The 46,491-nt window shown below is 67.3% G+C and carries 40 protein-coding genes and 1 pseudogene; 14 read left to right on the top strand and 27 right to left on the bottom strand.

All coding sequences use genetic code 11. The features are described 5' to 3' along the window. Nucleotides 1-92 precede the first annotated feature (92 nt). The 4 genes from DRB06_RS07865 to DRB06_RS07880 form a co-directional block, all read right to left on the bottom strand. Nucleotides 93-392, bottom strand: coding sequence for a hypothetical protein (locus tag DRB06_RS07865; RefSeq protein WP_146750837.1), 300 nt, complete (start codon nt 390-392; stop codon nt 93-95). A 144-nt stretch (nt 393-536) separates the two neighbouring features. Further along, nucleotides 537-2,030 (bottom strand): ATP-binding cassette domain-containing protein, encoded by a 1,494-nt coding sequence (locus tag DRB06_RS07870; RefSeq protein ID WP_111819610.1) that lies wholly within the window; start codon nt 2,028-2,030, stop codon nt 537-539. Between the two features lie 412 nt (nt 2,031-2,442). Then, nucleotides 2,443-3,453 carry an aldo/keto reductase gene (locus DRB06_RS07875; RefSeq protein ID WP_111819611.1) on the bottom strand — a complete coding sequence of 337 codons (1,011 nt, stop codon included), beginning with the start codon at nt 3,451-3,453 and terminating at the stop codon, nt 2,443-2,445. A 592-nt stretch (nt 3,454-4,045) separates the two neighbouring features. Further along, a complete protein-coding gene (locus DRB06_RS07880) occupies nt 4,046-5,305 on the bottom strand; it encodes an ATP-binding protein (RefSeq protein ID WP_111819612.1) in 1,260 nt (419 codons plus the stop codon). A 443-nt stretch (nt 5,306-5,748) separates the two neighbouring features. On the opposite strand from DRB06_RS07880, the gene dpaL reads away from it, so the two are divergent. After that, nucleotides 5,749-6,945: a diaminopropionate ammonia-lyase gene (dpaL, locus tag DRB06_RS07890; protein WP_108968249.1), complete on the top strand. Its 1,197-nt coding sequence runs from the start codon at nt 5,749-5,751 to the stop codon at nt 6,943-6,945. Nucleotides 6,946-6,948: 3 nt separating this feature from the next. Here dpaL and DRB06_RS07895 read toward each other — a convergent pair whose 3' ends face one another. Further along, the gene (locus DRB06_RS07895) at nt 6,949-7,191 is read right to left on the bottom strand and encodes a S9 family peptidase (protein ID WP_111819613.1); all 243 of its coding nucleotides are present in this window, start codon (nt 7,189-7,191) and stop codon (nt 6,949-6,951) included. Nucleotides 7,192-7,464: 273 nt separating this feature from the next. Between DRB06_RS07895 and DRB06_RS07900 the strand changes: the two genes are divergently transcribed. Then, the gene (locus DRB06_RS07900) at nt 7,465-8,280 is read left to right on the top strand and encodes a DUF4352 domain-containing protein (protein ID WP_234415897.1); all 816 of its coding nucleotides are present in this window, start codon (nt 7,465-7,467) and stop codon (nt 8,278-8,280) included. Between the two features lie 215 nt (nt 8,281-8,495). Here the strand turns inward: DRB06_RS07900 and DRB06_RS07905 are convergent, their stop codons facing one another. Together DRB06_RS07905 and DRB06_RS07910 are read right to left on the bottom strand one after the other, a co-directional pair. Next, on the bottom strand, nt 8,496-8,945 hold the full coding sequence (locus tag DRB06_RS07905; RefSeq protein WP_108968251.1) for a zinc ribbon domain-containing protein: 450 nt from the start codon (nt 8,943-8,945) through the stop codon (nt 8,496-8,498). A 111-nt stretch (nt 8,946-9,056) separates the two neighbouring features. Next, nucleotides 9,057-10,319 (bottom strand): ATP-binding protein, encoded by a 1,263-nt coding sequence (locus DRB06_RS07910; protein WP_111819614.1) that lies wholly within the window; start codon nt 10,317-10,319, stop codon nt 9,057-9,059. A gap of 347 nt (nt 10,320-10,666) precedes the next feature. Here DRB06_RS07910 and DRB06_RS07915 point away from each other — a divergent pair, with 347 nt between their 5' ends. Both DRB06_RS07915 and DRB06_RS07920 read left to right on the top strand, forming a co-directional pair. Beyond that, complete coding sequence (locus DRB06_RS07915; protein WP_108968255.1) at nt 10,667-11,542, top strand: aldo/keto reductase; 876 nt, start codon at nt 10,667-10,669, stop codon at nt 11,540-11,542. A gap of 130 nt (nt 11,543-11,672) precedes the next feature. Further along, nucleotides 11,673-12,521, top strand: a complete 849-nt coding sequence (locus tag DRB06_RS07920) for an SDR family oxidoreductase (RefSeq protein WP_108968258.1) — start codon at nt 11,673-11,675, stop codon at nt 12,519-12,521. Nucleotides 12,522-12,891: 370 nt separating this feature from the next. On the opposite strand, the gene DRB06_RS07925 is transcribed toward DRB06_RS07920, so the two are convergent. From DRB06_RS07925 to guaA (DRB06_RS07960), 8 genes are all read right to left on the bottom strand, one after another. Next, the gene (locus DRB06_RS07925; protein WP_111819615.1) at nt 12,892-14,280 is read right to left on the bottom strand and encodes an SLC13 family permease; all 1,389 of its coding nucleotides are present in this window, start codon (nt 14,278-14,280) and stop codon (nt 12,892-12,894) included. A gap of 58 nt (nt 14,281-14,338) precedes the next feature. Beyond that, nucleotides 14,339-14,902 (bottom strand): GNAT family N-acetyltransferase, encoded by a 564-nt coding sequence (locus DRB06_RS07930; RefSeq protein ID WP_111819616.1) that lies wholly within the window; start codon nt 14,900-14,902, stop codon nt 14,339-14,341. A 46-nt stretch (nt 14,903-14,948) separates the two neighbouring features. After that, a complete protein-coding gene (locus DRB06_RS07935) occupies nt 14,949-15,767 on the bottom strand; it encodes a Fic family protein (protein WP_220092996.1) in 819 nt (272 codons plus the stop codon). Between the two features lie 58 nt (nt 15,768-15,825). Then, on the bottom strand, nt 15,826-16,893 hold the full coding sequence (gene ltaE / locus DRB06_RS07940) for a low-specificity L-threonine aldolase (RefSeq protein WP_111819618.1): 1,068 nt from the start codon (nt 16,891-16,893) through the stop codon (nt 15,826-15,828). A gap of 35 nt (nt 16,894-16,928) precedes the next feature. Beyond that, nucleotides 16,929-17,996, bottom strand: a complete 1,068-nt coding sequence (guaA, locus tag DRB06_RS07945; RefSeq protein ID WP_220092997.1) for a glutamine-hydrolyzing GMP synthase — start codon at nt 17,994-17,996, stop codon at nt 16,929-16,931. Nucleotides 17,997-18,212: 216 nt separating this feature from the next. Next, complete coding sequence (locus DRB06_RS07950; RefSeq protein ID WP_108968268.1) at nt 18,213-18,536, bottom strand: type II toxin-antitoxin system PemK/MazF family toxin; 324 nt, start codon at nt 18,534-18,536, stop codon at nt 18,213-18,215. Then, on the bottom strand, nt 18,523-18,768 hold the full coding sequence (locus DRB06_RS07955) for a type II toxin-antitoxin system RelB/DinJ family antitoxin (RefSeq protein WP_111819620.1): 246 nt from the start codon (nt 18,766-18,768) through the stop codon (nt 18,523-18,525). Before DRB06_RS07955 ends, DRB06_RS07950 begins: the two co-directional genes overlap by 14 nt. Before the next feature lie 97 nt (nt 18,769-18,865). Beyond that, entirely contained in the window at nt 18,866-20,422 is a 1,557-nt protein-coding gene (gene guaA, locus DRB06_RS07960; protein ID WP_111819630.1) for a glutamine-hydrolyzing GMP synthase, read from the bottom strand. A gap of 211 nt (nt 20,423-20,633) precedes the next feature. On the opposite strand from guaA (DRB06_RS07960), the gene DRB06_RS07965 reads away from it, so the two are divergent. After that, complete coding sequence (locus DRB06_RS07965) at nt 20,634-21,650, top strand: LacI family DNA-binding transcriptional regulator (RefSeq protein WP_108968271.1); 1,017 nt, start codon at nt 20,634-20,636, stop codon at nt 21,648-21,650. Nucleotides 21,651-21,749: 99 nt separating this feature from the next. Here DRB06_RS07965 and DRB06_RS07970 read toward each other — a convergent pair whose 3' ends face one another. Then, on the bottom strand, nt 21,750-23,366 hold the full coding sequence (locus tag DRB06_RS07970) for an MFS transporter (RefSeq protein ID WP_108968273.1): 1,617 nt from the start codon (nt 23,364-23,366) through the stop codon (nt 21,750-21,752). Nucleotides 23,367-23,517: 151 nt separating this feature from the next. Between DRB06_RS07970 and DRB06_RS07975 the strand changes: the two genes are divergently transcribed. The 3 genes from DRB06_RS07975 (at nt 23,518) to DRB06_RS07985 (ending at nt 27,820) form a co-directional block, all read left to right on the top strand. Beyond that, a complete protein-coding gene (locus DRB06_RS07975; RefSeq protein ID WP_111819621.1) occupies nt 23,518-24,264 on the top strand; it encodes a GntR family transcriptional regulator in 747 nt (248 codons plus the stop codon). A gap of 218 nt (nt 24,265-24,482) precedes the next feature. Then, entirely contained in the window at nt 24,483-26,537 is a 2,055-nt protein-coding gene (gene pta, locus DRB06_RS07980; protein WP_108968277.1) for a phosphate acetyltransferase, read from the top strand. 98 nt (nt 26,538-26,635) lie between these two features. After that, entirely contained in the window at nt 26,636-27,820 is a 1,185-nt protein-coding gene (locus DRB06_RS07985) for an acetate/propionate family kinase (protein WP_108968279.1), read from the top strand. Between the two features lie 28 nt (nt 27,821-27,848). Here the strand turns inward: DRB06_RS07985 and DRB06_RS07990 are convergent, their stop codons facing one another. The 6 genes from DRB06_RS07990 to DRB06_RS08015 form a co-directional block, all read right to left on the bottom strand. Next, nucleotides 27,849-28,427 (bottom strand): ribonuclease H, encoded by a 579-nt coding sequence (locus DRB06_RS07990; RefSeq protein ID WP_111819622.1) that lies wholly within the window; start codon nt 28,425-28,427, stop codon nt 27,849-27,851. A gap of 665 nt (nt 28,428-29,092) precedes the next feature. Then, entirely contained in the window at nt 29,093-29,359 is a 267-nt protein-coding gene (locus DRB06_RS07995) for an HPr family phosphocarrier protein (protein ID WP_073328472.1), read from the bottom strand. 155 nt (nt 29,360-29,514) lie between these two features. After that, nucleotides 29,515-30,891: a sugar ABC transporter substrate-binding protein gene (locus tag DRB06_RS08000; protein WP_111819623.1), complete on the bottom strand. Its 1,377-nt coding sequence runs from the start codon at nt 30,889-30,891 to the stop codon at nt 29,515-29,517. 10 nt (nt 30,892-30,901) lie between these two features. Continuing rightward, the gene (locus DRB06_RS08005) at nt 30,902-31,843 is read right to left on the bottom strand and encodes a carbohydrate ABC transporter permease (RefSeq protein ID WP_108968292.1); all 942 of its coding nucleotides are present in this window, start codon (nt 31,841-31,843) and stop codon (nt 30,902-30,904) included. A 16-nt stretch (nt 31,844-31,859) separates the two neighbouring features. After that, a complete protein-coding gene (locus DRB06_RS08010; RefSeq protein ID WP_073328464.1) occupies nt 31,860-32,768 on the bottom strand; it encodes a carbohydrate ABC transporter permease in 909 nt (302 codons plus the stop codon). Between the two features lie 115 nt (nt 32,769-32,883). Next, nucleotides 32,884-35,067, bottom strand: coding sequence for an alpha-galactosidase (locus tag DRB06_RS08015; protein ID WP_258522202.1), 2,184 nt, complete (start codon nt 35,065-35,067; stop codon nt 32,884-32,886). A 322-nt stretch (nt 35,068-35,389) separates the two neighbouring features. On the opposite strand from DRB06_RS08015, the gene DRB06_RS08020 reads away from it, so the two are divergent. Next, complete coding sequence (locus DRB06_RS08020) at nt 35,390-36,046, top strand: HAD-IA family hydrolase (RefSeq protein ID WP_073329255.1); 657 nt, start codon at nt 35,390-35,392, stop codon at nt 36,044-36,046. Nucleotides 36,047-36,269: 223 nt separating this feature from the next. After that, a complete protein-coding gene (locus DRB06_RS08025; RefSeq protein WP_073328461.1) occupies nt 36,270-36,875 on the top strand; it encodes a GtrA family protein in 606 nt (201 codons plus the stop codon). 70 nt (nt 36,876-36,945) lie between these two features. Here DRB06_RS08025 and DRB06_RS08030 read toward each other — a convergent pair whose 3' ends face one another. After that, nucleotides 36,946-37,665 carry a peptidyl-tRNA hydrolase gene (locus tag DRB06_RS08030; RefSeq protein WP_108969886.1) on the bottom strand — a complete coding sequence of 240 codons (720 nt, stop codon included), beginning with the start codon at nt 37,663-37,665 and terminating at the stop codon, nt 36,946-36,948. An 85-nt stretch (nt 37,666-37,750) separates the two neighbouring features. On the opposite strand from DRB06_RS08030, the gene DRB06_RS08035 reads away from it, so the two are divergent. Next, a complete protein-coding gene (locus tag DRB06_RS08035; protein ID WP_108968295.1) occupies nt 37,751-38,380 on the top strand; it encodes an HAD-IA family hydrolase in 630 nt (209 codons plus the stop codon). Between the two features lie 44 nt (nt 38,381-38,424). Here the strand turns inward: DRB06_RS08035 and DRB06_RS08040 are convergent, their stop codons facing one another. The 4 genes from DRB06_RS08040 to DRB06_RS08055 all read right to left on the bottom strand — a co-directional run bounded on the left by DRB06_RS08040 (nt 38,425) and on the right by DRB06_RS08055 (nt 42,703). After that, nucleotides 38,425-39,012, bottom strand: coding sequence for a GNAT family N-acetyltransferase (locus DRB06_RS08040; protein WP_073328456.1), 588 nt, complete (start codon nt 39,010-39,012; stop codon nt 38,425-38,427). After that, complete coding sequence (locus DRB06_RS08045) at nt 39,009-39,443, bottom strand: VOC family protein (RefSeq protein ID WP_111819624.1); 435 nt, start codon at nt 39,441-39,443, stop codon at nt 39,009-39,011. The genes DRB06_RS08040 and DRB06_RS08045 overlap by 4 nt, the downstream gene beginning before the upstream one ends. Nucleotides 39,444-39,554: 111 nt before the next feature. Next, nucleotides 39,555-41,288 (bottom strand): amino acid permease, encoded by a 1,734-nt coding sequence (locus tag DRB06_RS08050; RefSeq protein WP_220092998.1) that lies wholly within the window; start codon nt 41,286-41,288, stop codon nt 39,555-39,557. A gap of 8 nt (nt 41,289-41,296) precedes the next feature. After that, the gene (locus tag DRB06_RS08055) at nt 41,297-42,703 is read right to left on the bottom strand and encodes a glutamate decarboxylase (RefSeq protein ID WP_108968302.1); all 1,407 of its coding nucleotides are present in this window, start codon (nt 42,701-42,703) and stop codon (nt 41,297-41,299) included. 528 nt (nt 42,704-43,231) lie between these two features. Between DRB06_RS08055 and DRB06_RS08060 the strand changes: the two genes are divergently transcribed. The 3 genes and pseudogenes from DRB06_RS08060 to DRB06_RS16375 form a co-directional block, all read left to right on the top strand. Beyond that, nucleotides 43,232-43,858 carry an NAD(P)-dependent oxidoreductase gene (locus DRB06_RS08060; protein WP_073328446.1) on the top strand — a complete coding sequence of 209 codons (627 nt, stop codon included), beginning with the start codon at nt 43,232-43,234 and terminating at the stop codon, nt 43,856-43,858. A 359-nt stretch (nt 43,859-44,217) separates the two neighbouring features. Further along, nucleotides 44,218-45,705, top strand: a complete 1,488-nt coding sequence (locus DRB06_RS08065; protein WP_146750838.1) for a DUF3824 domain-containing protein — start codon at nt 44,218-44,220, stop codon at nt 45,703-45,705. Nucleotides 45,706-46,307: 602 nt separating this feature from the next. Then, nucleotides 46,308-46,491 (top strand): annotated as a pseudogene (locus tag DRB06_RS16375) (hypothetical protein); the annotation flags it as partial.

Genomic DNA, 46,491 nt, shown 5'->3' on the forward strand with positions numbered 1-46,491 from the left:
ATCTAGGCGCGGCGCTCGGGTATGTTCTGCGCCTGCGGACAGCCCGCACCGAGGCCATGCGGCCTGGATCCTGATACGCGGAGGGGCCAATATCAAAGCCTGTCGACGAACTCCGCAGCAACCTCGAGAGGGACCGGATCCCATTTCCTCACGTACTGGATGGCAGACACACGGCCTCTTTTCCCCGAGTCGCGTGTGCGCCTGATGTAATCAAGATCGAGCGGGCACTCCGCAAGCATACGATCCACCGAGGCTCCGTACATGGACCGAAAGTGCAGCCTCTGCAAGTCTTTCTTTGTCAACGCAGAGTTGCGTGAAGCAAAAACAGCGACCGCCAGCAACAGGACGACCGGAACCACAAAAAAGATTACGGCCAACACTGCCTCAGACAAGCTTTTGCCCCTCTTTCCCGACACCGCGCAAGTGCTTCAAATCCGCCACGTGCAGCGTATCACCCAGGCTCGCTGACTCACTGAGCCGGGTTGGCTTCGCGACTGCGTCCCAATGACTCTCCCGTTTCCCCGGCGAGTCGCCGACTACTCCAAGGCCAGCCGCAGTCCTTCCGCGCTCTCCCTGCCGATCCGCCAGGTTATAGTGGTGGTCGCCTCCACCAGGGCGGCGTCGTGGGAGACGAGCAGCAGCGCCCCCGGGAATGCTGCCAGCATCCGTTCCAGCGCCCGGATGGAGCCGATGTCCAGGTGGTTGGTGGGCTCGTCCATGACGATCAGCTCCGGCCGGTCGAGGACGCCGAGTGCGAGCATGAGCTTGCGCATCTCGCCGGGGCTGATTGCGTCCCCCTCCAGGACCCGCTCCGGAGAGGAGTTGAGCCTGGCGACGATCGACAGCACCCGGCCACGCCGTTCGGCATCCAGCCCGGCCAGGCGCGCCAGCGTCGCTTCCCGCGCCGCCCGGTCGGGTTCTTGGGGCACATACAGCCGCGCCGTGTCCTCCGGCAGCCGCGCCAGCAGCGCTCGGACGAGCGTGGTCTTGCCGGTGCCGTTGTCGCCCACCAGTGCCACGTGGTCGCGACTGTTCAGGTGCAGCGCCGGCGTGCGCAGGGTTGTGGCCTCTCCCAGGAGCAGGGCGAGCGGCTGTGTGCGCAGCAGTACTGGACGACGGCTCGGGGCGGAGTCGACCCACAGGTCGGCGTCGTAGCGCTTGTCGATGTGCATGGCCTCCACCTGGGCGTTCGCGCGGGCGAGCCGGGCCTCCATGCGGGAGGCGAGCCGGCCCGTCTTGCCGTCCTGTCCGGTCACCACCGCTAAGCGTCGACGGAAGCGTGCGTCGTTGTCGTGCTTGGCGATGTTGCGGGCGGAGCGGCGGGAGGCGGTGCGGGAAGCCTCCTCGCGGCGTCGTTGGGTCTCTCGAGCCAGGCGCCGCTGCTCCCGCTTGGCCGCCTCACGGCGCTGGACGGCGCTCTCCCGCTCCAGCTCGGCCTGGGCGAAGCCCTGCGTGTAACCGCCCGGCCGCATGACGGCGGTACCGGCGTTCATGAACAGGCACTGAGCGCACAGGGCGTCCAGCAGGGCCCGGTCGTGGGAGATGAGGATGCCGACGCCGTTGAAATGCGCCAGGGCGGCACGGATGGCCGCGCGGGCCGCGGCGTCGGCATGGTTGGTCGGCTCGTCAACCACCAGCAGGTCCGGCTGCTCCCACAGCGCGCAGGCGACCTGGACCAGCTTGCGCTGTCCGCCCGAGAGCGTGTCGTAGCGCCAGGCCCACTCGTCGGCGACGCCGAGGTCGCGGCGCAGCCGCGTGGCGACCTCGTCATAGGCGCAGGCGAAGTCCATCAGCGTCGGCGGTGGCGCGGCGGCGTCCTGGGCACAGTAGTGGGACACCAGGCGCGGAGCCACCGTGCCGGCGTCGGGTTTCAGCTCACCGCAGGCGATGCGGGCGAGGGTGGTTTTGCCGCAGCCGTTGTCGCCGACAACGCCGGTCCAGCCGGTCGAGAAGGTGACCGTGATGCCGGCCAGCGCCGGGAAGGCGGCGCCGGGGTAGGTGTAGTGGATATCGGACAGGGTGAATTGCATGCGGGCCTCCTGGGGTGAGGGGGGCCGTGCGGCGGTGCGGGCTGTTCGCGATAAGGACTGTCCGATGAGGCCGTACTGGTGCGGAGGGGTGCACACCCGCTGGGGCGGGTTCCATCTGCGCCGGACGCGGTGCGAGCTCAGGCCGGTGGCCCATCGGTATGGAGGTCAGCGATGCTGCACCCCGGGCACGGCCTCATGGGTTGAGCCTGGTTCCGTGCGCCCGTGGGGCATCGCTACTTCCTCATGCGTCCGACGTTACTGGGCAGGCGCACGCTCGTCCAGCCCGGCTGTGGCTTGTCCCGGCTTCGACAGTCCTACCCACCGCATGCGCGCAGTCAGCATGCAGGTGCAGCTCCGCCCCGGCGAGCCCGGTAGGCAACGCCGGGGCGGAGGAGCTGCATTCGCGATCCGGTTACTTGCTCACGGTGGTGCCTGCGAGCGGCTTGTCGCCGGGGCGGGCGAGCGGGCCGACCAGCTCGTGGGGCTGGTAGGGCTCCTCCAGGTAGGCGATCTCCTCGTCGGTAAGCTTCAGGTCCAGGGCGCGCACGGCGTCGTCGACCCGGCTGGGCCGCGAGCAGCCGACGATCGGCGCGGCCACACCCCGTGCCCAGTGCCAGGCCAGAGCCACGTCCGCCATGGGAACGCCGTGCTTCTCGGCGGTCTCGGCCACGCGCTCGATGATGGGCATATCGATCTCGCGGTCGCGGTCGTACTTACTGCTCATGACCTTGTCGGTGGTGGAGCGCACGGAGTCGGAGTCCCAGGTGGGTCGGGTGAGGTGACCGGAGGCCAGCGGGCTGTACGGCGTCAGGGACATGCCGTACTGCTGGCACACGGGGATCAGCTCGCGCTCGTCCTCGCGGTAGAGCAGGTTGTAGTGGTTCTGCATGGAGGCGAAGCGAGTCCAGCCGCCCGCGTCCGCAGCCAGCTGCAGGTTGTGCAGCTGGTAGCCATACATGGCCGAGGCGCCCAGCGCCCGGACCTTGCCCGCCTTCACCAGGCCGTCCAGCGCCTCCATGGTCTCTTCGACCGGGGTGTCGTAGTCGAAGCGGTGGATGATGTACAGGTCCAGGTAGTCGGTGCCCAGGCGCTTGAGGCTGCCCTCGATCTCCCGGTTGATCGCCTCCCGGGACAGGTGCCCCTCGTTGAAGTAGACCTTCGAGGCGAGTACCACATCCTCCCGCTTGACGCCGAGGTTCTTCAGGGAGGCGCCGATGAACTCCTCGCTGGTGCCGCGGGCGTAGACGTTGGCGGTGTCGATGAAGTTCACGCCCAGCTCCAGGGCGCGGGCGATCACTTCCTGGGTGGCGCTCTGGTCGATGGACCACTGGTGGGAGTCGGGGAAGACCTCCCCGAAGCTCATGCCGCCGATGCACAGGCGGGGGATGGTGATGTCCGTGGTTCCGAGCTTGGTGTACTCCATGTCAGAGTCTCCTTGGGTACGTGAGTCGGTATGCGCGTTCGGGCGCGGGGCGGCGACGCCGTCGCCCCGGCCTTAGCGTGCCCCGGGCGGAGCCCGCACAGCCAGGTTCTGGCAGTGCCCCTCGTGGCGGCCCGACGAGCGCAGGCCCCGGCGACACGGCCGCAATCCTTCCGCGCACAACGACGAAAGTGTCCATCCGTCGCCATTTTCAACTTGGCATTCCCTCACCGCCCACTGGGAACAACGTGTTTGCGCCGATAAGAAGCGGTTTCCAACAGAAAGCACCGTTGTCGTCAAACGAAAGTGGCGACGGATGGACACTTAGGAGCGGCATGGGATATGGGCACGCATGCCACCGTGGGGTCGGCCGCGCCTATGGAAAGAGCACCGGCAGCTCGGACGAACCCCGGCCAACGGTCGCAGGACGCCACACCTTCAAACGCGAGCAGTCGCATCACGGCCCGACCGGGCTAGACCAGCACGCCGTGCGTCGGACGGCCACGAGTGGCGAAATTCGGGAGTCGCGTTCCCGAATTTGACCGGCGGCGCGTCGTCGGGATGCCCGTCACGCGATCACGCCAGCACCGCGGTATCAGTTGCGCAGACAAGCCAGGGGGATGACGAAAACGCCGTCATCTCGGCGGTAAGCGGTGGCTCCAGCGGTAATCACCGCAAGGAAGGACGGCTCGCCCATTCGATCCAAGTCCACACGGTCCCGCAAACGACGCAGGTGGGCAGCAGCATCGTCAAGCTGCGCGGAGCCGAGTTTTACCTCGACCGGCGCCCACCGTCCGTCGGCGAGGACGATGACGGCATCCGCCTCCAGACCGGTCTTGTCGCGGTAGTGGAAGAGCGTCCCGTCGTTGGCTTCGGCGTAGACCCTTAGGTCGCGCACGCACAGCGATTCGAACTGCGGTCCGAAGGTCTCGAAGTCACGTAACAGGTCAGCCGGAGTCCAGCGCATGACGGCAGTACCAATCGATGGGTCCACGAAGTGACGGGTCGGGCTGGTTCTTATCGCGGTCTTCGAACGCAGCGCGGGGTTCCATGCAGGCAGATCCTCGATCACGTAGGCGCGCGATAATGCGTCGAGATAGTCGCTTACCGTGTTAGGCGCCATGGAGGCTTCATCAACCGCGAGGTCGGCCGCGATCGTGGCCTGTGAGGCCTGAGTGGAGACATGACGCGCATAGGCGCGCATGAGCGCACGCATGCGAGTGGCGTTCCGGGTGACACCATCCATGCGCGCTACGTCGGAGTCGACCAACCCCTCAACGTAGTTCCTTGCCAGGCGCCCAGCCGGCACCGCTGCACCTGCGGTGACGGCGGCAGGCCAGCCGCCGCGGCAGAGCACCCGCGCCATGTCTTCCACGTCAAGCGTGGCGACGCCGGCTATCTCCGTTTCTCCGTCAAAAAGCGCCTTTAGAGACACCTGCCCAGCGGAGTCCTCCGACTCGAAGAGCGTCATGGTCCGCATGACCAGGGAGGCAATCCTCCCAACGCCGGAGTGCATCCCCTGTACAGTCGGCGTGGATGAGCCGGTGAGTATGAACTGCCCCGGCTCGCCGCGACGGTCGACGGCGAAGCGGATCGCATCCCACAGCTGCGGCGCCATCTGCCACTCGTCTATGAGTCGCGGCGTCTCCCCTTCCAGCAGCGCGGAGGGCTTTGCATCCGCCAGCGCGAGGTAGGACCGACTGCGGTCAGGATCCTGGAGGTAGATGACGCTGCCGGCCTGTTGCAAGGAGGTAGCGGTTTTGCCGCACCACTTCGGTCCCCTGACTTGCACCGCACCGCTGATCGCCAGGGCCTCGCCAAGCAGGTCGTCTGCGAGTCGTGGCAGGTAGCGCATAGCTCGTTCCTCCAGCTTCCGAAACCCGCAACTTTATGCCGCTAGCCTACCCGATTGCGCGACTTGGACCGGATCCGTTGCGTCAGTTGGACCGGATCCGTTGCGTCAGTTGGACCAGATCCGTTGCGTCAGTTGGACCGGATCCGTTGCGTCAGTCGGCGCCAACGCCCATGACTCCCACGGGATCACGAAGCAGCCCGAGAAGCCAGCCCTGTCGATGCGCGCCGCGTTCGTGACGGCGTCGAGGACGATGGCGACGGCGGCCCGCCACGCCCGAGGGGAAGCGCTTAGAGAGTCAGAAAGGCGGGGCTGGTCGCACGCACGTAACGGAGCCGCGTCGCCGGAGAGTACGCGAAGCATGGATAGGCTGTAACTGCGGACTGCCCGCACAGTCGGCTCCGCTGTATTCACGCACGCCGCCTTCAAGGGCAAGGGAGCAGGGCATGGGAACGATCAGAGCCGTTCTGGGCGCAAAGCCTGAGAACCCGAATGTGCCGATCCACAGATACGGTCTCGAGAACGCGGAGCGCGCGCGAGCTTGGTGCCGGAGTTTCCCGGAGTACCGCCAGACCCCGCTCGCCAACCTGGACGACTTGGCCTCCCACCTCGGCGTCGCCTCCCTTAAGGTCAAGGACGAGAGCGAGCGCTTCGGACTCAATGCCTTCAAGGTTCTGGGCGGCAGCTATGCCATGGGGCGTGTCCTTGCACAACGCCTGGGTCGGGAGCTGTCCGACCTTCCTTACCCCGTCCTCACGAGCGATGAGACCCGCGAGGCGCTCGGAACGCTCACCTTCGTCACAGCGACGGACGGAAACCACGGGCGAGGTGTCGCCTGGACGGCAAACCGCCTTGGCCTCCAAAGCGTGGTGTACATGCCTCGAGGGAGTGCGAGAGAACGGCTGAAGAACATCCAGGCCCTGGGAGCCAACGCCCGCATCACCGATCTGAGCTACGACGACGCTGTGCGGTTCGCCGCCGCGCAAGCCGAGGAGCACGGCTGGGTGCTGGTACAGGACACGTCGTGGCCCGGCTACGAGGAGATCCCGAGTTGGATCATGGAGGGGTACACCACCATGGGCGCGGAGCTCCTGGAGCAACTGAACGGTGCCATACCGACCCATGTGTTCCTGCAAGCCGGCGTGGGCTCCATGGCCGGTGCCATGGCGGCCTTCCTTGCGAACCACTACGGGGAGAGCCGCCCGATGGTCCTGATCGTGGAGCCGGAGGGGGCGGACTGCATCTACCGTACGGCGGCCGCCGACGACGGAACGCTCCACGCGGTGAAGGATCCGCACACGATCATGGCAGGGCTGTCCTGCGGCGAGCCCTGCGGCATCGCCTGGAAGATCCTGCATCAATACGCCGACGCCTTCCTGACCATCCCCGACGAAGTCGCGGCCACGGGCATGCGCATTCTCGGTAATCCTCTGGGCAGCGACAGGAGAATCATCTCCGGTGAGAGCGGTGCCGCCACGCTGGGCACCGTGGCAGAGCTATTGCGCAGGGATTGCTATGCCCCGCTGCGGCGTTCTCTGCGCCTCGGCGCGGATGCAAGGATCGTGTGCATCTCGACCGAGGGCGACACAGACAGGGATAACTACCGCCACGTGGTGTGGGACGGCCGATACGCGAGCAACTGAGCATCAGGGCTGAGCGGCCGGGCCGTGGCCGCCGTGGGCGAACAAGTGGTATTCGCACGGCACGTCGGCGGCCTGCAGCGCCGCCACGAGCGCAGTGGTGTCCCGCGGATCGACCACCGGGTCATCCGCGCAGTGCCAGATGAACATGGGGGCGTCGTGCGCGCCCACATAGTTGACCAGGTCCGGATCGGAATTAACCAGCAACCCTTGCGGTGTGGGCAGGACCGACACAGCTGAGGCCTGCATCGCAATTCGGATTATAGACGCCCCCTCGCTCTCGGCACCTTCTCCCCAATCACACAGGACGCATTGCGACCCCGACTCGATGCTTTCAAGACTCTCCACTGCATCTTCTTATCGTCGCCCGCATTTACAACCACATGCATGAACGGCTTAGAGCGCAATAGCATTTACCTCAACGGATATTGAGTGTTTCCGCACCCCTGAGTTCATGCATAATCTTCCGGCGGCCGCCGCCCTCAACTCTCATCATCCGTTTACCGACAATCAGGAGCTGACATGACCTCTCCTACTCAACCTCCCGCTCCCGTCAATCACTCTGCGAAGAAGCGTCAGAGCGTTATTGGGATCATCGCTCTGGTGTGCGGGATCGTCGGCATCATCTTCGCCTGCATCCCAGGAGCGCTCGTCATCGGCTGGATTCTGCTGCCGATCGCATTCATCCTCGGCCTGGTTGCCCTGTTCCGTAGGGGCGAACGACTCTGGCCGTCCGTCACCGCGATCATTGTGGCGGTGGTCGGCGGCGTCGTGAGCCCGATGGTATTCCTCGGCGCAGCTACCGAGGCCGTCGACGACGCCCTGGGCGGCTCTGAGAGCACGTTCTCTGCGGCACCCGACGTGCAGGCAGCGCCCGAGGAGGACGACGCCGCGGCGGATGCGCAGACGGGAACGCGAGAGCAGCCACTGCCGCTGGGATCGAAGGTCTCCGGCGCCGAGTGGAAGGTAGTCGTGAACTCGGTGACATTCGACGCCACCGACGCAGTACTCGCCGAGAACGAGTTCAACGAGGCACCCGCCGACGGGTATGAGTACATACTCATCAACTACTCGATCACCTACCTGGGCAATGACCCCAATGGGGAGTATCCCGACTCGGCCAGCGTCGCATACGTCACTCCCGATGGAGTAACCATCGACGGTTTCGACACAATGGCGGTGACACCCGACGACATTGATACGGGAACCGCGCTCTACAACGGGGGCAGTGTGTCGGGCAATGTAGCGCTGTCGGTTCCTTCGGCCACTGCTCAGGACGGTGTCCTAGCGGTGCAACCCGGCATGATTGCAGACAAAGTCTTCGTCGCCGTCGAGTAATTCGCTTACGCCCCTCCATCCGGGCCGGCGCCCTGACACATCACTGCGGTCATGGGCGCCGGCCCGACGCCGTTTGTTTATGAAGCCGGCACGGCGAAGGCTCCGTCAGGCTGCTTTCTCGGCTTGTCCCGGTAGCGGTGAAGACGCACCCGCTCCGCCACTCGGCGAGAAGGCCTGGGGCGCTGCGCCTGAGGCGAGCTGCCTCCTGTGGCCCACTACTCTTTCCAGCGCCGCAGGTGGGGCAGTACCGCACTCATGTAGGAGATGGCCTCGTCCTCGGTGATGTGCACGCCTTCGGACATGTACGGGGCGCTGTACTCGATCAGTTCTTCCAGGGTCTCCGGGCCGACGAAGGCGCCGTCCTGGTAGCACCAGGCACAGTAGTCCTCAGACTTCGTCCCGTCGATCTCGCTGCCGTGCTGCTCCTCCTTCGGAATGGGCATGCCGCAGCTCTGGCAGTGCGGCCCGGGCGGCGCCTCAAGAAGGCGGGTGACCGGCACCTCCAGCGCGGTGGCCAGCAGCTTGCACATGTCGATGCCAGGCGTGGTGGCGCCGGTCTCCCAGCGTGAGACCGCCTGCCGGGTCACCATGACCCGCTGCGCCAGTTCGTCCTGCGTCATCCCCCGCAACGCCCGAACCTCAGCGATGACTTCTCCGATTGCCATGTCGGCCTCCTCTTCCGCGACCCCCGGTGATGCCGCCACACAAGAACAGCACAGTTGGCACACGCCGTCGAGCAACGGGTTGTTGCATCCCCCCGCTTCCCCAATCGCTGCTCACGGACGCAGGGCGCTCAGGGGAAAGGTGAGGACGCCGTCGGCCAGCTTCATGGTGGGCCCGTCGGCGGTCACGACGGCGGTGAAGACCGGCGCGGGCGTACGTCGCGTGTCGATGTCCGCCACGAACGCGGCTAGGGAATCCTGGGCCTTCGCTATCTGCCGTTGCCCCAATTTGACTTCAAAAGCAGCCCAACGTCCGTCGTCGAACTCGACGACGGCGTCGGCCTCCTTTCCCGACTTGTCCCGATAGTGGTAGACATGCCCGCCCCGCAACTCGGCGAAGGTGCGCAGATGCTGCACAACTTGCGACTCGAACCACAACCCGGCGGTCTCCAAGTCCTGCATCAGGCGCTCCGCCGAGGTCCCGGTGACGGCTGCGGCCAGGGCAGGATCCACGAAATGGAGCTTGGACGAGGTACGTACGGCGTAGCGTGAGCGCAAGTGCGGGGCCCACGCAGGCTGCTCGTCGACAATGAAGAGCCGCCTAAGGGCATTGATGTAGCTCGCTGCCGTCTCCGCGCTGAGCGCCTGAGTCGTCACGTCCTTCGCGATGGTGGTGAATGAAGCCTCGGTGGCGATATGGCGCGCAAGCGAGCGCAGAAGCGCTCGCAACCTGATCGGATCGCGACGCGGCTCCCCATCGAGCCGCCCCATGTCGATGCTGACGACGTCCTCCACATAGTCGCGCAGATACCGCTGTGCCTGCGCGGTGGTGGCATCGACGTCACCCGGCCAGCCGCCGTGAACCAGCGCATCCAGCGCCTCCCGGACGCTCGTGCCGGAGTCAAGCGCGGGTGGCGGCTCCTCGCCGTCGAACAGTGCCGTCAACGAAACGCTCCCTGCACCCAGGCCGCGCTCGAACAGAGTCATCGGACGCAGACGCACCCTGGAGATCCGGTGGGCACCAGAGTGCCGCGTAGCATCCTCAGCGGGAACCGAGGAACCGGTGAGTATGAACTGTCCGGGGTGTTGCCTGGCGTCAACCTCCCGCCGTACCGCGTTCCACAGGTCTGGCGCAAGCTGCCATTCGTCGATCAGCCTGGGAGTTTTCCCTTCCAGCAGCAGCGCGGGATCAAGGTCAAGCGCAGCGCGTATCTGCGGCAGGCCCGAGTCCAGAGCGACCTCGGATGCGGCATGCTGCCGTCCGGTCATGGTCTTGCCGCAGGCACGCACGCCTTCGATGAGAAGACCACCTGAGTAGCCCAGGATCTCGCTGATAAGCGGGTCAACGACACGATGCCGGTAACTCACGTCGGCCATCGACTTCCTCCTGCGATCCAGCGCGAAACCCACCCCAATCCTGGAGTTGGCTTCATTCTAACCGGGCAGTTGGCGTCGCTTCAACCAGGCATATGGCGTCATTCCAGTCGGCGTTTTGGCGTCACGACGAGCAGGTAGGGCCGGCCGAGCCGCATCGCCAGAGCGGATGCTCTCCTCCTCGGCCGCATGTCCCTGCTCGCCCCGGATCCGGGCCGCAGCAGTTAACGGCACCAAGTTGCCTTCCGAGTTGCTTATCCACCCATTCGTACCGAAAGAGACCATCGACGCCGCGCCCGCGCGCTCCTAGGTTGAGTACGAACCAACCGACGAGCAGAGAGGACTCCCGCATGGCCCCCGCATCGAGCCTGAAGCACCAGACCTACCTCACCCTCAACGACGGCAACCGCATCCCCCAGTTCGGCATGGGCGTGTACCTCGTGCCCGACGGCGAACCCACCGAGACCGCCGTCGCCGAGGCCCTGCGACTGGGCTACCGCCACATCGACACCGCGCACGCCTACCAGAACGAGCGCTCCGTGGGCCGCGCGGTCAAGGCCAGCGGCATCGACCGCTCAGACATCTGGATCACCACCAAGCTGTGGCCCAGCGAGTACGGCGAGGGCGCCACCGCGGCCGCCATAGACAAGATGCTGGAGCGCCTGGACACCGACTACATCGACCTGCTGCTGCTCCACCAGCAGTTCGGCGACTACAAGGGCGCCTGGAAGGACATGGAGCGCGCCGTCGCGGCCGGCAAGGTGCGGTCCATCGGCATCTCCAACTTCGAATCCGCCAACCTGGAGGACCTCATGGCCGCAGCCACCATCAAGCCGTCGGTCAACCAGGTGGAGTGCCACCCCTACTACCCGCAGGACGAGCTGCGCGAGCGCATGGCCCCCTATGGCACGCTCGTCGAGAGCTGGTACCCGCTCGGCCACGGCGACGCCGGCCTGCTCGACGAGCCGCTCTTCGCCGAGCTCGGCACCAAGTATGGCAAGACGCCCGCCCAGGTGATCCTGCGCTGGCACATCCAGAAGGGGAACATCATCTTCCCCAAGTCCACCAACCCCGAGCACATTGCCGCCAACATGGACATCTTCGACTTCGCCCTGACCGAGCCGGAGATGGAGCGCGTGGCCGCACTCGCCAACGGCAGGCGCTTCTACAACGTCTCCCTGGCCGACCAGGAGAAGAACCTCGGCGCCTGGGCCCCCGCCGACTGAGTCCTGCGCTTACCGCGGTCGCCCCGGCTGCGACGGTGTGGCTCCAGGCCGGCAAACTCCGGTCAACACCTACGCCGACGCGTTCCGCATTCCGCTCCCCTCCCACCAACTTCTTGAAAGGAACCCCACAATGATCTTCGACCGCAATGAGAACCGCCCCGTCATCGCGCTGCTCGGTGCCGGTGCCATGGGCACCGCCATCGTTCGCCGCATCGCCAACGGCAAGCAGATTCTGCTCGGCGACATCTCCACCGAGAACCTTCAGACCGTCGCCCATGACCTGGCCGCCTCCGGATACGAGGTGGCCACCCAGCAGGTGGACGCTCTGGACCGGGCCAGCGTCGAGGCCTTCGCCGCCAAGGCCGCCTCCCTGGGCGAAGTCCGGTACTTCATCGACACGGCCGGCGCCTCCCCCAACCAGTCCTCGCCCGAGCACATCGTGGCCCTCGACCTGGTTGCCACCGCCATGGCGATCGACGTCTTCGCCAACGTCATTGCGCGCGGCGGCGCCGGCCTGGTCATCTCCAGCCAGACCGGTTACATGATGCGGCTGAGTGACGAGGTCGAGCGTCAGCTGGCACTGACTCCCACCGAGGAACTTGCCGAACTCGACTTCCTCAAGCACGACGCCGTGGCCAGCTCCGGCGTCGCCTACATGGTCTCCAAGCGTGCCAACCATCTGCGGGTGCGCACGGCGGCCGCCACCTCCTGGGGCGATCGGGGCGCCCGCATCAACACGATCAGCCCCGGCATCATCGTCACCCCGCTGGCCTACGACGAGTTCCGGGCCGCCGGAGAGAACTACCAGGCGATGATCGACGCCTCCCCGGCCCGCCGTGTGGGCACCTCCGATGAGATCGCCGCGGCCGGCTCCTTCCTGCTCGGTGAGCAGGCGGCCTTCATCACCGGCACGGACCTACTGATCGACGGCGGCGTGATCGCCGCCATCAACGCCGGCCGCTTCACGCTGGGCGGCTGACACCGAGCGCCCGAACCGGTACGCATTCCCGACGACGGCGGTCGATGGCGCCCCCATAAGCGGCCGGCCGCCGTCGTCGCTTGGGAGTGCTCGTGCCACCCCACCCGGCCGCCGGTCAGCGGATCAGGACGGCTGCCTGCATTTGGTTCCTCCCTGGTGGAATGTCCGAATCCGGCACAAACGTCTGCGAAGCAACCAGCCGAGCCGCATGATTCCAACGGTGTGGATCCCCTGGACGACCTTTTCAGGAGCGATCGTGCCGATTTTGGACAATCTACCCGGTCGGCTTCCCGTGGGCGCGCCCGCACGAGGCTCCGGATTCGCAGCGCGCCCCGCTCACCGCGATCTCGGATTGGAATGTTCTTCGCTTTCACATGAGTCCCAACAGGTGGAACCAGACCGCCTCCACGAGTACGACGACGAACACGACCGCCGTGAGCGGCGTTCCCATCCGCACGGCCTCCTTTGAGCTGTAGCCGGCGTTGTCCTCACCCTCACCCACCAGGATGGCCAGGTTGTGGAACGGCAGGATGTAGTGGATGTTGATGGCGGAGAAGACCATCATGGCCACCGCGATGTCGCTCACGCCCGAGCCGGTGGTGAACGCGATGAACGCCGGCACGCAGATGCCGAGCACGGCCATGACCGAACCCATGAACATGTGGATGATCACCGTGATGCCGGCGATCAGCAGAGCCAGCACCAGCGCGTTACCGGGTACGGAGTCGGGTAGTACCACGCTCGCGATCCAGGCGTTCATGCCGGTGGCCTCACCCACCGTGCCAATGCCCATGGCGGCGGTGAGAAACACCAGGGTGTTGACGGGCACCGAGTTCCAGGTCGCCGGGGTGATCACCTCGCCGATCACGGGCAACGCCAGGACGGCGCCAACCAGCAGGGTGACGAAGCCGATGTTTAGCCCGGTCACGGATTCGGTCAGCCACAGGGCGATGGCGATGACCAGCCAGATGACTGTGCGCTTCTCCTTGGTGCTGACCGTCCCGAGGGCGGCCCGCTTGACGCGCACCTCGTCGAAGTCAATACGCATCTGCGTCTCGGGCCGGAACAGCACCAGGCCCAGGCCCAGCGTGCACAGGGTCGCGACCAGCATGGGTACCGACATGTAGACAAACCACTGGATGAAGGAGCAGCCGTCTGCGGCGTAGGAGGCCACCAGTGGATTGAGGGTCGCGTCCCCGGTGAGGAAGAACATGGAGCCGGGCGCGGCCGCCGCGAACACGAGGAAACCCACCTTGATCTTGTCCGCTCGGGACATCTTGGCGGCGTCGCAGATGACGAGCATGACCGCCAGGATCATGAAGGCGCGCGGGAAGGGGTGCGGGATGAGCAGCGACAGGATGAAGGTGAGCGCGAAGATGCTGACCACGAGTGAGGTCCAGCCGCGCACGAACTTCAGCGCGAACCAGTAGGCGATGCGCTCGCCCAGGCCGGAGTCCTTCACGGCGGCGGCAATCAGGTAGGCACCGATCACCATCCACATCTGCATCTTGGTCCATGACGCGAACACCGTGCCCGTATCGGCCGTGCCGGTGAGGATGAGCAGGGCCAGGTAGACGGCCGACACGTAGGCGGGCTGGGCCACGCCCGTCGCCCACCACACCACGGTCATGAGGGTGAGGGCCAGGCAGTGCTGGCCGGCGGCGGAGATGGGCGCGAGGCCGTCCAGCGGGACGACCCACACCAGGGCGCAGGCGAGGATGCCCGCGAGCAGGCCGACGACGCGCTTGTCGAGCTTCATGCGGGCTCCCTTCAGTAGGCGAATTCAGCGTGGCTCAAACGGCCCCGGCTGCCTGCATTCACGGGGCAGTGCCGCGTTGCGCCCCGACTGTAAGGGATAAGCCTGCCGCGGCTGGCGCGTCTTGGAGCTCACGCACCATGAGCCATTCGGTGTCGTCAAAGCCGTCGCCCACGATCCGGAAGCCCAGCCGCTCATACAGGTGCACGGCCCGGTTGGCCTTGACAACGCCGAGTGAGGCACGCGCGTAGCCGGCCTCCCGCAGCTGTTCGAGCATGCACCGTAGCATTCGGGTGCCGATTCCCCGGCCCCGGTACTCCCGGTAAAGGGAGATCGCGAATGCCGGCGTCGAGTCGTCCAAACGGCCGTAGCAGTCGGTGGTGCGCACCCAGCAGGCACCGACCACGCGACCGTCAACTTCCGCAACCAGCGCCCGGTCATCCGGCAGCGTTCCGAAGCCCTCGAAGTGGGCGCGGCACATGGGGTCGTCGTAAATGACGCTGCGCGGCACCTGCCCGGTGAAGTCCTCGGGCACGTATACGGCCTCCAGCAGGAAGTCCTCCAGCAGAGGCGCCTCCTCGGGGCGCAGCGGCCGAATCAGTACAGCATCGTCGCCGATTGTCATGACGCGTGATTTTAGGGCAAAATACCGCCCTTGCAACGCTGCTCACTCATTCTGCGTAGGGAATGCGGAAGTAGTCGAGGTGCTGTTTGAAGCGGTCCTGGGCTGCACGGCAGGTCTCCAACAGGAACCCGGGCTGCGAGTCCCATTCACGCAGGCCCCGGTAGTAGAAGGCCTTCATTTCATCGGTGATGACGAAGGGCACGACGTCGCTTGCCAAGCACTCACCCAGCATGATCAGCCTGCCGACCCGGCCATTGCCGTCCTGGAAGGGGTGAATGCGCTCGAGGCGCACATGCATGTCAATAATCTCCTCCAGGGTATGGCGCTCAGCCGGACCGTAGCGAGCCAGGAGCGCACCTATCGCCTCGGGCACCTCTTCGGGCGGCGTTGTCGGCATCCCGGAGACCTCGTTGGGCACGCGCTTGTAGTCACCGACGGCGAACCACTCCTTGGCGGCGTCGCCGGTCGCCGCCTTGAGAATGCGATGCAGACGCTTGAGCGCGTCCTCGGTGAGCGGCTCACCCACGTGGTCGATCACGGCGTCGATGGCGCGGAAGTGGTTAGAGGTCTCGACGACGTCGTCGACGCGCACCGGCCCCTCGGAGGCATCAAGCGTGCGGGTCTCGAAGATGAGGCGGGTCTGGTCCTCGGAGAGCCGACTGCCCTCGATCCGGTTCGAGGAGTAGGTGAGGTCGATCTGGAGGCGGTGGTAGATGCCGCCCTTGATCCTCTCCGCCTTCTCCGCTCGCAGCCGGGCGAGTAGCGGCGAGCCGGGCACGTTGGCGTCCTCTGAGACATCATTTGGCAAGGGCCCGGCCCCCGCGCGTGACGGACGTGTCACCGGCACATCGTCATCAATCGTCATCGGGCGCGATTGTAGGTTCCGGCACCGGGTTCTGACCGGGTCCTCGCCGTCGGCAGCGTCAGCGAGCGGCATACTCCTCCAGCAGCGCCACCAGCCTGCGGCAGTCGGTGTCGTTAACGTCGTTGTTGGTCAGGAAGCGCACGACTTGTCCGTCCGGCTGGCCGATGATGGCGCCACGCTCGGCCAGCCAGCTCTTGAGGCCGGCAAGATCGGGCCAGTCGAAGGTCGCGAACACCATGTTGATCTGTACCGCGTCGAGATCGACTTCCACCCCCGGGAGTTCGTTCAGCAGCTCCGCCAGCAGACGCGCGTTGGCGTGGTCCTCATGCAGGCGCTGCGTCATCTCCTCGATGGCGAGGATGCCGGCGGCGGCGAGCACGCCGGTCTGTCGCATGCCGCCGCCGAGCAGCTTGCGGTACTTGCGGGCACGCGCAATGAATGCGGCGTCCCCGCAGAGCATGCTGCCCACGGGCGCACACAGTCCCTTAGACAGGCAGAACTGCACGCTATCGACGCATGCGGCCAGCTCACTCGCCTTGACACCCAGGGCCGTGGCGGCGTTGAACAGGCGGGCGCCGTCCAGGTGCACGGGAATGCCGTGTGCGCGCCCGACCTCCTGCACCTCCCGCATCACGCTCACCGGCACCACGCGACCATTGGCGAGCCCATTCTCCAAGCAGATCAGGCCCGTGGCCGGCTCGTGAATGTCGCTGGAGCGGATGGCGCCTCGGATCTGTGCCGCGTCGGGCACACCGTCCGGGAAGGCCAGGGGGCGCAGATTCAGGCTTGAAAGCACCGCGGCCGCGCCCACCTCGTGCATGAATATGTGGCTGTCGGCGCCGACGATGGCCTCCTGCCCCTTGACGGTGTGCGACATGAGCGCGAGCTGATTGCCCATCGTGCCCGAGGCGACGAAAAGTGCCGCCTCCTTGCCCACCGTCTCGGCGGCCAGCTGCTCCAGGCGGTTGGTGGTCGGGTCGTCCTGGTAGACGTCGTCGCCCACCTCGGCGTCCGCCGTGGCCCGACGCATGGCCGGCGTGGGATGCGTGACCGTGTCACTGCGGAAATCCATCCGCCTTGCCGCATCGCCGTCGACGGTGTTGTTGCTCGTTATTTCATTACGCATGGTTTCTCCTTCTTAGGGGACGGCTCGAAGCCCGACTACTCCCACTCGATGGTGCCGACGGGCTTGGGGGTGAGGTCGTAGGCCACACGGCACACGCCGGGGACCTCCGCCAGGACGCGGGCGGTGATCCGGCGCAGCAGCGCCCAGTCGAGCTCGGGCACCTCGGCGGTCATGGCGTCGACGGTGTTGACGCAGCGGATGATGACGGGCCAGTCGAAGGCGCGCGCGCCGTCGCGCACGCCGGTGGCGCGCATATCCGGTACCACGCAGAAGTACTGCCAGATGTCCTGGCCGGCGGCCTCGATCTCCTCACGGACGACGGCGTCGGCCTCGCGCAGAGCCTCCAGGCGGTCGCGGGTGATGGCGCCCAGGCAGCGCACCCCCAGCCCCGGGCCGGGGAAGGGCTGGCGCTCCACCATGGACTCCGGCAGGCCGAGTCGGCGGCCGACCACGCGCACCTCGTCCTTGTACAGCAGCTTGACGGGCTCAACCAGTTCGAAGTCCATGTCCTCGGGCAGGCCGCCGACGTTGTGGTGGGCCTTCACGCCGTCGGCGGACTCCAGGATGTCGGGGTAGATGGTGCCCTGCCCCAGGAAGCCGACCCCCTCCAGCTTCGCCGCCTCCTCGGCGAACACGTTGATGAACTCGGCACCGATGAGCTTGCGCTTGGCCTCGGGCTCGGCCACGCCCGCCAGCAGGTTCAGGAACCGGTCCGTGGCGTCGACGTACACGAGGTTGGCGTCCAGTCCGTCCCGGAAGACCTCGATCACCTGCTCGGACTCGCCCTTGCGCATGAGGCCGTGGTTGACGTGGACGCTGATCAGCTGCTTGCCGATCGCCTTGATGAGCAGGGCGGCGACGACGGAGGAGTCGACGCCGCCGGACAGGGCGAGCAGCACCTTGCCGTCGCCGACCTGCGCGCGCACGGCGTCGACGGCCTCGGCGATGAAGGCGTCCGCCAGTTCGGGGGTGGTGATGCGCTCCATGTCGGCGGGGCGTTGGTTGGAGGTGAAGTCCACGGCGGTCTCCTTCATCTTCGCGTGCGCGGGTTCGCGCCCGACTCTACTGCCATCCCCCAGGGCGGCGCGGAAGAGGCCACCCACTCCCGATCAGTAGGCAGCCAAGATGTCAAAATCGATGACAAACGAGTCCGGGGGCGTTGGCGGCAGCGAACAAAACGTTGGAATCATGCGGGTGCTGGGTCGGCTCTCGCCGGCATCGAGAGTGTTTGTCATCAAAAATGACACTTCCGCCCCGGGCACGCAGCCCCACGCGTAAGCTCCCCCGCCCCAAACCGGAAGAGCCCCTTCAGGCTGCGCCTATTCCAGGCCCAAGACGACGACCAACTGCCGCGAGACCTCGGCCATGTCATCCTTGCCCAGGATGCCAACTCGCTTTCCGAGAAGTTGTTTGTCCACAGTGACGATCTTCTCGGTCATCACGTAGCTCGGCTTCGCAAGTCCATTGCCTTCACTCGGCTCGATAGGGACCCTCGTGGGGATGTCGCGCGAGTCGAAGCTCGTGAATAGGCACAGGACAACCGATCCGAAGCCTGTCAGCTCATCGTTCTGTACGACAACGACCGGTCGCGCCTTGCTAGCGTAGGCATCGTCGCGCAGCGTCCAAACCTCACCGCGTCTCATTGATCGCCCTCAGGGAGAGGTCTGTCGCAAACCTGGTGGCGTCCTCCTCGGTGGCGAACGGCTCGACGTCCTCCGAGAGGCGCACGTCGTAGGGGAAGCCACGGTGACTGTTGAAGGCGGTCACGAACATGCGCAGCACGTCCGCCGGGGTAGTGCCGAGCTTTCTCGTGGTCTCCTTGAAGAGCTCCGCCTGCTCCGCGTCGATCCTCGTGGCGATCTGTCTCATTGCCATGACATGCCTCTTTCCGTCAAGACAAATCATACCAGCTATGCGGTGCAAAATATACCTATTTGCTAGCTATGCCTGGCGGTCAGGGAGACTCCGACGACTACTCCCACTCGATGGTGGCGGGGGGCTTGCTGGTCACGTCCAGCACCACGCGGTTGACCTCGGGAACGGCGTTGGTGATGCGCGTGGAGATGCGGGCCAGCACGTCGTAGGGCAGACGCGTCCAGTCCGCCGTCATCGCGTCCTCACTGCTCACCGGCCGCAGCACCACCGGATGCCCGTAGGTGCGCCCGTCGCCCTGCACGCCCACCGAGCGCACATCGGCCAGCAGCACCACCGGGCATTGCCAGATCTCCTCATCCAGTCCGGCCGCCGTCAGCTCCTCGCGGGCGATGCCGTCCGCGGCCCGCAGGATCCGCAGGTTCTCCGCCGTCACCTCGCCAATGACGCGAATGCCCAGACCCGGCCCGGGGAAGGGCTGGCGGGCCACAATCCCCTCGGGCACGCCCAGCTCCCGCCCGATCGCGCGCACCTCGTCCTTGAACAGCGCCCGCAGCGGCTCGATCAGCTCGAAGTCCAGATCCTCGGGCAGCCCGCCCACATTGTGGTGGCTCTTGATGTTGGCGGCGCCCTCCCCGCCGCCGGACTCCACCACGTCCGGGTACAGCGTGCCCTGCACCAGGAACTTGATCTCGCCGCCGGCGGCGCCGACCTCCGCGATCACGCGCCGCTGGGCGGCCTCGAAGGAGCGGATGAACTCCCGGCCGATGATCTTGCGCTTGGCCTCCGGCTCGGTGACGCCCGCGAGTGCGGTCAGGAAGCGCTCGGACTCGTCCACGGTGATCACGCGGATGCCCATGCCCCGGGCGTAGTCGCGCTCCACCTGCTCGCGCTCGCCGGCGCGCAGCAGGCCGTGGTCCACGAAGATGCAGGTCAACTGGTCCCCGATGGCCCGGTGCACCAGGGCCGCCGCCACGGAGGAGTCGACGCCGCCGGACAGGCCGCAGATGACGTGGGCGTCGCCCACCCGCTCGCGGATGCGCTGGACCTGCTCGTCGATGATGTTGCCCGGCGTCCAGGTGGCGGGGATGCCGGCGCCGTCGCGGAGGAAGTTCTCCAGCGCCCGCTGGCCGAACTGCGAGTGCATGACCTCGGGGTGCCACTGCAGCCCGTACAGGCGCCGGGCGGGGTCCTCGAAGGCGGCCACGGGCGTCTGCGAGGTGGAGGCGGTGACGGTGAATCCGGCCGGGGCGGCCTGCACGGCGTCGCCGTGGCTCATCCACACCGCCTGCCGGACGGGGGTGCCGGCGAACAGGCAGGAGTCGGGGTCGACGTCGGTGTCGGTGTGCCCGTACTCGCGGGTGCCGGTGCGCCCGACGGTGCCGCCGAGGGCCTGAGCCATCGTCTGGAAGCCGTAGCAGATGCCCAACACCGGCACGCCCGCTTCGAACAGGGCCGGGTCCACGCTCGGGGCGCCGTCGGCGTACACGGAGGCGGGCCCGCCGGACAGGATGATGGCGGCCGGCTGCTTGGCGAGCATGTCCGCCACCGGCATGCTGTGGGGCACGATCTCGGAGTACACGCTCGCCTCGCGCACACGGCGGGCGATCAGCTGGGCGTACTGGGCACCGAAGTCCACCACGAGGACGGGGCCGATCCGGCCCTCCTCCCCGGTGGCACCATGGGGAGATGTCGTCACCGGCACAGGATAGCGGGATCCGCCGGCGCGACGACGACGGCGTCCGCGAGCGCCACAATCTCCCGCGCACCCGACGGCATCCGCGCGTCCCGCTCCCTCCGCACGCTTTGCTATCGGCTAGAGTCTCCTTGTCCGCATCCTCGCCGAAGCGGGCAGGATGGAGTACCTAATGGCCGCCAACGGTCACGACGTCACCCAGTCCGACGTCGCCGCTGCCGCCGGGGTATCCCGCAGCCTGGTCTCCCTGGCGCTGAGCGGCTCCCCGCGGGTCGCCGAGGACACGCGCGCACACATCATGCAGGTGGCCGATTCGCTCGGTTACCGGATCAACACGGCGGCCTCGGCGCTGGCGCGCCAGCGCTCCACCACGATCGGCCTGGTACTGCCCAACCTCCGCAACGCCTTCTTCGAACAGGTCTCCCGTTCCCTGGACGCCGCCGCCGCCCAGGCGGGGCTCACGGTCTTCGTCACCGTCGGCGCCGAAGATCAGGAGCGTCTGCGGCGGGCCATCGACTCCCTCCTGGGCGTGCGCGTACTCGGATTAATCCTGGTGTCCCCGTGGCTGACGAACGCACAGCTGGTCGCATTGGGCGAGGAGACGCCCACCTGCGTGATTAGTCGACGCTCCCCGGGCGGACATGTCGACGCCGTCCACATCGACGAGCGGCACGCCGCCGAGCAGATCGTCTCCCACCTTCTCTCGCGGGGAGTCAACTCCTTGGGATACGTGACGCCCAGAATGGACGACGACGCCTCTCGCCTGATCCGCGGGAAGTCCCTGACCCGGGCCGCCCACAGCGCCGGACTGGTTCTGAACACCGCGGAAGCGGGCGACGACGACGCCGGCACCGCCATACGCCGACTGCTGGACGCCGGCACACCGCGAATGGGGCTGATCACCCACAACGACATGCTCGCCATCGACGCCGTCGCCGTGCTGCGGGAGCTGGGGCCCGAGGGCACGGGGCGCGTGCCACTGGCCTCTTACGACAACACCTATCTGGCACGGCGGGCGGAGTTCGCGCTCACCAGCTTGAATCAACCGGATCAGCAGATGGCCCGCGACGCCGTGCGCCTCGTCGTCGAGCGGGCCGATGCCCTACTGCGACGGCCAAACAACCCTCCCCCGCCTCAGGACGTCGGTGCCGAGGGGCACCTGGTTGTCCGCGCCTCCTCCACCGGCTGACGTTCAACCCGGCGCCCCCGCCCGACGTCGTCGAGGTCGGTGCACGTTACCGTCGACCGACCTCGGCGCGTCACTTCAACTGACTTCGGCGACGGGAGGTCAGCTGTATTCCCGCTCGAAGCGCTCCTCCAGCTCCTCTAGGGAGTCGTACTTCGTCTCGGGCACGAACTTGATGTAGAAGATGAGCGATACGACATTGACCGCAGCGAAGATGAGGTAGGTCAGCGCCCCGCCCAGCCCCTCCATCATGATCGGAAACACGGCGGCGACGATGGCGTTGGCGATCCACAGCGCACCGATGGCGAGTCCGACGGCCGTGCCGCGGATCTTGCTGGGGAAGATCTCGGCGACGATAACCCAACTGACCGTGCCCGACTGCTTGGCGAATACGAACAGGCTCACAATGATCAGCACCAGGAAGGGTGCGAAGGTCGGGGCGCCAATGATGTCGCCGTCCTCATTCTGGTAGGGCTGAATGAGAAAGAAGAACACCGCGGCCAGCAGGGTCAACGAGATCACGATGCTGGTCTCCTGATAGATGCCGACGTGGCGGCGGGCGAACTTGGTAACCAGCCACAGGCCGACCGCCGAGCCGATGAAGGACACGCCTCCGGAAATCACGTTGAGCGAGATGGCGTCACTCATGGGCAGACCGGCGGCGGCGAGCACCTTCGGCGTGTAGTACATGGCGGTGTTGATGCCCGTCATCTGGTCGGCCAGCCCCAGGATGATGCCGATAATGAGCAGGTGGCGCGTCCACTTGGTGTGCCAGATCTGGGACAGCCGCCACTTCTCCTGATTGGCCTCCTTGCGCTGGACTTGAAGCATCTCATCGATCTCCTCGGCGATGGGGCCGTCCTTTTCCTCGTTGCGCACGCGCTTGAGGGAGCCGATCGCCTCTGGAATACGCAAGTTGGCCACGTACCAGCGCGATGACTCGGGCATGAGGCGGATACCGATCCACAGTGCGACGGCCGGGATCGAGGCCAGCACCAGCATGTAGCGCCAGGTCACCCCGTTGCCGGACACCGCCACGACATTGGCCAGGTTCTGCACACTCTCCCAGGTGACGGTCTCGCCCGCGCGAGCGACCGTCTCACCGGCGGAATTGACGACGTCGTTCGCGACCGTGACCCGGGGCCCACCGCGCGCGTGGGCGAGGATGGCATTCATGGAGTAGGCGAGGAATTGCCCGAAGACGATCATCATCTGGTCCACGGCCACCAGGGTGCCGCGGATGCGTTTTGGGGCGGTCTCGCCGAGGAAGACCGGGACCGTGACGGAGGCCCCGCCGACGGCGAAGCCAAGGATGACCCGGAACAGGCACAGGATCCAGAAACTCGGCGAGGCGGCGCAGCCCAGGGCGCCGATCAGGAAGATGATCGCCAACATGGTGATGTTGTGGCGCCGCCCGTACCTGTCGGAGAGCTTGCCACCAACGGAGGCGCCCACCGCGGCGCCGATGCACAGGAAGGTACCGACCAGGCCCTCCTCCCAGGTCTTCAGGGCGAGGCCGTCGGCGTCGGCGGGCAGATACATGTAAGGGAGGGCACCGGAGATCACGCCGGTGTCGTAGCCGAAAAGCAGCGAACCAAGCGTGGCTACCAGGGCTATGACTCCCAGCGAACGCTTCTTACCCGACGGCGGAGTCGCTTCGACCAGATCCTGGATTGTCTCAAGACTGTAGTCGCCAACGGCAACCCGGGATGGGGACATAGTTATCTCCTTGAGGATCCTGCAGCCTTGAGCAGGCTAGAACACGAGCCGAAATTGGCGTCCCCAAACCTACCCGCGGACGCCGCAGCGCCGTACCATGTTGTTCATTGACACGCTATGTGTTCAATGATCACCCGCCCAGAGAGCCTGCATGCCGGACACCCCCTACCAGCCAGAGATTGTCATTGACCGCACCAGTGACCTCCCGCTGTACACACAGATAGCGGAGACACTCGGCGCGCTCATACTGGACGGCACCCTTACGCCCGGGACCCGCATCGAGGACGAGGTCTCCATGGCGCGGCGCCTGCAAGTCTCCCGCCCCACCACACGCCAGGCACTACAGTCCCTGGCGGATCGAGGCCTGGTCTCCCGGCGCCGCGGTGCCGGCACGGTGGTCGCCTCCCCGCATGTGCGCCGCCCCATGGAACTATCCAGCCTGATGGCCGACCTGACCGCCGCCGGCTACCAAGTCTCCACCAGGCTGCTGGAATACGACACCCACCCAGCCGACGCGGAGGAGGCCGAGCACCTGGAGGTAGACCCCGGCACCCAAGTAACCCGACTGCGCCGTCTGCGCAGCGCCGACGGCGAACCGATCGCCCTCATGCACAACCTCCTCCCCGCCGCCATCGCCCCTTCCCACCAGGAACTGGAGCAGAAGGGTCTATATGACCTGCTGCGTTCACGCGGAGTCATGCCCGCCACCGCCAAGCAGGTGATCGGCGCCCGCAATGCCACCGCCAAGGAGGCGGACACCCTGCATGAGCGCCGCCGCGCCGCACTACTGACGGCCCAACGCACCACCTACGACGCCGCGGGGCGCGTCATCGAGTACGGCGACCACCTCTATCGCGCTTCGCGCTACTCCTTCGAAACCTCCCTCTTCACCGGCTAGACCCTGCTCCACCCCCAGCCGGATCGGGGCGGCCGACGAGGGTCACTCCAGGCAGCCGCGAGCCCCCAAGGTGACCAAAAAGTCGGACATAAACACCCGCTGGCCGTCTCTGCGGCCCCCAAGACCGCGTCGGTTGGGGCAGACTTAGGTCCGATGCGCTACGGCCGCCCGCGGCGCACCCACACTCGACGTCGAGACGCAAGAAGGACAGCTGAACCGTGGCGCGCAGCATTTACATCGCCTCCCCCAATGCCGGTACCGGCAAGTCGACCGTGGCCCTGGGCCTGGTCGCCTCCCTGACGAAAGTCGTGGCGAAGGTGGGTGTGTTCCGCCCCTTCGTCGCCTCCCGTGACAACGAGCCCTTCCTCGACCTGCTGCTGCGCCGCTGCGGCTCCACCACCCCGGCCGCGCAGTGCATCGGCGTCACCTGGGACGAGTTCCACGCCGACCCCGACGAGTCCTTGTCCCGCATCGTGGACGCCTACCGGGCCGTCGCGCGCGATCACGACGTCATCATCATCGACGGCTCGGACTTCTCCGACGTCGTCGGGAATCCCGAGCTGGAGCTCAACGCCCGCGTAGCCGCGAACATCGGCGTGCCCGTGCTGCTGGTGGTCTCCGGGCAGGGCGACCCCGAGGATGTGCGCGGCAGCGTGGAGGTCTCCATGGCCGAGATCGCCGACAACCACGCCCGCACGGTCGCCGTCGTGGCCAACAAGTGCCCGGCGGACACGCGCGCCGATGTGGCCGCCGCCCTGGCCGACCTGGAGGGCGTGACCACCACGACCCTGCCCGAGGTGCCTCTGCTGAGCGCCCCCTCCGTACGCGAGGTGATGAACGCGATCGACGGCACTCTCATCAGTGGTGACGAGGCCCTGCTCGACCGCGAGGCGGAGGGCGTACTGATCGCCGCCATGGATGTCTCCCACGTGCTGGAGCGCCTGGATGAGGGGCAGGTGGTGATCGTCCCCGCCGACCGCTCCGCCGCCCTGATCTCGCTGGCGGCCGCGCAGGCCTCCGCCGGCTTCCCCAACCTTTCCGGCCTGGTCCTCAACGGCGGCTTCAAGGTGGCTCCGCACGCGCTGCGCCTGATCAAGGGCCTGCGCCTGCCGCTGCCGGTTATGACCTCGCCGCTGGACACCTTCGCGGCCGCCTCCGTTGCCGGCCCCCTGCAGGGCGGGCTGGGCCAGGCATCGTCCCGCAAGCTCGACGTCGCCGTGACCACCTTCGAGCAGGAGGCCGACGTCGACGGCCTGCTGGCCGCCCTGGAGGTGGAGCCCAGCGAGGTGGTCACCCCCATCATGTTCCAGGCGGAGCTGATCGAACGCTCCCGCGGCGACCGCAAGACCATCGTGCTGCCCGAGCCCGACGACGACCGCATCCTGCGTGCCGCCGACGTCATCGCCCGCCGCGGCATCGCCGACCTGATCCTGCTGGGTGACGAGGCCACGGTGCGGGAACGCGCCGCCGAACTGGGTCTGGACATCTCCGCGGCCCGCGTCGTATCCACCACCGACCCCGAGCTGCTGGAGAAGTACGCCGTCGAGTTCGCCCGCCTGCGCGCCAAGAAGGGCGTCACCCTGGAGCAGGCGCGCGACCGGGTGCAGGACGTGTCCTACTTCGGCACCATGATGGTGCACATGGGCGACGCCGACGGCATGGTCTCCGGGGCGGCCCACACCACCGCCCACACGATCGTGCCGTCCTTCCAGATCATCAAGACCAAGCCGGGCACGTCCATCGTGTCCTCGGTGTTCCTGATGCTGCTGGAGGACCGGGTGCTGGTGTACGGCGACTGCGCCGTCAACCCCGACCCGACCGCCGAGCAGCTGGCCGATATCGCCATCTCCTCCGCGGAGACCGCCCGCCAGTTCGGGGTGGAGCCTCGGGTGGCCATGCTGTCCTTCTCCACCGGTACCTCCGGCAAGGGCGCCGATGTGGACAAGGTGCGCGAGGCCACCGAGATCGTGCGGGCGAAGGCCCCCGAGCTCGCCGTGGAGGGCCCCATCCAGTACGACGCCGCCATCGACCCGACCGTGGCCGCCAAGAAGGCCCCCGGTTCGGAGGTGGCCGGCCGCGCCAACGTGTTCATCTTCCCCGACCTGTCCAGCGGCAACATCGGCTACAAGGCCGTGCAGCGCTCCTCCGGCGCCGTCGCCATCGGCCCGGTGCTGCAGGGCCTGAACAAGCCGGTCAATGACCTGTCCCGCGGCGCGCTGGTGGAGGACATCGTCAACACCGTGGCCATCACCGCCGTCCAGGCGCAGGCCTGACCCAGTGCCCCGGCGACCCCGCCGGGGCACTGCCGGCTTCGGCCGGATCCCATCCCGTTTCCCCGTCCGTCAGAACCCGACCGTATGAAAGGCTCATTGTGACCACCCGGACCGTCCTCGTCATCAACTCCGGCTCCTCCTCCATCAAGTACCAGCTCGTCGACCCGGACTCCGGCCAGTCCCTGGCCTCGGGCCTGGTGGAGCGCATCGGTGAGGAGACCGGCACGATCATTCACCGGCACGCCGGGGAGAAGACCCAGTTGGACGAGCCGGTGCCCGACCACGGCTACGGCCTGTCCGAGGTGCTGCGCCTGTTCGACGAGAAGGGCCCGACCCTGTCCGAGGCGAACATCGTGGCCGTGGGCCACCGCGTGGTCCAGGGCGGCCGCTACTTCTCCGGCCCGGCCCTGGTGGACGAGGACGTGATCGCCAAGATCAGCGAACTGGTGCCGCTGGGCCCGCTGCACAACCCCGCCCACCTCAAGGGCATCGAGGTGGGCCTGGAGCTGCTGTCCGACGTGCCGCACGTGGCCGTATTCGACACCGCCTTCTTCCAGGACCTGCCGGAGGAGGCCGCCCGCTACGCCCTTAAGCGCGAGGTCGCCGACAAGTACTCGATCCGCCGCTACGGCGCGCACGGCACCAGCCACCAGTTCGTCTCCGGTGAGGTGTCACGCATGCTGGGGCGCGACGACCTCAAGCAGATCGTGCTGCACCTGGGCAACGGCGCCTCCGCCTCCGCCGTCGTAGCCGGACGCGCCGTGGACACCTCCATGGGGCTGACCCCCCTGGAGGGCCTGGTCATGGGCGGGCGCACCGGTGACATCGACCCGGCGGCGGTGTTCCACCTGGGCCGCGTGGCCGGCATGAGCGTGGACGAGATCGACTACCTGTTCAACCGCGAGTCCGGCATGAAGGGCCTGGCCGGGGACAACGACATGCGCGAGGTGTGGAAGCGCATCGACGCCGGCGAGCAGGACGCCCGCGACGCCATGGACATCTACCTGCATCGTCTGGTCAAGTACGTGGGCGCTTACACCGCCGTCATGGGCGGCCTGGACGCCCTGACCTTCACCGCCGGCATCGGCGAGAACGACGACCGGCTGCGCGCCGAGCTGGTGGAGCGCCTGGGATTCATGGGGATGCGGATCGACGCCGACAAGAACTCTGTCCGCTCCGGCGACGGACGTATCATCTCCACCCCGGACTCGGCCATCGCCGTGCTCGTCTACCCCACCAACGAGGAGCTGGCCATCGCCCGCCAGGCCATGACGCTCATCTGAGTTCCACGTAAGGGCGGTGACGGGACCATTAGAAGAGCGTGTCGGCCCCGGTCGACGCCCGTCGCCGCGGTTCGGCGCCCGGCTCTGCGGATTCGGGCGCCGACGCGTCCCCGCCCACCGCTGCGCTCCCGCCGGGACGGGTCCAGCCGGGGCCCGTCGGCACACTGGCGCCCCGCTGATAGGCGGTGGCGGCGGCGCGGGCGCGCTGGTCGGCGGCCTCGTTCAGGGGGTGGCCGACATGCCCGCGTACCCACTCGAAGCGCACCTTGCGTCCGCGCATGGCCGCGTCCAACTGCTTCATGAGGTCGTCGTTGAGGACCGGCTTACCGTCGCCCTTGCGCCAGCCGCGCTTCTTCCAGCCATGAATCCACTTGGTCAGGGAGTTGATGACGTACTGGGAGTCGGCCTGGATGAGCAGTTCCTCGCGTGCCAGGCCCGCCTGCGCCGTCGCATGCAGCAGCTCTAGCACGGCGGTCAGCTCGCCGCGATTGTTGGTGGAGTTCTCCCAGCCGCCCGCGGCCCAGCAGTCCTCATCCACATACCAGGCCCAGCCGGCCGGGCCGGGATTTCCCAGGGCGGAGCCGTCCGCCGCAGCAATGATCGTCATGGGCGCACCCTACCGGCTCGGTCCACCTTCCTCTCTCTCACCTCACTGCGGCAGGCCGGCCGAATGCCGAGGTACATCGATATGGCGAGTTATCGGCGCAAACATGTGTGCAGGATCAAGGTTCTTCGTTGACTTGGCGGGGAAAGTCGGAGCCAATTAACAGTGGGGCATGATTCAGCACGCCTCGCACTAACACAGGCCGCGTTTTGCACGACCTCGGGCCGCGTTCCACGACCTTGGTGCCTGTTGCACGACCACCCCGGGGTCGTGGAAAGCGCACCAGGGTCGTGCAGTGTCGCCCAGGGTCGTGCAAAGCCACCCCGGCCCCCGACGCCGAACACCACCACCCACACAAAACCCCGGCCGAACGAACCAGTCGGCAGACCACAACACGCCCCAACCACACACATCCGCGCCGATAACCCGGCCTCCCCACGACACGCCGGCCTACAGCACCGCATTCGCGCCGATAACCCACACTCACACCGACAATCCCCTGCCGGCGGTACGGGACCGGCGAAATGAGCGAAGCCCCCGGGACCTTGTGGGTCCCGAGGGCCATCGCCGTGGCTCTTACCGGCGCCGTCCCGCTGCAAAGGACGCGCCACCTGCGAACCCGTCTCAGGGAGGCGGGCGCAGGTGGCGCGTCTTGTGCGGTTAGTGCGTCAGGCGTCGAGGTCGGTCTCGAGGAGGGCCTTGAGCTCCTCCAGGGCGCCGTCGGCGCCATCGGCGTCGGAGGCGAGGGTGACTACGTCGCCGAAGCCGGCACCGAGCGTCATGACGCCCAGGATGGAGGAGGCGTCAACGGGGGCGCCGCCCTCCTTGGCGATGGTGACGGGAACACCCTTCTCGGCGACGGCCTTGACGAAGGTCGCGGCGGGGCGGGCGTGGAGGCCGACCTTGGAGGCGATTGTGGCGGTGACCTGGGCCATATGTACTCCTTAGAGAGAACCGGGATCAGCGCGCGGGATGCAGGGATTGCACCTTTGCGCCGATGCGAACCAGCACGACGGCTGATGTCAGGCTCACACTACCCGACTTCACCGCTGCGCGGCTGCGAACAACGCCACGAATACGGTTTGGACCTTCACTCGCTGTGAGCGGAGGTCTCGAACAGCAGATTGACCTGCTCGTTGTAGTCGGTGAGCGTCGACGCCGGAACCCGATCCACCCAGACCGCGTCCACCGCCGGCGTAATGATCGCGTTGACGTCGGCGCCGAAGTAGGTCAGCGGGAAGAAGAAGGTCTGCCCGCCTTCCTCCAGGTGCACGGTGAAGGCGTCGGTGGACAGCCCGGTCTCCTCGAACACCTCAATGGCCTTCTCAGTGGAGGAGGCGATCGCGGGGAAGACGATCCCGTAGGAGGCGACGATGTCCTGAGCCTCTGCGGTGCCCAGGAAGGCGACCCACTGGGAGGCCAGGTCCACCTTGTCGGAGTCCTTGACGATCGAGTCTCCCAGGCCGTTGAACAGGGAGGCGCGGTTGCCGTTGGGACCGATCGGGGTGGGGGCGATGCCCACGTTGATGTCCAGACCCGCGAAGGTGTTGAACATCCACGCCCCGTGAATCGCCATGGCGATGGACTCCGAACCGAGCTGAATGTCGGTGCTGGTGGCGTCGGAGAAGGCCCCGTTGGGGTTCAGGTAGCCCTTGTCCACCAGCCCGAAGTACCAGTCCAGGGTGCGCTGGAAGTCCTCCTCGTCGTAGCGGTAGTGGGTGCCCCAGGTCTCCTGGTCCGTGTAGTACCAGTCCCCCACCGTGGCGGTGAAGGGGCTCCACTGGGTCTGACCGTCATTGGAGCCCGAGTCCTGGATGCCGAGCCCGTAGACGGCCACATGCTTCGGGTCGAAGCCCTCCTCGTCACCGCGCACATTATTCTGGTCCACGGTGAGCCGCGCCAGGATCCGCTCGAAGCTGCCGCCGTCCTCCGGGTTCCAGTCGCAGGTCTGGATCTCCTCCTCGGAGATACCGGCCTCGGCGAGCATGTCCTGGTTGTAGAACAGCGCCACGGTGTCCCAGTCCTTGGGGCAGCCGTACTGGTGGCCGTCGTCGCCCTTCCACAGGTCCAGCAGTCCATCCTGGAAGGCAGACTCGTCGACACCGGACCAGGCGGGCTGCTCGTCCAGCGGCACGAGCACGTCCAGGTCTACAAACTGGGCGAATCTGGCGATGTGGTCGACGAACGCGTCCGGGCCGGTGCCGGCGATGAAGCCGGCGGTCAGCTTGGTCCAGTAGTCGTTCCAGCCGATCTGGGTGATGTTGACGGTGATCCCCGTCTTCTCCTTGAAGCGGTCCGCGCAGGCCTGATACGCGGGCTCCTGGCTCGCGTCCCACAGCCAGTAGTCGATCGTGTTGGACTTCGTCTGATTGTCACCGCCGGAGCAGGCCGCGAGCGTCAGCGCCGTGGCGCCGGCGAGCGCGCCGGTCAGCAGGCTCCGGCGAGTGAGCATGAGCTTGTTGTTCATCTCGCGTTCCTCACTTGATTCCGGTGAAGCCGATGGAGTTGACGATGCGCTTGGCCGCCACCATGAACAGCAGCAGCATCGGGAGGGCCGCCACGAGCGTGGCGGCCATGAGTCCGGACCAGTCGGTGCCGGAGGTGGGCGCCTGGGACCGGAAGACAGCCACGGCCACCGTCAGCACGCGGGAGGAGTCCGTGTAGGACACCAGCAGGGGCCAGAAGTAGTCGTTCCAGGCGGTGATGTAGGTGATGATCGCCAGGGTGGAGATCGGTGCGCTGGCCATCGGCAGGATCAGCTGGAAGAACACCCGGATCTTGGAGGCGCCGTCGAGCAGGGCGGCCTCCTCCAGTTCTCGGGGGATGTTCATGAAGAACTGGCGCAGGAAGAACACCGCGAACGGCGTCATGAACATGGTCGGCAACGCCACGCCCAGCAGGTTGTCGATGAGTCCGATCTGCTTGACCAGCACGAAGTTGGGCAACAGCGTGAAGATCGAGGGCACCATCAGGGCTGCCAGGAACAGGGTGAACACCGCGTCCCGGCCGCGCCAGCGCAGGCGGGCGAAGGAGTATGCGGCCATGGCGGAGAAGAACACCTGGCCGGCGGTGACCAGCGTTGCCACGATCACCGAGTTGCGCAGGTAGATCCAGAAGTTCATGGAGGCGCCGGAGCCGCCGTCGGCCAGGGCCTCCTCGGTGGACTGCATGCCGAACACGCGGGCGAAGCCGCGCAGGTTGAAGTCAACCGGCAGGATCGAGGTGGGGTCGGAGGTGATCCCGGCGTTGGAGGACAGGGCGGTGCGCAGCACCCAATAGAAGGGCAGGATCGTAATGACGATGATCAGGGCCATGAAGATCCAGGCGATCACCCGCCCCACGGAGATGCCGTTCTTGCGGGTGCGGCGGCTCTCGGCTGCGGGGCTCGCATCGGGGGCGGTGGTGGTCAAAGCGCTCATGCTTGCTCGTCTCCTCTCAGTCCAGGTCCGTCTCGCCCGCACGGGTCATGCGGTACTGGAGAATGGTGATGGCCGCCAACACGATGAGCAGCCCCACCGCCATGGCGGAGGCGTAGCCGAACTGGAAGCGGCTGAAGGCCATGTCGTAGATGTAGTACTGCAGCACGCGGCTGGCGTTGACCGGGCCGCCCTGGGTGGTCACCGAGACGGTGTCGAAGACCTGGAAGGAGCCGATCATCGTCATGATCAGCACCAGCGCCAGGATGGGGCGCAGCAGCGGCACCGTGATCTTCCAGAACATGGTCCACTCGCTGGCGCCATCCATCTTGCCGGCCTCGTAGACCGTCTCCGGAATGGACTGGAGCCCCGCGAAGATCAGCAGGGCGGTATAGCCCACGTGGCGCCACACGTTGATCAGGGCGATGGTGGGGATGGCCAGGGCGGAGGAGAAGAAGTTGACGCTCTCCCCGGTGATGGCGGAGATGATCTCGTTGGAGATGCCCAGCGTGTTGTCCAGGATCCACAGCCAGAGCATGGCGACGACGACGTTGGACACCAGGTAGGGGGTCAGCACGATCGAGCGCACCAGCGTCGACTGGGTCAGCCGCTGCATGAGCACGGCGATCACCAGCGCGAGGATGGTCTGGAGGCCGATGTTGATCAGCACGTACTCCAGCGTCACCTTGACGGCGTTCCAGAAGATGGAGTCGCCGATCATGCGCTGGTAGTTGCTCAGGCCAATGAACTGCTCCGGGGTCAGCAGGTTGTACTCGGTGAAGGACAGCCAGATGCCCCGGATCAGGGGCCAGATGTAGAAGGCGACCAGGCCGATGCCGGCGGGAATGATGAAGGCGATGCCGAGTAGGCGGTCGTCCTTCGGTTTCCTGCGCAGCGCCGGTCCGGCGGCGGCGGTCGCTGTGGACATGGGCGATACTCCGTTCCTGGCGGGATTTGGATCGGGAAATACGGGTTGGTGGTCAATCGCTCCGGTGCGACGACGCAGCCAGGGTCAGGCGGCGCGCCCTTGGGCGCGGGGCGGCTCAGACGGCGGTGACGCGCACGAGCAGCATGTGGTCGGGGTGGATGACGGGCAATGACAGGCCGTTGTTCACCAGGTACGAGCCCGGCAGGACCACCCCCTCGGGGCGGGTCCAGGCGGCCTGGTAGACGTGGCCCGCGTACAGGGGCGCAGCCAGTTGCACCCGGTAGGTGCGCTGCGGGTCAAGGCCGGGCAGGGGCCGGGGAGCACCGGGCCAGGTGAGCGCCTGTCCCAGGCTGGTCAGTCCGAACAGGGCGTCGGAGCGGTCCGGGGCGACGACGCCCTGAATGCGTACGACGTCGTCCTCGTCGACGTCGGCGTGGACGACGGTGCCGGAGTGCAGCAGGGGGCGCAACTGCTTGTGCATGCCGATCAGCTCCGCCAGGCCCTGCTTGTCGGCGTCGCTGGCGCTCAGCAGGTCCCACTCCACGCCCATGTGCCCCCACAGGGCGGTGGCCGCACGGAAGGAGATGTCCAGGCTGCGCAGCGTGGTGTGGTCGCGCCCGGAGCCGACGTGGGTGCCGATCAGTTCGGGCGGAAGTAGCAGCATGGTGCCGCGGTTGATGTTGGCCCGGTCGTGGGCGTCGTTGCAGTCGGAGGTCCACACGCGCTGGGTGTGCTCGATGATCCCCAGGTCGATGCGGCCGCCGCCGCCGCAGCAGGACTCGATCTCCAGGTTCGGGAAGCGCTCGTGGAGGGCGTCCAGTAGCCGGTAGAGGGCGAGGGTCTGGTCGTGGATGGCCGGGGCGCCGTAGCGGGTGCCGAGTGCGGCGTTGGGGGCCATGTGCCCGGCGGCAAGCACCGTGGAGTTGTGGTCCCACTTGATGTAGGCCAGGTCCAGGCGCTCCACCAGGTCGCTGATGGCACCGAACAGGTAGTCCCAGGCGCCCGGGGCGGTCAGGTCCAGCACCCGCTGGTGGCGGTGCTCGACGGCGCCGCCGGCCCCGTCGGACAGGATCCAGTCGGGGTGGGTGCGCGCCAGCTCGGAGTCGCGGTTGATCATCTCCGGCTCGAACCACAGTCCCAGCTCCATGCCCAACTCGCGCACGTGCTGCGCCAGCGGCTCCAGCCCGGTGGGCCAGACCTCCGGGGAGACCTGCCAGTCGCCCAGGCCGGAGGTGTCGTCGCGGCGCGAGCCGAACCAGCCGTCGTCGACGACGAAGCGTTCGATGCCGATGGCGGCGGCCTCGTCGGCCAGGGCCTTGAGCTTGTCCAGATCGTGGTTGAAGTAGACGGCCTCCCAGATGTTCAGCAGCACGGGTCGCGGGCGGGCGGGGTAGGAGGGCAGGGCCCGCACGTGGGCGTGCGCCCGGGCGGCGAGTGCATCCAGGCCCTCCCCCCAGGAGCCGACCACCCACGGGCTGGTGTAGCTCTGGCCGGGGCCGAGCACGATCTCACCGGGGTGGAGCAGCTCCCCGGCCCCCAGTAGCCGATAGCCCTGGGCGGGGTGGGCGGCCAGGGCACGGGTGTTGCCGGACCAGGCGAGGTGTACGGCGTGGACGCGGCCGCGGCGCCATCCGAAGCCGGGGGTGCCGGCGACCAGCCAGGTGACGGCGTCGTGACCGGTGCGGCCCTCCCAGGACTCGCGCAGGCGGGTGCCAGGGGTGAAGGGTGTGCGCACCGGCTGCCGTTCGAAGGCGTGGTGGCCGGTGAAGTCGAGCAGCTCGGTGGCGTCGGCGGGCACCGGCAGGAGCGGGGTGAGTTCGTCGACCTCGAGGGGTGCGGCGTCGGGGCCGGCCGCGTCGGCGACCTCGGCGCGCAGGCGCACTAGGCCGGAGGGCTCCAGACGCAACACTGTGGTCAGGACAATGCCGTGGACCGGGTCGGTGGCGGTGGAGGTGACCTGATCGGCCTGGCCGCCGGGGGCGTCGACCGCCTCGACCGTGTGGGTGACGTTCTCGGGGTGGATGGAGAAGGCCGAGCCGTCGGCGCGGTGCAGCAGAACGGCGGGGCGGGCGGACCAGCCCAAGTGTGGCAGCGGCAGCACAGGCAGATCCGGGGTGGTCCAGGTCTGGTTGGAGCCGGTAGCCGTGTTCTGGGCGATGCCGACGTCGGCGAGGGCCGCACCATCGAGCTCACCCAGGTCCTCGCCCCAGTGCCGCACGACCGGGTGCCGGTCGGGCATCAGGTCCAGGACCAGTGAGGTGCCGGCCCGGCGCAGGTGGACGATACGAGAGTGGGACACGGGGTCTCCTTCGACTTATGTGGGATCTGCGGCTGGGATTGCGGACTGTTGCCCGTGGGCCCGGCCGCCGCGGCGCGGCCGGACTGATGCATAGCGATTATTTTCTAGTCGAAGAAATGCGTGACGTCAACCACCGACGCCGTGTCCCCGTCGGGTTATCCACAACCGGGCAGCGACGAGCGCAGCTACGGCCCGGGCACCCCAGACCCGAGACCGCCGACGCTCACTTGGGCCACCCGCGCCCGGCTGGATCCTTGCCCGCTTTCACCCCCTCCCCGGCGTACTGCTGGCGAAACCGGCGATCATGCGCCACGATCGCTTCATGACGCCGGCCCCCTCACCCGCCCCGCCCGAAATTCCCGCGCTCGGAACCAGCCCGGTACGCGCCGTGCTGCTCGACGCCGACGGCGTTTTGCAGCTGATCGGCACGCCCTGGGATCAGGCGCTGACCAACGGCGGCGGGGAGCGCTTCTGCCGTCGCCTGCTCGCCGAGGAGGGCCCCGCTCTGAGGGGAGACGAGGATCTGCGCACCCTGCTTGAGCGGCTGGTAGACGAGTTACGGCTCGGCGCGAGCGTGGAAGAACTGCTCGACCTGTGGTGGCGGGCCACGCCGGACCCGGCCGCCTGGCAGGCGGTCCGCGAGCTGCGGGCCGCCGGCTACACCACGGTGCTGGCCACCAATCAGCAGCACGAGCGTCGCGCCTGGATGCGCTCGGCACTCGGGTACGACGGACTGTGCGACGTGGATGCCTACTCCTGCACGCTCGGCGTGGCCAAGCCCAGCGCCGAGTACTTCCGCACGGTGCTGGACCTGGTTGGCGTGGCTCCACAGGAGGCGCTGTTCGTGGATGACAGCGCGACCAATGTGTCCGCGGCGGCGACGCTCGGCATCCGCACGGTGCACCACCCGGCGGACGCGGGCGGGGACCTGCTGCGCCGCGAGATCGTCGCCGTGCTCGACGGCACCGCAGCGGCCTGAGTCGCCTCCGCCGGGTAATACGGCGTTCTGTCGTCTCCTCGGTCGGCGCTGCACGCAGCCGACCGGGCCCGACTCAGCGCTCTCCTCCTGCGGGAGGAGAGGTACCCGGCTTTTCTCATACTTTCGGAACCCAGACTTCATCCGCACGGACTTGCCAGGCATCGGCGGTGGTACAAAACTCAAGCCTGTGAGCGCAGCGGGTGCGGCGCCTGGAAGGATCACCATGACGAGCATTACGACGTCCGGAAATGTGCGGGAGCAGCGTCAATCCTCTCCCGCGGCCCGCACGTCGGATGCCGTGAGGGCCACAGCCGCCGCCCGTCGTCGTTTCGATGCTCGCCTGCAGGATCCGGCGCGACGTGCTCCGCGCGTATTCCGGCACCTCATCGACCGCATTCACCGGCTGCTGCCGGGGTTCCTGCGCCGCCGAGTACCGGTGACCTTCATCGGCTACGCGCTCATCAACGGCTCCGGATTCGTCATCGACATCAGCTTCCTGACGCTGTTCTACGAGCAGTTGCACTGGTTCTACCCCCTGGCCGTCACCGTGGGCTATGCGATCGCGGGCGTGTACTCGTTGCTGCTCAACCGCTGGTTGAACTTCCAGTCGCACGGCTCGCTGGTCTCGCAGGGGTCGCGCTACGCCGTCGGCCTGGTCTCACAGTACGTGATCTTCATTCTGGGCCTGTCCAGCCTGCTGCACCTGGTGGGGGTGAACGCGGAGCTGGCGCGGCTGATCTCGGCCTGCTGCGAGGGGATCTACCTGTACGCACTGATGCGCCTGTGGGTGTTCCGCGGCACGCCCGAGCCCGTCGGCGAAGCCGCCTGAGCCCGCCCGCGTAAGCGCGGACGGGCGGCGACTGCAGGCCGGTCGCCGTCGCCGCCCGCTTACCCGCCGTTCACCAGCAGGCGCGTGTGGTCTCCGTGGGCCCGTCCAGCTCGGTGAAACCCGCATCTACCACCGACACCGGCCGCGGGCGGTTCCGCCAAGAGGCCTCCGATGGGAAGACGACGCGTACCCGGTAGCCCTGCGCGGCCCAGCGCTCCCGCAGGTCGGCGGGCAGCTGCGGGCTCTCCCAGGCGAGCTGGGCGGCGTGGGCGACCTGCGCGCACAGCTTCCCGCTGGTCATCTCCTCCAGCGGAGTGACTTCAACCGTTACCGGGGCCTGCTGCGAGGCCGAGTCACTGGTGAGCACGATCCCGCGGGCGGCGGCGGGGTCCTTGGCGACGGCGGCCGTGATCGCGGCGGGCGGCGGGGGCAGCTCGCCCCCGTGCGGGAAGTGGGTGCCCTCCACCTGGGTCTTGGCCAGCGCGGGCGGCAGTGGACGGACGGGCCCGGGCACGATCGCGCGCGCCTCGGCCCTCCCCCAGCCCGCCGGTCCGTCCTGGGCGACGGTGACGCCCGGCAGCTCCTGAATCTCATCCCAGCGCCGACCGCGAGCGCGGCGCACCAACTTGCGGATGCGCCCGTCACGCCAGTACTCCACGGCGTCGTGCCAGGGGCCGCCGGGGGCGGACTCGGGGGCGGCGAGCAGGGCCACGACGGCGCGGGCGCTGGCCTCCGCGACGTCGATGCGGCGGGGCGGGTGGACCTTGTCGTAGTGGACGGCGATTTGCATGGCCCAGGGAACGGGGTGGTCGGCATGGGCGGATGGGGAGGGCGAATCGGCCGCACCGGGGACGTTTTGCGGGGACAATGGCTGCATGCGTCACATTATCTGGGACATGGGCGGCACCCTGGTAGACACCTACCCGGAGGTCGACCGGGTGCTGTGCGAGGCGGCCTTCGGCGACGCCGACCCCGCCCACCTGCATCACGTGACCGAACTGACCCGTCACTCCATCGCCCATGCGATCGCCACGCTCAGCGAGGAGCGGCGCCTCGACCCCCACGGGCTGGAAGAGGCATACGACGATCTGAAGAAGCGGTGGCACACGCAACCCGCGCCGGTCATGGACGGGGCGCGGGAAGTGATGGCGCGGGTACGGTCCCTGGGCGGGTTGAACCTGCTGGCCACACACCGGGACCGCGACTCCGCCACCGCCCTGCTGCAGGGGCTGCACTTGAAGATGGATGACATCGTCTGCGCCCCGGACGGGGTGGCCCGCAAGCCCAGCCCGGACATGAACCTGCTGCTGGCCGAACGCCACCGGCTCGACCCAGCGGAGGTGCTATGCGTCGGCGACCGACCGATCGACGTGGTGGCAGCCCGGGAGGCGGGTATGCCCGCGGCGCTGCTGGTGCGCCCGGGGACGTCGGTGACTCTGCCGGATGATGCTCCCGGAGCGCTGGTCGTCGCCAGCCTGCGGGACCTGCTCCCCCTGCTGGACTGAGCCCCCGGCCCAAGGGGCTTGCCCTCGGACTCCGCCCCCGTCGCTTAGACCGTCGTGCCCGGCAGGCGCATCAGCAGGGCGTCGCCGTCGAAGACGAGGCCCGCGTAGCCGTCCACGTGGGCGGCCTCCTGGAAGCCGGCGGCAAGGTGAGCGGCGACGGAGGCGTGGTTGGCGGTCTCGACAACACTGAACAGGTCCTCCCCCGGATCGATCTCCTGCACGGCGGCGCCCACCGCGGCCAGCAGGGCACGGCCGATGCCGCGGCTGCGGGCGCCGGGATCGACGATCAGACCGGAAACCATCCAGCGCTCCGGGCGGTCATCCTCCAGGTCCCCGGGCAGGATAAACGCACCGGACAGGGCGACCGGGGCGGCCGTGTCATCAGCTTCGGCCGCGTGGGCTACCGCATCGACCTCGGCCGACCGTGCGGCCGCGCCTCCGGCCCCGGTGGGCTCGGCGTCGTCGGCGGGGAGGGAGGCCAGCAGCAGCACCGGTAGGGCGGCAATCATGCGCGGCGCCTGTTCCAGCGCCTCCTCCACGGTGATCCCGCGCAGGGCCAGCAGGCGGGCAACCCGCGCCTCGTCGTCGGGACGGGCGGGACGAATGGTCACGCCCGACGGCGCCGCGGTCATGCCCGTTCCCCCTCTGCGTCGGCGGGGTCGGTCGGCGGGCTACCCGCCTGCCCGTCGTATGAAGCCAGTTCCACGAGGTTGCCGTCCGGGTCGCGCAGGTAGACGCTGTGCATGGACCCTCGGGCTCCGGAGCGGGCGACCGGGCCGAGCTCGATCTCGGTTCCCGTCCGGGCCAGGTGCGCGACGACGTCGTCGAGCGGCGCGTCGACGACCAGGCACAGGTCGGCGCTGCCAACGGTGGGGGCGGCGGCCTCGGGGGTGAGGCGCCCGTCGGCGGGACGCAGGTTGAGTTTCTGGTTCCCCAGCCGCAGTGCGACCCGGCCGCCGTCGAAGGTGAAGGCCTCCAGGCCGAGTACGCGCGTGTAGAAGTCGACCGCGGCGGGGACCGAGGCGACGGTGAGTACGAGGTGGTCGATGCCGGTGACGCGCATGGGAGCCATCATGCACCCGTGGGCCCCGGCGCCGCCTGTACGACGACGCCGGGGCCCACGCAGAGGCCGACAACCCGGGCGGTTCATCCCGAGCCGTTTACCGGGCTCCCGCTACGAGGCCCGCCCCAGCGGGTGAGTTCCGGGGTGCCGGGAGACGGCCCGCACCTCGTGCCGGGGAGTGTGCGGCCCGCTCGCGGCCCAGTCGGCGCGCGGATGCGGCGGGTTGACCAGGATGGCGTCACCGGTGGCGTGGTCGGGCTCCAGCTGCCAGCTGGGCCGGCGCAGCGCGTAGAAGATCAGCGGCGGCACCCCCAGACCCACGATCACCAGCCCCACCACCAGGGCGTAGCCGACGGTGCTCAGTCCGGTGAAACCGGACGGACGCACGAAGGACAGCACGAAGGCAACCGCACAGGCCACGAAGCCGACGCCGGCCACCAGCCCCATCGCGGGTGTGCGATAGGTGCGCTGCACCTGCGGGCGGGTGGCGCGCAGACGCAGGGCGGCGGCGAACAGCATCATGTACATGATCAGGTATAGGGCGGCGGCCATGTCGATCAGCGTGACGAAGGCGGTGTTGCCGTTGGGGATCACCACGAACAGCAGCGCCAGAATCGTCACGATGACGCCCTGCAGCAGCAGGATCGAACGCTGCACGCCGGCGCCGTTGCGCCGCTGTAGCGCCGGAGGCAGCAGACCGGTGCGGGCGGCGGCGAGCAGGCCCTTGGACGGGCCGGCGATCCAGGTGACCACGGAGGCGAAGGCGCCCAGCGCGATCAGCAGCGAGATCACCGGTGTGCCCCAGGCCAGGTGCCAGTGGTCGAAGAAGGTCTTGAAGGCCAGGTTGATGCCGTCGACTACTCCGAGGCCGGCCTTGGGCACGGCGACCGCGATCGCCAGGGTCGGCAGGATGAAGATCGCCAGGATCACCACCGCCGAGATCAGGACGGTGCGCGGAAAGCCGCGGCCGGGGTCGGCCAGGTCGTTGGCATGCACCGCGTTGACCTCCATGCCCGCGTAGGCGAGCACGTTGGACACGATCAGCACGATGGAGGCCAGGCCCGTCCAGGGCGGCAGGATCGCCGACGTCGTCAGCTCCGTCTGGGAGGGCGTGCCGGAGATCAGCCAGGCGGCGCCGAAGATGATCAGCAGCGCGGCAGGGAAGAGCGTGCCGATGATGCCGCTCCACGAGCCGACCTTGGCGAACAGGTTGCCGCCGGCCAGGGTGATGAGGGTGGATACCCAGTACAGGACGATGATGACACCGGCCACGTACACGCCATTGTTCGCCAGCGTGCCCCGGCCCAGCACGTAGGACAGGCTCACGGCGATGAAGGCGATTTGAGTGGGGTACCAGACCACGTTCTGCACCCATTGCAGCCAGATGGCCACGAAGCCCCAGCGCTCCCCGAAGGCCTCGCGCACCCAGATGAACACGCCGCCCTTCCAGCCGGTGGCCAGCTCCGCGGCCACCAGCGCCGTCGGCACCATGAACAGCACCGCCGGGATGATGTACAGCACCACCGAGGACAGGCCGTAGCCGGCCATGGCGGGCAGGGAGCGCAGCGAGGCCACGGCCACCACCGTGAGCATGGCCAGGTTGAATACGCTCATTGAGGCGGGCGGGCGGACCGCGTCCTGGCTCGGCCCAACGGCGGCGGGTGCGGCAGGAGCGGCAGCCCCGGGCGCGGGCAGGTCCCCGAGCGTCCCGGCGGGTGGGTGGCCGGAGCGGGCACCGCGAAAGGCGGATGTGCCAGACGAGGCGGGTGCGTTAGCGGTGCTGGCGCGAGCGCCGCCGTCGGGGAAGGAGGTTCCGGCAGCACTGCCGGTGGTTTTGACGGACATTTCGACCCCTAGTGGTGGAAGGCGGTGGGGCGGTTCGACTCGTGGGGCAGCGGCCCGTCGAGCCGGTCGAGGTAGGCGACCTCGGCGCGCATGTCCTCCAGGAGGGCGTCGGCCATGTCGTGGCTGAGCCCGTTGCGGACGACGATCCGCTGCACGGTGACGTCGGTGAGGTCATCGGGCATCGGGTAGGCGGGGACCAGCCAGCCCTTCATGCGCAGCCGGTCGGACAGGTCGTACAGGTTCCACTTGTCGGCGTGGTCCGCGCGCAGCCGCCACGCGAACACGGGGATGTCCGAACCGTCGTTCCACAGTTCAAATGGCCCCATGGCGGCGACCTGGTCGGCCAGGTAGCGGGCGACGTCGCGGCTGTTGGACTGCACCCGGCGGTAGCCGTCGAAGCCGAGCCGCAGGAACATGTAGTACTGCAGCAGCACCTGGGCGCCGGGGCGGGAGAAGTTGAGCGCGAAGGTGGGCATCTGCCCGCCGAGGTAGGAGACCTCGAAGATCAGCTCCTCGGGGAGGGCGGCCTCCTCGCGCCACACCACCCAGCCGATACCGGGGTAGACCAGACCGTACTTGTGGCCGGAGGTGGAGATGGAGGCCACCCGATCGATGCGGAAGTCCCACTCCAGTTCCGGCTGGATGAAGGGGGCGATCATGGCCCCGGAGGCGCCGTCGACGTGGATCGGGATGTCCAGGCCGGTGCGCTCTTGGATGGCGTCCAGCGCCTGGGCGATCTTCGCGACCGGCTCGTACATGCCGGTGTAGGTCACCCCCATGATGGCCACGACGCCGATGGTGTTCTCGTCGACGTAGTCCTCCAGCCGGTAGCCGTCCAAGACCTTGTGCTCCTCGGTGATGGGCACGTACCGGGGCTCGACGTCGAAGTAGTTGCAGAACTTCTCCCAGCACACCTGCACGGCGCTGGACATGATCAGATTCGGGCGGTCGGTGGGCTTGCCGGCGGCGCGGCGGGCGTTGCGCCAGCGGCGCTTGAGCGCCAACCCGCCCAGCATGCAGGCCTCCGAGGAGCCGATGGTCGAGGTGCCGATGGCGCGGCGCGGGTCCGGCGCGTGCCACAGGTCCGCGAGCATGGTCCAGCAGCGGGTCTCGATCTCCGCGGTGCGCGGGTACTCGTCCTTGTCGATCATGTTCTTGTCGGCCGCCTCCAGGTACAGGCGGTTGGCGCGTTCGTCCATCCAGGTGCCGACGAAGGTGGCGAGGTTGAGCCGGGCGTTGCCGTCCAGCATCGCCTCGTCGTGGACCACCTGGTAGGCGGTCTCGGGCAGCGCCTCCCCGCTGGGGAAGCGGAACTTCGGCAGGTCATAGGCCTCGCCGGGGCGGGCGAACAGCGGGTTGAGCTCACTGCTGCCCGGATCCGGGGCGGAAGAACCGTCGAATACTGGCCGCGACATGTCGGATTCTCCTTTCGGTTGGCAACGATTGACATAGGAATATCACCACGCCGTGCTTGCCACCACACACACCAGACAATAAGGCCGCATTTGCAATTTACCACGGATATTCCTCCCAGCTTTCCGAAACAATTGCTACACCTGCCAGCATTCTTCAAGCTTTTCTTTCTAGCCGACGTCGCCAGGAGTCACTTGAAAAGCACCAGAAAGCAGGCTGGAAATAGTCGCACAAATTCATGCAAGCGCGCAGGTGCGCCGCGTACACCCGCAATTTGAACAGCACCTGAAAGCGTCCACGGAAAAGCCTGAACCGGCCGCCGGATTTGTGCCCACACGGACTGCGACAAGACGGGCTCTCCATGTTCGAAGGCGCGCTGGGGTCGTGAAATACACCCCGGGCACGCTCCCCAGCACCGCCGCCAGCCTAGATCGCGGTTCATGCGGGACTGCGACGGTGTGGTCCGATAGGCTGCGAGCAATCCACGCATTGACAGCTCCCTGCCTCACGGCCCAACTGGAAGGCACACCATGAAACTGCTTGTCCTCGGCTCCACCGGCCCCACCGGCATGCACGTCCTGTCCCACGCGCTGGACCACGGTGACGACGTGAGCGTCCTGGTGCGTAGCCCGGAGAAACTGGGGAAGCAGTCGGGCCGCATTGCCGTCACCGTCGGGGATGCACGCAACGCCGACGATCTATCCCACTCAATGGTCGGCTGCGACGCCGTAGTCTCGGCGCTGGGCCGCGGCGCCTCTCCCCGCAACGGCGGATTGTTCACCGATGCGGCCGAAGCCGTCATTGAGGCCGCGCACACCACCGGTGTCAGACGCTTGGTCTGGCTATCCTCCTTCGGGGTCGGGGATACGATCCGCACCGCGACGCCGCCACAACGCTTCCTCTACCGCAGCTTCCTGCGCGGCATCTACGCGAACAAGGCCGCAGCGGAGAAGTTGCTGCGTGACTCCGATTTGGACTGGACGCTCGTCTACCCGACGACGCTTACCAACGGCCCCGCCCAGGGGCGGTATCGGATCGGAGAGTCACTGGTGATGCGCGGCAGGGAGCGCATCGCCCGTGCCGATGTAGGCGCTTTCATGCATGAGGAGGCGCACGCGGACCGCTGGGTGCGGCGGGGTGTCGTCATCTCCGACTGAGCCTGCGACCCTGCCTCGAGTCGGCTGCAACGACTCCGGTTCTTCCGGTTTGTGGTCACCCACATCCGCACTGACCATGTCATGCCGGTTCGCCGTGCCCGCGGCGGTTGCCGACATCCCCGCGCCCGGAGGCGGTGCCACCTGCTACGCCACTTCACCGTCTGCAACGCCACTTCGGGGTTAACAACGCCTGTTAACGGTCTGCTGAAGGGCTCCGAGGTATACAGCAGACCGTTAAGTAGCGTTGTTAACGTCGGACCCGCGTAGCAGACACCCCCACCCACCCCGCCCCAAGCACGAAGAGCCATGAATCCGGCCGAAGCCACCGTCGGTTGACTTGTTCGTGACATTATGGCTGTGTGAGTTCCTCGAATCAGTTCCAGCCCGGCCCATACAGCACGCCGCCCTACGGGTACGTGCCGCAACCCGGCGGCTACCCGCAGTCGGCCGCCCAGCCGGGCGCCTGGCAGCCGCCGCAGACCTTGGCCGCTGGGCAGTATCCGCCCGCACAGCAGAGCCCGTCTGGTTTCCCCGCATATCCGAACGCGCAGCAGCCGACACCCTACGGGTACATTGCCACACCACCCACTCCTTATCCGGTACGGCCGAGGCGGAAGCAAGTGGCGCTCATATCCGCGCTGGCGGTCGTCCTCGTACTGGCCATCACGGGCTCCATCGTCCTCGTCTTACGGGGACGCGGCACCGACGACGTCCCTGAGAACAGCCTCTGGTCGCAGGCCTGGGTGGATGGCTTCGAGGAGGCCTGGTCCCTCGAGGCTCCCGCAGACTTCCGTGGACAGGAGATGTCGACGCGCGTCCACGACAACCGCCTGGTGAGGATTACCAGCACGTCCACGACTGCTACCGTCACCGTTTTCGACATCTCCGGAGATAGCCCCGAGCAACTGTGGGAGACCCAGCAAGAGGTTACCGAAGTCGTCGACAGGACAAGGCTCTGGGACCGTCAGATCATCGTCGAGAACACGCTGATAGACATCGACTCCCAAGCACGCAGCGCCGCCCCCTGGGACGCGGAGGCCAGGGTAAGCATCACGTCAGCGGGTGCGATCGCCTGTGTCGAAACCACCTGCCGGTGCTGGTCGAGTCCCTCCGAAATGCTGTGGGAGACCGACTTCGCCACGGATAGCCCGATGACTGTGCTGTCGTACGCAATCGTGGACGGGCATGTACTCGCCAGCTCATCCGATTACGACTACTTCGTGGTCGACTTGAACACCGGCGCCACAAACCAGCTGGACGCGGACAAGTACACCATCCAGCAGCCACTCGCCGACGGCTGGCTGGTTCACACCAGCGGCGACTTGCATGCCGACGCGACCATCGACCTGTACGAGGCCGATGGCACCCTCAGCGAATCGTTCAAGTTCAACCGTAACACGTCGTTCTCCGCCTACCCATGGTCACCTACGCCTTTCACGCGGGAACAAGCCCGCCTTTGGCTGGAGAGCTTCGACACCTCCTGGGCTCCATCAACCTACACCATCTCAGAAGCCGACCACGATTGTCAGTCGATCACCATCAACGGCAACGACGTCGTGCTCGGCGAGCCTAACTCCCTGGTCCAGGCGAGACGCGGGGGAGCATGCACCTCCACCAGCGCCCTTCAGGCCCTGTATCACTCCGGACAGGGACAGGTACAGAGCTTCAACAAGACGGACGGAGACGAACAATTCCTGGTGCTGGTGGACATGGTTACTGGACGCAGCTCGGAGCCGATTCCCCTTGGCACGAGGGAAGAATTCGCAGGTTATACACCTCTCGGAGACATGCTCATTGTCGAACTCGAATCCGGTGAAATCCTCGCCTACCGGCCCACCACATCATAATCCGGCTCTTCTGGTTTGAGGGTGTGGTGGGCTGACGGGTCGGTTCGCCGGGCTGCTGGTTGGCGTGGGCGTCCCGGCGGCGTGATGCGTGGCGCGTTGGGCAGGGCTGCAGGGTGGCTCACGGTGGATCAGGCGCGTCGGATCGTATGTTCAGGTCGGCGGTTCGTGCGAACCGTCCGCCCCACCACACGCCGGCCCCACTGGCCCGGCACAGCGAGCTCTTAGAGCCGGCCTGGCCCCGCCGACGACGTCCTCATCGGCCCGAACACGGCCTCCCACACCCGAACGTAACCACCGCGCAACTGCCGCCGGGACCGAGCCACCACACCGACATGCACGAACAGCCCGTCATCAAACCCCGCGCCGCGACGTCATCATCTTGGCCTGAGTCTGCGGTCAAGCGTCGAACCGACCACATATGAACCGCGCCAAACAGTACCGACAGGTGGCCTATTCGTGACATTATCGGCGACATGACTGAGCCTGGCCAACCCCAGCCCAACCGGAACAACATGCCTTCCCCGCAGGCTCAAGCCGGCGGTTTCCAACAGCCACAAAACCAACCCGGAGCCTGGCAGCAGCAACCGCAATACCCACCACCGGTGCAGTACCCGGCCGCACAGGGCTCTCCCCAGTACCCGGCCGCGCAGGGCTCTCCCCAGTACCCCGCCGCACAGGGTTACCCCCAGAATCCGGCCGCACAGGGTTACCCCCAGTACCCGCCCCAGCAGCAGCCGGCGGGAGCCTACGGGTACCTCGCCACACCCCCACAGGCCACGCCGACGC

It is taken from the genome of Actinomyces sp. Z5 (assembly GCF_003287795.1).
Lineage (GTDB): Bacteria > Actinomycetota > Actinomycetes > Actinomycetales > Actinomycetaceae > Actinomyces > Actinomyces glycerinitolerans.

What these genes read in the sequence shown, in the direction of transcription:
- DRB06_RS07870 (WP_111819610.1), bottom strand. Translation starts at nt 2,030, where the DNA reads ATGCAATTCACCCTGTCCGATATCCACTACACCTACCCCGGCGCCGCC.
- DRB06_RS07875 (WP_111819611.1), bottom strand. Translation starts at nt 3,453, where the DNA reads ATGGAGTACACCAAGCTCGGAACCACGGACATCACCATCCCCCGCCTG.
- DRB06_RS07880 (WP_111819612.1), bottom strand. Translation starts at nt 5,305, where the DNA reads ATGCGCTACCTGCCACGACTCGCAGACGACCTGCTTGGCGAGGCCCTG.
- dpaL (WP_108968249.1), top strand. Translation starts at nt 5,749, where the DNA reads ATGGGAACGATCAGAGCCGTTCTGGGCGCAAAGCCTGAGAACCCGAAT.
- DRB06_RS07895 (WP_111819613.1), bottom strand. Translation starts at nt 7,191, where the DNA reads ATGCAGGCCTCAGCTGTGTCGGTCCTGCCCACACCGCAAGGGTTGCTG.
- DRB06_RS07900 (WP_234415897.1), top strand. Translation starts at nt 7,465, where the DNA reads ATGACCTCTCCTACTCAACCTCCCGCTCCCGTCAATCACTCTGCGAAG.
- DRB06_RS07905 (WP_108968251.1), bottom strand. Translation starts at nt 8,945, where the DNA reads ATGGCAATCGGAGAAGTCATCGCTGAGGTTCGGGCGTTGCGGGGGATG.
- DRB06_RS07910 (WP_111819614.1), bottom strand. Translation starts at nt 10,319, where the DNA reads ATGGCCGACGTGAGTTACCGGCATCGTGTCGTTGACCCGCTTATCAGC.
- DRB06_RS07915 (WP_108968255.1), top strand. Translation starts at nt 10,667, where the DNA reads ATGGCCCCCGCATCGAGCCTGAAGCACCAGACCTACCTCACCCTCAAC.
- DRB06_RS07920 (WP_108968258.1), top strand. Translation starts at nt 11,673, where the DNA reads ATGATCTTCGACCGCAATGAGAACCGCCCCGTCATCGCGCTGCTCGGT.
- DRB06_RS07925 (WP_111819615.1), bottom strand. Translation starts at nt 14,280, where the DNA reads ATGAAGCTCGACAAGCGCGTCGTCGGCCTGCTCGCGGGCATCCTCGCC.
- DRB06_RS07930 (WP_111819616.1), bottom strand. Translation starts at nt 14,902, where the DNA reads ATGACAATCGGCGACGATGCTGTACTGATTCGGCCGCTGCGCCCCGAG.
- DRB06_RS07935 (WP_220092996.1), bottom strand. Translation starts at nt 15,767, where the DNA reads ATGACGATTGATGACGATGTGCCGGTGACACGTCCGTCACGCGCGGGG.
- ltaE (WP_111819618.1), bottom strand. Translation starts at nt 16,893, where the DNA reads ATGCGTAATGAAATAACGAGCAACAACACCGTCGACGGCGATGCGGCA.
- DRB06_RS07950 (WP_108968268.1), bottom strand. Translation starts at nt 18,536, where the DNA reads ATGAGACGCGGTGAGGTTTGGACGCTGCGCGACGATGCCTACGCTAGC.
- DRB06_RS07955 (WP_111819620.1), bottom strand. Translation starts at nt 18,768, where the DNA reads ATGGCAATGAGACAGATCGCCACGAGGATCGACGCGGAGCAGGCGGAG.
- DRB06_RS07965 (WP_108968271.1), top strand. Translation starts at nt 20,634, where the DNA reads ATGGCCGCCAACGGTCACGACGTCACCCAGTCCGACGTCGCCGCTGCC.
- DRB06_RS07970 (WP_108968273.1), bottom strand. Translation starts at nt 23,366, where the DNA reads ATGTCCCCATCCCGGGTTGCCGTTGGCGACTACAGTCTTGAGACAATC.
- DRB06_RS07975 (WP_111819621.1), top strand. Translation starts at nt 23,518, where the DNA reads ATGCCGGACACCCCCTACCAGCCAGAGATTGTCATTGACCGCACCAGT.
- DRB06_RS07990 (WP_111819622.1), bottom strand. Translation starts at nt 28,427, where the DNA reads ATGACGATCATTGCTGCGGCGGACGGCTCCGCCCTGGGAAATCCCGGC.
- DRB06_RS07995 (WP_073328472.1), bottom strand. Translation starts at nt 29,359, where the DNA reads ATGGCCCAGGTCACCGCCACAATCGCCTCCAAGGTCGGCCTCCACGCC.
- DRB06_RS08000 (WP_111819623.1), bottom strand. Translation starts at nt 30,891, where the DNA reads ATGAACAACAAGCTCATGCTCACTCGCCGGAGCCTGCTGACCGGCGCG.
- DRB06_RS08005 (WP_108968292.1), bottom strand. Translation starts at nt 31,843, where the DNA reads ATGAGCGCTTTGACCACCACCGCCCCCGATGCGAGCCCCGCAGCCGAG.
- DRB06_RS08010 (WP_073328464.1), bottom strand. Translation starts at nt 32,768, where the DNA reads ATGTCCACAGCGACCGCCGCCGCCGGACCGGCGCTGCGCAGGAAACCG.
- DRB06_RS08020 (WP_073329255.1), top strand. Translation starts at nt 35,390, where the DNA reads ATGACGCCGGCCCCCTCACCCGCCCCGCCCGAAATTCCCGCGCTCGGA.
- DRB06_RS08025 (WP_073328461.1), top strand. Translation starts at nt 36,270, where the DNA reads ATGACGAGCATTACGACGTCCGGAAATGTGCGGGAGCAGCGTCAATCC.
- DRB06_RS08030 (WP_108969886.1), bottom strand. Translation starts at nt 37,665, where the DNA reads ATGCAAATCGCCGTCCACTACGACAAGGTCCACCCGCCCCGCCGCATC.
- DRB06_RS08035 (WP_108968295.1), top strand. Translation starts at nt 37,751, where the DNA reads ATGCGTCACATTATCTGGGACATGGGCGGCACCCTGGTAGACACCTAC.
- DRB06_RS08040 (WP_073328456.1), bottom strand. Translation starts at nt 39,012, where the DNA reads ATGACCGCGGCGCCGTCGGGCGTGACCATTCGTCCCGCCCGTCCCGAC.
- DRB06_RS08045 (WP_111819624.1), bottom strand. Translation starts at nt 39,443, where the DNA reads ATGCGCGTCACCGGCATCGACCACCTCGTACTCACCGTCGCCTCGGTC.
- DRB06_RS08050 (WP_220092998.1), bottom strand. Translation starts at nt 41,288, where the DNA reads ATGTCCGTCAAAACCACCGGCAGTGCTGCCGGAACCTCCTTCCCCGAC.
- DRB06_RS08055 (WP_108968302.1), bottom strand. Translation starts at nt 42,703, where the DNA reads ATGTCGCGGCCAGTATTCGACGGTTCTTCCGCCCCGGATCCGGGCAGC.
- DRB06_RS08060 (WP_073328446.1), top strand. Translation starts at nt 43,232, where the DNA reads ATGAAACTGCTTGTCCTCGGCTCCACCGGCCCCACCGGCATGCACGTC.